This is a genomic window from Rubellimicrobium rubrum (assembly GCF_006152115.1).
GTDB lineage: Bacteria > Pseudomonadota > Alphaproteobacteria > Rhodobacterales > Rhodobacteraceae > Rubellimicrobium > Rubellimicrobium rubrum.
This window is the reverse complement of the sequence record NZ_VDFU01000001.1, coordinates 221,159-276,800: the sequence shown is the minus strand read 5'-3', so window position 1 is coordinate 276,800 and position 55,642 is coordinate 221,159. Positions and strand designations below refer to the sequence as shown.

Below are 55,642 nucleotides of genomic sequence, written 5' to 3'. Positions count from 1 at the left end.
CGTCGGCCCCGCCATTGGCGGCGCCACCCTCTCTGACCATCGGCCGGCATCCCACCCCGCAGGCCGGTCCGCAGCGCGTGACGGGGGTGGACCGCATCCTCGCCGTGGGCTCGGGCAAGGGCGGGGTGGGAAAGTCCACGGTCGCCTCGAACCTGGCCGTGGCGCTTGCCCGTGAGGGGCGTCGGGTGGGCCTCTTGGACGCAGACATCTATGGGCCGTCGCAGCCCCGCATGATGGGGGTGAACAAGCGCCCCGGTTCGCCCGATGGCAAGACCATCGAGCCGCTACGCGCGCATGGCGTGACCATGATGTCGATCGGCCTGATGGTGGATCCCGACAAGGCGATCGTCTGGCGGGGTCCCATGCTGATGGGCGCGCTCCAGCAGTTGCTCACGCAGGTGAACTGGGGGCAGCTCGACGTGCTGATCGTGGACCTGCCGCCGGGGACAGGTGACGTGCAGCTCACGCTGTGCCAGCGGACGCACCTGACTGGGGCCATCGTGGTCTCCACGCCGCAGGATGTGGCCCTGATCGACGCCCGCAAAGCCATCGACATGTTCCGCACGCTGCATACGCCGATCCTGGGCCTGATCGAGAACATGAGCACCTTCGTCTGTCCCAATTGCGGCCACGAAAGCCACGTGTTCGGGCATGGTGGGGTGGAGGCCGAGGCGCTGAAGGACGGCATCCCATTCCTTGGGCGACTTCCCATAGACCTCCAGACCCGCATCTCCGGCGACGAGGGCGTGCCGGTCGCGGCGGGCGATGGGTCGATGGCGGAAGCCTGGCGAGGGATTGCGCAGCGGCTCATCCAGGGCGGCATGGCCTGACGGGCTGTGTTCCAGGATTTCCCAGGGAGCCCTGTCCAGGGCTCCGGCGGCCTTGGCCGTGTCGATTCTCAGGTCGGGTTGGGCAGGCTCTGGTCTGGGGCTCGATTCGTTCTCGCCTCACGACACGGGTTGGCGCGCTAGGCTGTTGATTTCTCTGAGATAGGCGGCAGTCGGAGCAGGCTTGTTGCTGATCTGCGCCCATACCGTTCTTGGTTAATGATCCGTTACCGGCGAGTCTCCGCTTGCAGGATTCCAGAGACCGGAACGACGCCATTGAGGACCCTCAGCCACGAACCCGGCGTGAAATCAGGGTTTTCCACAGAGCCGTCCACAGGTGAATCTCGCTTGTCCTGTGGCTTCGCCGCCAGGGGGTCTGTCAAGCCCAACATTCCCCTTGAGTGCCATGAAATCCCATGGCATCCCTGACCTCGTCGGAAGCGATACGGAATACCAGGGGCGCTAAGACCCCGAACAAATGAAGCAGTCATACAGGCAAATCCATTCCGGTTGCTTCCGATATCGAGAGAGCAGGACAGCGAACGCCACAGGCGACACAATCCGGCGCGCGAGCGAGCAGCATCCCCCCAGGTGCGCGCGCAGTCGGACCATCCCGCAAGGGACGAAACGGCGGATCAGGTGTGGCAGCCCTTGATCCGCCGTTTGCGTTCCCGCGGACCATAGCACTACGGGGGGGTCGAGGGCAAAGCGGGTTCCGTGATCACGGCTAGCTTCACAGGCGAATATCCCCAAAGGATCGACGGCAAGGGCCGCATGTCGATCCCGTCGGATTTCCGCCGCGTGCTTGAGGCCAACGACCCCGCCTGGACCGACGGACTGAACCCTTCGCTGCACCTCCTTTACGGCGAACACCTCAAGGACCGTCTGCAGGCCTACACGGTCGCGGCTTTCAACGAGGTCGCCCAGCAGATCATGGCGATCAAGCCCAAGACGCCCGAGGAGAACCTGCGCAAGACCATGTCGCAGCGCCTGATCCTCGGCCAGTCCGTCCGCCTGGAGGTGGACCGCGACGGCCGCATCGTCATGCCGATCCGTCAGCGCCAGAAGCTCGGTCTCACCGAGGGCGAGGTGATCTTCTCCGGGGCGGGCGACCATTTCGAGATCTGGGCCGCCGCCACCTACCAGGACAAGGTCGCGGCCGAGATGCGCGCCTATCTGGACGCGCAGCCCGAAGGGTTCGACCCGATGACGCTGGTCTGGGGGGCTTGATGTCCGCCGCGCCGCACATTCCCGTCCTCCTGCGTCCTCTCCTGACCGCCTGCGCGCCTGTGCGCGGGACCTGGGTGGACGGAACCTTTGGCGCAGGGGGCTATGCGCGCGGCCTGATCGAGGCCGGGGCCGCCAAGGTGATCGGGATCGATCGGGATCCCCTGGCGCACCGCATGGCCGAGGAGTGGCTGCCGGGATTTCATGGAACCATCGTTCTTCGCGAAGGAACGTTCTCGGAGCTTGACCGCATCGCAGCCGATGCGGGCGCCGAGCAGGTTGCTGGCGTGGTGCTCGACCTGGGCATCTCCTCCATGCAGATCGACATTGCCGAAAGGGGGTTCTCGTTCCAGAAGGACGCCCCTCTCGACATGCGGATGTCCCAAAGCGGCGAGAGCGCCCGCGACATCGTCAACGGCGCCGACGAAGGCACCTTGGCGGACATCCTATACCTCTACGGCGAGGAGAGGGCCTCGCGACGGATCGCTCGCGCGATCGTCGCGGCTCGGCCGGTGGATACGACCTTGGCTTTGGCCGAGATCGTGGCCCGCTGCCTGCCCCGGCAGAAGCCCGGGGAGAAGCACCCGGCGACTCGCACCTTCCAGGCGCTGCGGATCGCCGTGAACGACGAATATGGCGAACTGGCCCAGGGGTTGGAGGCTGCGGAGCGAGCGCTCGCGCCGGGCGGCTTGCTGGCTGTGGTCAGCTTCCATTCGGTCGAGGATCGGATGGTAAAGCGTTTCCTCCAACTCCGCGCCGGGCGCATGGGGCAGGGGAGCCGCTACGCTCCTCTGGCCGAGGCCGAGGCGCCCGCCTTCGAGGCCGTGACCAAGAAGGCCATCGAGCCCGACGCCGAGGAATTGGCGTCGAACCCGCGCGCTCGTTCGGCGAAGCTGCGGGTAGCCCGTCGCACGGCGGCGCCTGCGGGACGGGTCAGCGAACAAGAGATCGGGATGCCGATCCTGAACACAAGCCGGACAACCGGCGGGGGACGACCGAGGCGATGAGGGAGCAGCGGTAATGAAGGGACTGATTTATGCGGGCTTGGCCCTGGTCGTAATGGGCCTGGGCTTCTGGGCCTATCGCGAGAATTATGCCACGCAGGCGAGCCTTCGGGATCTGCGCGGCCTCAGGGCCGAGATCGCGGCCACCCAGGCGCATCTCGACCGGCTCAACGCCGAGTGGGCCTACCTGAACCGGCCCGACCGTCTGCGTGACTTGGCCGACCTGAACTTCCAGCGGCTCGAGCTGATGCCCCTCATGCCAGAAGCCTTCGCGGGCGTGGAGCAGGTGGACATTCCTCCGGCGATGGGCGCCGTCGCTTCGTCGCTGATCGTGTCCGCGGACCCGGGGTCCTCCTCGGAGGAGCCGCTGTGACGACGCGGGAACTGGCTGCCCTGGGGCGGGCGCTGCGAGACCACGCAGCAGCCGCGTTGTCCCGAGTCGACTGGGCTGGTCTTGGCCGGATCGCTTTGTCCTTGGCCGGACGTGCCGCCCTCGTGATCATCGATGCGCTGGCCAAGGTGGACTGGGCGCGCGGTCGGCGCTGGGTGTCGGACGCGTCCGATCAGGTCAGCACGGCGCTCTCTCGGGCCGAATGGCCCCGCCGGCTGCTGCCCGGTATCACGCTGCCCCGGATCGCGCTCCCTGCCGCCCTGATGCCCCGGCAGGCCACGCTGGGCCGCCTCGTGCTGCCGCGATTGGCCAAGGGACGCGACACCGCCGACCGAGCCCGCAGCCGAGCCGAGAAGCGGATCTGGGTAATGGGCGCGCTCTTCGCCGCGGCCTACCTCACGGTTGGCGGGCGCATGGCCGTCCTCGCCTCCTCCGAGCCCATGGAGCCCGAGGCTGCCGGCAGCATCGAGGCTCCGATCCTCAGCACCCGTGCCGACATCACCGACCGTGAAGGCCGCATCCTTGCCACCAACCTCGCCACCGATGCGCTTTACGCGCAGCCGCGCGAGATGGTGGACCCCGAACACGCCGCCACCGAACTGGCCCGGATATTCCCCGACCTCGACAAGGAGGATCTCCTCCGCGACTTCACCGGCCCGCGCCGGTTCCTTTGGATCCGCCGCCAGATCAGTCCCGAACAGGTCCAGGCCGTCCATGACATCGGCGAGCCCGGCCTCCTGTTCGGCCCGCGCGAGATGCGGCTTTACCCGAACGGCCCGATCGCCGCCCATGTCCTGGGTGGTGCCGGCTACGGACGCGAAGGCGTGGAGTCGGCCGAGGTCATCGGCGTCGCTGGCGTGGAGCGCTTCTTTGACGCCCGGCTCCGCGACACCGCGCAGCAGGACCAGCCGCTTGCCCTGTCCCTGGACCTCACGGTGCAGGCGGCCATGGAGGAGGTGCTTCAGGGCGGCATGACGCTGATGAACGCCAAAGGCGCGGCGGGCATCATCCTTGATGTCCACACGGGCGAGATCGTCGCGATGGCGTCCCTTCCGGATTTCGATCCGAACAATCGGCCACCGGTGCCCACCAAGGGCGATCAGTCCGACAACCCGCTGTTCAACCGGGCGATCCAAGGCGTCTACGAGCTGGGCTCGGTATTCAAGATCTTTGCCGTTGCTCAGGCCATGGAACTGGGGCTCATCAACCCGCAGACCATGATCGACACCCAGGGCCCGCTGCTTTGGGGACGGTTCCGGATCAACGACTTCCACCACTATGGGGCGACCAACACCGCGACGGATGTGATCGTGAAGTCCTCGAACGTGGGCACCGCGCACATTGCCCTGATGATCGGGCCCGAGCGGCAGCAGCAGTTTCTGCGCGAGCTGGGCCTTCTGGAGCCCACGCGGATCGAAATGGCCGAGGCTCCGACGGGCCGTCCCCTGCTGCCCCGCCAGTGGTCCGAAATCAGCCTTCTCACCATCTCCTACGGGCACGGGATGTCCACGTCGCCGCTCCACCTTGCTGCGGCATACGCAGCCATAGCCAACGGCGGCACGCGGGTGTCGCCCACGCTCCTGCGTCAAGACCAGCCGACCCCCGGACCCCGGATCATGAGCCCGGAGGTGTCGGCCGAAGCGCGCGAGATGCTGAGGCAGGTCGTGGCGCGGGGCACGGCGTCGCTGGCCGACGTCCCGGGCTATGAGGTGGGCGGCAAGACCGGCACGGCTGACAAGCCCCGTCCCTCGGGCGGCTACTACGACGACAAGGTGATCGCGACTTTTGCGGGCATGTTCCCGGCCAGCGATCCCCGGTACGTCGTCGTGGTCAGCCTCGACGAGCCCGTGGAGACTTCGGGGGCGGAGCCTCGCCGCACGGCCGGCTGGACGGCGGTGCCCGTGGCCGCCGAACTCATCCGCCGCGCCGCGCCGCTTCTGGGAATCCGGCCTGCGGTTGCGGTCGCGTCGGCGGACGGTGTAACCGACGCCGCGAACTGACGCGGAGGGCCAGGATGGCCGACACGATGACCCTGGCCGAGCTGGGCCTGATGACGCCGGCCGGGCGCGACCTTCGGTTGACGGGCCTGTCCGTGGACAGCCGGGCCGTGGAGCCCGGCCATCTGTTCGCCGCGCTGCCCGGCTCGGTGATCCATGGCGCCGCCTTTATCGAGGCCGCCGTGCTGCGCGGCGCCAAAGCCGTGCTGACGGACGCCGAGGGTGCGCGGATTGCGGGCGACAGGATCGGGGACGCCGTCCTCGTCATGTCCGACGACCCGCGCCAGACCTTTGCCCGCGTCTGCGCGCTGTGGTTCGGTCCGCACCCCGAAACCGTGGTCGCCGTGACCGGGACCAATGGCAAGACCAGCGTGGCGAGCTTTGCCCGCCAGATCTGGATGGCGCTGGGGCACAAGGCGGTCAACCTCGGCACCGTCGGCGTGGAAGGAGCCTGGAGTTACCCGCTCCGCCACACGACGCCCGATCCCATCACACTTCACCGCGTCCTGGCGCAGGCTCGGCGCGAGGGGGTCACCCACGTCGCCATGGAGGCCTCGTCCCACGGGCTCGACCAGCGGCGGCTCGATGGCGTCTGGCTGGCGGCGGCGGGGTTCACGAACTTCACGCAGGATCACCTCGACTACCACAAGACCTTCGAGGCCTATTTCGAAGCCAAGATGCGCCTGTTCCGGTCCGTGCTGACCGAGGACGGGGTCGCGGTCGTCAACCTCGATGACCCGAAGGGCGCGGCAGTCGCCACAATCGCCACAGCGCGAGGGCAGGAGATCATCGGGACGGGCCAGTCCGGGGGCGCGCGCCTGCGCCTCCTGGCGCAACGCTTCGACGCGACGGGTCAGGACATCCGGTTCTCCTGGCAAGGCGAGGTCCAGCAAGCCCGGCTCGATCTGATCGGCGGATTCCAAGCGTCCAACGTCCTGGTGGCGGCCGGGCTTTGCATCGGGGCCGGCGAGGACCCCGAGGCGGTGTTCCGCACGATGCCCGAGCTTCGCACCGTCCGGGGCCGGATGCAGCTTGCCGCACGCCGGGGCAACGGCGCGTCGGTCTTTGTGGATTTCGCGCATACGCCGGACGCGGTGGAAACGGCGCTCAGGGCGCTGCGGCCGCATGTGATGGGCCGAATCGTGGCCATCGTCGGCGCAGGGGGCGATCGGGACCGCACGAAGCGTCCCCTGATGGGCGCGGCGGCAGTGCGGAACGCTGACCAAGTGATCGTCACCGACGACAACCCGCGCACCGAGGACCCCGCGAGCATCCGCGCCGCTGTGCTGGACGGCGTGCGCGAGGCCGGGGGCGAGGTCTGTGAGGTGGGGGACCGGGCCGAGGCGATCCTGCGCGGCGTGGACGCGCTGGGCCCAGGCGACGCGCTTCTTGTCTGCGGCAAAGGCCACGAGACCGGGCAGATCGTGGGCAACGACATCTATCCCTTCGACGACGTGGAGCAGGCGAGCGTCTCCGTCGCCGTGCTGGAGAGCCGCGCATGAGCCTTTGGACCTCGGACGACGCCGCTGCGGCCACGGGTGGAACCGCGACGCGGGCTTGGCTGGCCGACGGCGTGTCCATCGACACCCGCACGATCCGTCCCGGCGACCTGTTCGTTGCGCTGCAGGCGGCACGGGATGGGCACGACTTCGTGGCGCAGGCCTTGGCCAAGGGCGCGGCCGCGGCGCTTGTGTCCCATAGGCCCGAGGGTGTCGCCAGCGACGCCCCCCTGCTGATCGTATCCGACGTGCAGGCCGCTCTGGAGGATCTGGGCCGCGCAGCCCGTGCCCGGAGCCGCGCCCGCGTGGTGGCCGTGACGGGCTCGGTCGGCAAGACCTCGACCAAGGAGATGCTGCGCGCGGCGCTGGCGACGCAGGGCAGCGTCCATGCGGCCGAGGCGTCGTACAACAATCACTGGGGCGTACCTCTTACCCTCGCACGGATGCCGGTCGACGTCGACTATGCCGTCCTTGAGATCGGCATGAACCACCCCGGCGAGATCGCGCCCTTGGCGCGGCAGGCGCGACCCCATGTGGCGTTGATCACGACGGTGGGGGCCGCGCATCTCGAGGCGTTTGGCAGTCTTGACGGGATCGCCAAGGAAAAGGGCGCCATCTGCGAAGGCTTGGAGCCCGGCGACGTGGCGGTCCTGCCGGCCGACGTGCCCCAACTGGCCATTCTCCGCGCTGCCGCGGACCGTGCGGGCGCTCGGATCGTGACCTTCGGACTGGCGCAAGGCAGCGACCACCGCCTGATCGACACACGCATGGTCGAGGGGGTAACCGTCGGACGCGCGGAGGCTTGGGGCGAGGCGCTGCTTCTCAAGGTCGGGACAGAGGGACGGCACTTCGCGGTGAACGCGCTGGGCGCGCTGGCCGCCGCCGAGGCGCTCGGGGCGGACCGGGCGCTTTCGTTGAACGGGCTTGCCGCATGGACCCCGCCCAGGGGACGCGGCGGGCGCGAGGATCTGCCCTGGGGCGACGGGCGGATCACTCTGATCGATGATGCGTTCAACGCCAATCCGACCTCGATGGCGGCGGGGCTCGCCGTTCTGGCGGGGCATCAGCCGGAGGACGGGACGGGTCGCATCCGGCAAGGCCGGCGCATCGCCATCCTGGGTGACATGCTGGAGCTCGGGTCGGACGAGGACGCGCTCCATGCGGGGCTGGCCGCCGATCCGGCCATGGAGGCTATCCACCTCGTTCACTGCGTGGGCCCTCGGATGCGCGCCCTGCACGAGGTTCTGCCCGCCGAGCGCCGGGGCGAGTGGGTGCAAACGCCCGAGGCGCTGGCGGCCGGGCTGCGCCGTTTCCTGGATGCCGGCGACATCGTGCTGGTGAAAGGCTCCAAGGGAAGCCGGGTCTCGCTCGTCGTTGACGCCATCCGGCGGATGGGGCAAGGCGCGCCGTTCAACGAGGAAGGCTGACCGATGCTCTACTGGCTGACCGCCCTGTCGGACGGGGGCGACGTCTTCAACCTGTTCCGCTACATTACCTTCCGGGCGGGCGGAGCCTTCCTGACGGCGCTGGTCTTCGGTTTCGCGTTCGGGCCACGGCTCATTGGCTGGCTGCGGCTGAAGCAGGGCAAGGGCCAGCCGATCCGCCAGGATGGCCCGCAGGGGCACTTCGTCAAGGCAGGGACGCCGACGATGGGCGGTCTCCTTATCGTGGGGGCGGTGCTCACCTCGACGCTGCTCTGGGCGCGGTGGGACAATCCCTTCGTGTGGATGGTGCTGTTCGTGACGATCAGCTTTGCGCTGCTGGGTTTCGCGGACGACTATGCCAAGGTTACCAAGCAGACGGTGGACGGCGTGTCGGGGCGGGTGCGGCTGGGGATCGGCTTCGCGGTCGCGGCCATCGCCGGGATATGGGCTGCCGCCTATCACCCGGCGGCGCTCACGAACGAACTGGCGCTGCCCTTCTTCAAGGACGCGCTGATCCATCTGGGGTTCCTGTTCGTTCCCTTCGCCATGATCGTGATCGTGGGCGCGGCCAACGCCGTGAACCTCACGGACGGGCTCGACGGTTTGGCCATCATGCCGGTGATGATCGCGGCGGCGACCTTCGGGGTCATCGCCTATGCCGTGGGCCGGACCGACTTTACCGAGTACCTGGGCGTCCACTTCGTCCCCGGCTCGGGCGAGATCGTGATCTTCTGCGCCGGGCTGATCGGTGGGGGCTTGGGCTTCCTATGGTACAACGCACCCCCGGCAGCGGTGTTCATGGGCGACACCGGCAGCCTCGCGCTTGGCGGCGCGCTGGGCGCCATCGCGGTGGCCACCAAACATGAAATCGTGCTGGCCATCGTTGGTGGCCTGTTCGTGGTCGAGGCGCTGTCGGTCATCATACAGGTCTTCGTCTACAAGCGGACGGGCAAGCGGGTCTTCCTCATGGCCCCGATCCACCACCACTTCGAGAAGAAGGGCTGGGCCGAGCCGCAAATCGTGATCCGCTTCTGGATCATCTCGCTCATCCTCGCGATGATCGGGCTTGCGACACTCAAGGTGCGCTGATGCGGGTTCGCCGTCCCGAGGCGACGGATCGGCTGGGTTGGGACCGGCTGTATGCCGGTTATGCCGGGTTCTACGGCGTGACCCAGACGCCCATCATGCGCGACCGCGTGTGGTCCTGGATCAACGACCCGGCGCACGAGACCGAGGCTTTTGTCGCCGAAGGCGATAGCGGCCTTGTGGGCCTTGCGCATTTCCGCGCCTTCGCCCGTCCGCTCTCGGCCACGACCGGTGGGTTCCTCGATGACCTGTTCGTATCGCCCGGGGCGCGGGGAACCGGCGCGGCCGAGGCACTGATCCACGCAGTGGCCGAGGAAGGGCGACAGCGCGGCTGGTCCGTGATCCGCTGGATCACCGCCGGCGATAACGCCCGCGCCCGCAAGCTTTATGACCGGCTGGCCCGCGCGACCCCTTGGGTCACCTACGACCTGACCCCCTGACCCCGACTTGCGGCCTCTCAGCAAGGCAGAGATAAGGCCGCAACAGCAGGAGAGGCGTGCCATGATCGCGGTTCAGAACGTCGCGGGGACAAAGGTGGCGGTGCTAGGGCTGGGCCGGTCGGGTCGGGCGACAGTGCGCGCGCTGCAACAAGGCGGGGCGACCGTGGTGGTCTGGGACGACGGCGTCCCTGCGCGGGTCCAGGCCGAGGCCGACGGGCTGGAGGTTCGCGATCTTTCCAAGTCCAGGTCATGGGACGGGGTGACGATGCTCGTCACGTCCCCCGGCATCCCGCATCTCTATCCGCAGCCGCACCCGGCCATCGCGGCGGCGTGGGCGGCGGGGGTGCCGGTGGACAACGACATCGGGTTGTTCTTCCGCTCCTTCGCGACGCCGGACTGGGACAGCTTCGACAATCAGCCCAAGGTGGTTACCGTCACCGGCTCGAACGGGAAATCCACCACATCGGCGCTCATCCACTACATCCTGGCCGAGTCTGGTCGTCCCGCACAACTGGCCGGCAACATCGGACGCGGAGTCCTGGACATCGAGCCCGCCCGCGATGGTGAGGTGGTGGTGCTGGAACTATCGAGCTACCAGACCGACCTGGCCCGCGCCCTGACCCCGGACCTGGCGGTGTTCACGAACCTCAGCCCCGACCACCTGGACCGGCATGGCGGGCTGGGGGGCTATTTCGCCGCCAAGCGGCGGCTGTTTGCGGAGGGCGGACCCGACCGCGCCGTCATCGGTGTGGACGAGGATGAAGGACGGTATCTGGCGAACCAGCTTTCCGAGGGGCCGGGGGATGACCGGGTGATCCAGGTGTCCTCGGGAGCCAAGCTGGAAGGGGCGGCCTGGGCCGTCTTTGCCCGCAAGGGGTTCCTCGCGGAATGGCGCAAGGGGCGGCAGGTCGCTTCGGTGGACCTGCGGGGCATCAAGGGCCTGCCTGGCGCGCACAATCACCAGAATGCCTGCGCCGCCTGGGCCGTAGCGCGGTCCCTGGGTCTGGGTCCCAAGGCCATCGAGGCGGCGATGCAGTCCTATCCCGGCCTGCCCCACCGATCCCAGCGGATTGCTGAAGCGAACGGGGTGGCCTACGTCAACGACTCGAAGGCGACCAACGTGGACTCGGCGGTCAAGGCGCTGCAGGCGTTCCAGAAGATCCGCTGGATTTGCGGAGGGCTGGAGAAGGAAGGCGGCCTTGGGCCGCTCGTGCCGCATCTGGGTTCGGTCGTGAAGGCCTATGTGATTGGACGCGAGGCGGCAGGATTTGCCCGTCAGCTGCCCGGCATCGAAACGGAGATCTGCACCACCATGGAGCGGGCAGTCGGGCGGGCGGTGGCCGAAGCACAAGCAGGCGAGACGGTCCTTCTCGCCCCTGCGGCGGCGAGCTTCGACCAGTACGACAATTTCGAACAGCGCGGCGACGACTTCGTAGCGCAGGTTCGCGCTCGCATAAGCTAAAACGCCGGACGGCGCTGATCGGTGCCGTGATCTGACTTGCCCCGTATGATTGTTTCCGCAGTCTGGAAACAACCAGACCACGGTCACGTTGCAGTCAGCAGGGCCAGAAGCCCGAGCCTTGGCGATCGCTGCCACAGGCCACGGCAAGAATCTGATGGCGCGGCCGCGCGATGTGATCGCCCAGATGGTCGCCGAGGAGAAGCGTCTGCTTGCCCGGCACGAGGCCGCTGCATCGGCTGCATAACGGCAGGGCCGGTGGACGCCTTACGAACTTCTCACCTTGGGCCTCGCCGTCTTGGCGGGGGCCGTCCATATGCAGCACCTTTGCTCAGGGCTGGGCCGGAGTCATTCACCCTTAGGACCACGACAGGCTTATCGGGGGCTGTGCGGCGGCGTTCGTGCTAGGCATACCCCTGGACATCGAGGCGCGCATCCATTTCGCCGGGGGCGCCTGTCGCTGGACCCGGTCCCGCGCCTATCCCTTTTGGGACGAGCTGGGCCGAATGCCGCGCTGGCACGGCACGACCGAGAACACCCACGACCGGCACGAGGCCGACAAGGCGCAGCGCGCCAGCGAGGAGTTGACTTGGCAGATCCTGTCCGGCTCGCCCGATTGCATCAAGCTGCTCACTCTGGACGCCAAGCTCGAGTTCTTCTCCGCGAGGGGGCCTTACGCCATGGAGGGCGAGGACTTCGAGAAGCAACTGCGGGGCACCGACTGGCTCTCGTTCTGGCAGCCCGAGGACCGACTTCGGGTGCGCCAAGCCATCATCGCTACGTTATAGGGCAGGACGGATCGCCTCCACGCCGTCTGCCCGACCGCCTAGGACATCTCCTGCTGACCGACGTGGTGATGCCGGTCACCGACGGGCCGACCCTGGCGCGGTCCATGCCCGGCGAGCGCCCGGACCTTCCCGTGCTCATCATCCAGCCCATGCTGGGCAGCGCAGCCTTGAGGGAGAGGCGGTCCGGGCCAAGCCCTTCACGGCCGAGGAGCTGGGCCACCCGGTCTCCAAGGTGCTGGCCCGTGCACGGCCGACCCGGCACGGTCGGTCGCCCGAATGGCAGGGCGATCAGGCCTGGCTCGACGCGGGGCCTGCCAGCGTTGCCGTCCACTAGCGCAGCCACCGCTTGACCCTGGTCCCGGCTTCGGGTTACCCGCGCCGTCTTTCCGGTTAGGGGGGCAAGGCATGGCACGTTGGTTGGGCGTGGACTTCGGCACCTCGAACACCTCGGCCGCAGTCCTAGACGGGAGCCGCCCACGCCTGATCGAACTGGAGGCTGGTCGCACCTCTGTACCCACCGCGATCTTCCTCGACTTCGGGACCAAGCGGATGCTGTTCGGCACCGAGGCCGTGGACGCGTTGGTCGCAGGCCGGGAGGGGCGGTTCCTGCGGGCCATCAAGCGCGTGCTCGGCACTTCGCTGATGCGAGAGCAGCGCCAACTCCTCAATCGCCGGATGACCTTGGTGGAGCTTGTGGGCGAGGTTCTGGCTCGCCTTCGCGCCCGCGCCGAAGCCGAGGTCGGTGAGCCGCTGACCCATGTCCTCGCCGGGCGTCCGGTCATCTTTCATGCCGAGCCCGAACGCGACGCACAGGCCGCAGTGGACCTGGAGGAAGCCTACCGGCTTGCAGGGTTCGATGAGGTCGCATGGCTGACCGAGCCCGAAGCAGCGGCGAGGGCCTGCGGCGTGATCGACGGGCTCGGCATCGTCGTGGACATCGGCGGCGGCACATCGGACTTCACGGTGTTCCGCGCCGAGGCAGGCCGCCTCGTCGTGCTGGCCAACGAAGGCGTGCGCGTGGGCGGCACCGACGCTGACCGGACGCTCAGCCTTGCCCATGCCATGCCGCTTCTGGGCCTGGGCTCTCGGATCAGGGCGGAGATCGGGTCGGCCATGCACGAGGTCCCCATCGCGCCCTACCACGAACTTGCCACTTGGGAGCGGATCGGCTTCCTCCAGACGCCCGAGATGGCGCGAGCCGTCGCAAAGATGCGCAGGCTGGCCGAACGGCCCGAACGTCTGGCACGCTTCCATTCCGTGCTCGAGTCCGGCTTGGGCTTCGACCTGGCCTTTGCGGTGGAGGCCGGAAAGATCGCGGCCAACAGCGGCGAGGGGCGGATCGACCTGGGTGTGATCGAGCGGACCCTCGAGGCACCCCTTTCGACCGACCGCATGGCCCTCGACCTCGGGCCGTTCGCCTCGTCCATCGTCGACGGGGCGCGGCGGGCGATCGCAAAAGCCGGGATCACGCCGGACGCGATCACCCATGTGGTCCATGTCGGCGGATCGAGCCTCCTTGTCCCGGTGCGGCAGGCCATGACGGACTTGTTCCCGCAGGCGCAGCCCGTGGACACGGCAGCCTTCACTGCGGTGGCCGAGGGTCTGGCCATCGCGGCAGGTGAGCGAGGCTGACGGCCCCGCCCAAGGGGATCTACTCCGCTTCGGTGTAGACGCGCTCGCGCAGCGCCTGATCCTTGTTCCGCACGACAAAGCCCGACTGCTTGGGCCAGACGGCATAGGCGTCCTCGGTGCTGTCCAGTTCCAGCCTGGCGTGGACGGGCCAGTTCGGGTCGTCCAGCGCCATGCGGCCCAAGGCCACGAGGTCGGCGTCGCCGTCCGCGATGATCGCCTCGGCGTCCTGGGCCTGCGTGATCAGGCCCACGGCCATGGTCGGCACGCCTGCGTCACCCCTGACCGCGCGGGACAGCGGCACCTGATAGCCGGGCCCCACCGGAATCCGCGCCCCGGCGAAACCGCCCGAGGACACGTCGATGAGGTCCGCCCCCAGGTCCTTCAGCGCTGCTCCATAGGCTACGCTGTCCGCGACCGTCCAGCCGCCCTCGATCCCGTCCTGGGCGGAGATACGGACGAACAGGGGCTTCTCCGCCGGCCAGACCTCGCGCACCGCTCGGACGACCGACAAAGGAAAGCGCATCCGGTTTTCCCGCGATCCGCCGAACTCGTCCTCGCGGCTGTTGGCGACGGGGGACAGAAACTGGTGCAGGAGGTAGCCGTGGGCCGAATGGACCTCGACGAAGTCGAATCCCGCCTGCTGCGCCCGCTGGGCGGCGGCGACGAAAGCCTCGCGGATATCGTCCATCTCCTCGACGGTCAGGGCGCGTGGCACCTTGAACTCCGTGGAGCCCGCGACCTGGGGAATCGGGCTCGGCCCCACCACGGGCCAGTCCTCGAATCCCACGAGCGGCTTCTCCTCCTCGGTCTCGTCGAAGCGGCCCCGCCACCAGACGGGCGTGGAGGCCTTGCGCCCCGCGTGCGCCAGCTGAACGCCAGAGGCCGTTCCCTGCGTCCGCAGGAAGTCAACGATACGAGCGAGCGGGGCGATCTGCTCGTCGGTCCAGAGCCCAAGATCCGCATAGGAGATGCGCCCTTCGGGCGTGACGGCCGTGGCCTCCACGATCACGGCGCCGAAGCCGCCCAGTGCGAAGCGGGCAAGGTGGGCAAAGTGGTAATCGTTGGCGACCCCGCCCTTGGCGGAGTACTGGCACATCGGCGCTACCACGAGACGGTTCTTGAAGGTCAGGCCGCGAAAGCTGGCCGGGGAAAAGAGCAGGCTCAACGTCGGATTCCTTGCTGGTCCCGCACTAGTCCGGGACATCGGGGCAGCGAGGTATGCAACCCCGCACGGAGGTCAAGGCACCCGCCCGGCCCTAGCCATGCCGTTCGCGCAACCCGGCCACGCACGATAGGGCCAGCCTTTCGCCCGGATCGCCCGCCCCGCCGCGTCCGCCGAGGCCCAGGCCCACTGAAAGTTGTACCCACCGAGCCACCCGGTCACGTCCACGCATTCCCCGATGAAGTGAAGGCCCGGCACCGCTTTGGCCTCCATCGTGCGGGAGTCGAGGCCCGCCGTGTCCACGCCGCCCAGCGTCACCTCGGCGGTGCGATAGCCCTCGGTGCCCGTGGGCTTCAGCCGCCAGTCCGACAGCGCGCGGGCCAGCGCTTCGATCCGCGCCTCGGACAGCCCCGCGAGGGTTCCGGACAATTCCATCTCGGCCGCGAGGTGATCGGCCAGCCGCGCAGGCAGCCGCTGGCCCAGGAAGGTCCGAAGTGCCTGCTTGGGCGCGGCCTTGCGCCCTTGGCGCAGCGCGGCGGCCCAGTCCGTCCCTGGGGCCAACTCCACGGTCACCTCCTCCCCCTCGCGCCAGTAGCTCGACACCTGGAGCATCGCGGGACCCGACAAGCCGCGATGGGTAAAGAGCATCGCCTCGGCGAAGCCCGGCCCCCAGGTTCGCGCCGCCACTGGGACGGACACGCCCGCCAGTTCCGCAAAGCGCCCCTCGCCAAAGGTGAAGGGCACAAGGGCGGGCCGCGTGTCGGTTACGGCCAGCCCGAACCGCTCGGCGATGCGATAGGCCAGACCCGTCGCGCCCATCTTGGGGATGGACTTGCCACCTGTAGCGACCACGAGGCGGCGGGCGCGGAGTGTGCCGCGACCTGTCCCCACCGTGAAGCGGCTGCCGTCGTGACCGACTTCCCCAATAGCGGTGTCCAGCCGGATCTCTGCTTCAGCTTTTCCAGCTTCGGCCAGCAGCAGGTTCACGATGTCCTTGGATGACCGATCGCAAAAGAGCTGGCCCAGGGTCTTCTCGTGCCACGGGATGCGATGCGCCTCGACCAGCCCCAGGAAGTCCTGCGCGGTGTAGCTCGCCAAAGCCGACTTGGCGAAGTGGCGGTTCCCAGACAGGAAGGACTCGGGCCGGGTGCCCAGGTTGGTGAAGTTGCACCGCCCCCCACCCGAGATGCGCACCTTCTCGGCCGGACGGGCGGCATGGTCGAGCACGACGACGCCGGGTCCCGCGCGGCCTGCGCAGAACAGGCCCGCCGCGCCCGCGCCAAGGATGAGAGTCTCGATATCCATGCTGTCCAGATGCGCAAAACCTCCTGAGATCGCAAGCGGGTGCGGCGTCGCAGCGCGTCCGCAGCGGTGCCGTTTCGGCCTGAAACAAGCCCGCGCAGTTTTCCGCCTAGCGTGATCGTGACGATTCCGCTAAGGTTATCCCCAGACCCGGGCATACCGGGCATCCAGAGGCAGTTGGCGGTATTCCATGACGGAAATGGTCCATGGCCTGGTCCCGGCGCGAGCCAGCGACCCGGTCCTCCCGCGTTGGTGGCGGACGATCGACAAATGGACGATGTCCTACATCCTGGCGCTGTTCGGGATCGGGCTCCTCCTGGGGCTGGCCGCTTCGCCGCCCCTCGCGGCCCGAAACGGCCTTCAGCCGTTCCACTACGTGGAGCGTCAGGCCATGTTCGGGGCCGCGGCCATGGTGGTCATGCTCCTGGTGTCGATGCTGGGCCCCAAACAGGTGCGGCGACTGGCGGTGGTGGGCTTCGGCTTCAGCTTCGTGGCGCTCATGGCGTTGCCCTTCCTCGGCACCGACTTCGGCAAGGGGGCGATCCGCTGGTATTCGCTGGGCTTTGCGAGCTTCCAGCCATCCGAGTTCCTCAAGCCCGGCTTCGTGGTGCTGGCGGCCTGGCTTATGGCGGCGGCGCAGGACCGCGAAGGCCCTCCGGGGCGGCTCTGGTCTTTCGGGCTCATGGCGCTGATCGTGACCATGCTCGCGCTCCAGCCCGACTTCGGGCAGGCGGCGCTGGTGCTGTTCTCCTGGGGAGTCATGTACTTCGTTGCGGGCGCGCCCATGACGCTCCTGGCCCTGCTGGCGGGTGTGGTGGTGTTCACCGGCACCTTCGCCTACGAGCATTCGGAGCACTTCGCCCGCCGCATCAACGGCTTCCTGAGCCCTGACATCGATCCCCGCACCCAGTTGGGCTATGCGACGAACGCTATCCGCGAGGGCGGCTTCTTCGGCGTGGGCGTGGGCGAGGGAGCGGTGAAATGGTCGCTGCCCGACGCGCACACCGACTTCATCATCGCGGTGGCCGCCGAGGAATATGGCCTCGTGCTCGTGCTCGCCATCATCGCGCTCTACGCCTTCATCGTGGTCGGTTCCCTGATCCGGCTGTCCAAGGAACGCGATATGTTCATCCGCCTGGCCGGGACGGGGCTTGCCTGCTCCTTTGGGGTTCAGGCCATGATCAACATGGGCGTGGCCGTGCGGCTTCTGCCGGCCAAGGGCATGACGCTGCCCTTTGTCAGCTACGGCGGCTCGTCCCTGATCGCAGGGGGCATCGCCGTCGGGATGCTGCTGGCTTTAACCCGGTCGCGCCCGCAGGGCCGCATGGGCGACATCCTGCGGCCCGAACGGTGAGCGGGCATCTCGTCATCGCGGCGGGCGGGACCGGGGGGCACATGTTCCCCGCCCAGGCCCTGGCCGAAACCATGCTCGCGCGCGGCTGGAGCGTGACACTATCCACCGACACGCGAGGGGCACGCTACGCCGGCGGCTTCCCGGCCGCCGTCGCGCGCGAGGTCGTGTCCAGCGCCACGACGGCGCGTGGTGGCCTGGAGGCCAAGGCCCTCGTGCCCTTTCGCGTGGGGGGCGGGGTCGCGGCGAGCGCGTTTCGGATGCTGCGCCGCCGGCCCACGGTCGTGGCGGGCTTTGGAGGCTATCCGTCCATCCCGGCACTGGCAGCCGCGACGGCGCTTCGCATCCCACGCCTCATCCACGAGCAGAACGGCGTGCTGGGCCGGGTGAACCGGCTGTTTGCGGCCCGCGTGGACTTGGTCGCCTGCGGCACCTGGCCCACGACGTTGCCCCAGGGCGTCGGGGCGCTGCATGTCGGGAACCCGGTCCGCCGCGCTGTTCTCGAACGGGCAGGTGCGCCCTACGATGGCCCTGGTGACGGTCCACTAGGCATCCTCGTGATCGGCGGCAGCCAAGGCGCCCGCATCCTGTCGGACGTGGTGCCTTCGGCGCTCGCCGCGCTGCCGCCCGAGATCCGTGGCCGCCTTCGCATCAGCCAGCAGGCCCGCGAGGAAGACATCGAGCGGGTCGAGCGCTTCTACGGCGACGAAGGAATCGACGCCACGATCCGCCCCTTCTTCGATGACGTCCCGGACCGGATGGCACAGGCCCATCTGGTGATCGCGCGAGCCGGGGCCTCGACCATCGCGGACCTGTCGGTGATCGGGCGGCCCGCCGTCTTGATCCCCTATGCCGCGGCGACCGGCGACCACCAGACAGCCAACGCGCGGGGTCTCGAGGCGGCAGGCGGGGCCGAGACCTTGACCGAGGCGCGGCTGACGCCCGATGCGCTGGCAGAGCGCGTCGTGGCCATCCTTACCGATCCGATCCGCGCGCAGGCGATGGCCCGTGCGGCGCTGAACCATGGCAGGCCTGACGCGGCGGAACGGCTCGCGGACCTTGTCGAGAGACTTTCCCAAGGCAACAAAAGGGGCCGCACATGATGGACGGAGGATTTTCCATGCAGCGGCCGACCAAGCTGCCCCAGGACGTGGGCCCGATCCACTTCGTCGGCATCGGCGGGATCGGCATGTCGGGCATCGCCGAGGTCCTGCTGACCATGGGCTACACCGTCCAGGGCTCTGACTCGCGTGAAAGCGATATCACCCGTCGTCTTGCCAGACTGGGGGCCACGATCCAGATCGGCCAGAGGTCCGAGAACCTGGAAGGCGCGGAAGTGGTCGTCATCTCTTCGGCCATCAAGCCGGGCAACCCCGAGCTGGACGAGGCACGGCGCAAGGGCCTGCCGGTGGTGCGCCGCGCCGAGATGCTGGCCGAGTTGATGCGCCTCCGGTCCAATGTCGCCATCGCCGGAACGCACGGCAAGACGACGACGACGACCATGGTGGCCACGCTGCTGGATGCCGGGAACTTCGATCCGACCGTGGTGAACGGCGGCATCATCCACCGCTACAACTCCAACGCCCGGATCGGGCAGGGGGAGTGGATGGTGGTCGAGGCCGATGAGTCGGACGGCACCTTCAACCGCCTGCCCGCCACCATCGCCATCGTGACCAACATCGACCCCGAGCACATGGAGCACTGGGGCACCATCGAGGCGCTGCGGAAGGGCTTCTACGACTTCGTGTCGAACATCCCGTTCTACGGCCTCGCGGTCTGCTGCACCGACCACCCGGAGGTTCAGGCCCTGGTCGGGCGGGTCACTGACCGCCGCGTGCGGACCTTTGGTTTCAACGCCCAAGCCGACGTGCGCGCGACCCGCCCCACCTACGAGAACGGAGTTGCGAAGTTCGACGTGATCCTCCAGTCCGAGGATGACCGAATTGACGGCATGACCTTGCCGATGCCGGGCGACCACAACGTGTCGAACGCGCTCGCGGCTATCGCAGTCGCACGGCATCTGGGCATGAGCAAGGACGAGATCCGCACCGCGCTCGCCGCCTTCGCGGGCGTCAATAGGCGCTTCACCAAGGTCGATGAGGTGAACGGCGTCACCATCATCGACGACTACGGCCACCACCCGGTCGAGATCGCGGCCGTGCTCAAGGCAGCGCGGCAGGCCTCCAAGGGGCGGGTGATCGCGGTGCACCAGCCGCATCGCTACACGCGTCTGCATACGCTGTTCGAGGAGTTCTGCACCTGCTTCAACGAGGCCGACGTCGTCGGCATCGCCGAGGTCTATGCCGCGGGCGAGCAGCCCATCCCCGGTGCCTCGGGCGATGATCTCGTGTCGGGCCTGATCCGTCACGGCCATCGCCACGCCCGCGCCGTGCAGGGAGAGGAGGACCTCGCCCGCTTGGTGCGCGAGCAGGCCCGCGACGGCGACATCGTGGTCTGCTTGGGAGCCGGTAACATCAGCGCCTGGGCGCATGGGCTACCCGCGCGGCTGCGCGAAGCCTGAGACGGAAGAACGACCGCACCGGCAGAAACGGGCGCGGCAATCGCCAGAAGGAGGGTCACGGAATGACGGCGGCGGGAGTTCTCGGGTGTGCCTGGGTGCTGGTTGCGATAGGCACGGTCCTTCTGCCCTTGAATCGGCAGATGCGTCCGGACTTTGGGCTCGTTCCCACGGCGCCGCCGGTCGTCGGCTGGCTCGGCATGGGCCGTGGCGCCTGGGCCGCTTCTCTGCCGTCGGCCGCCGTGCCTTTGACATTCCGCCGCTCCCTCGCTGCGCTTGTCACGCAGGGGAGGGTGGCATGAGCTTTGCCCTTGTTCTCGCCTGTCTGTGGTTCATCACGGCCAACGTCGTGGCCATGCTCCCCTCGCGAGACCAGCACTGGACGGCCGCCACGCTCCTGACCGCCTGCGGAGTGCCCCTCCTGGGCTGGCTCACTGTGGAACATGGGCCTGTCATGGGGATGATCGCACTGGCAGCAGGCGCCTCTGTCCTGCGCTGGCCGCTGATCTTCTTGATGCGCCGCCTGCGCCGGACCACTCCCGCCCACCGGAACCCTGCGGAATGACCACCGCCTGGCCGTCCCTTCGCGGCACCCTGACCGAGATGCGCCCGCTGGCTGATCTAACCTGGCTTCGGGTTGGAGGGCCGGCCGACGCACTGGTGCAGCCCGCCGACGTCGAGGACTTGAGCGCGTTCCTTGCCGCCTTGGATCCGGCGGTGCCGGTTTTTCCCATGGGCGTCGGATCCAATCTCATCGTTCGGGACGGCGGCGTTCGGGGGGCCGTGATCCGGCTCGGGCGGGGCTTCAACGGCATCTCGGTCGAAGGGTCGCGCGTGCGGGCCGGGGCCGCGGCGCTTGATGCCCACGTCGCCCGCAAGGCGGCCGAGGCCGGGCGAGACCTCACCTTCCTGCGGACCATCCCAGGCACGGTCGGCGGCGCTGTGCGGATGAACGCGGGCTGCTACGGCACCTACGTCGCCGACACGCTGGTTGAGGTTACGGCGATCCTGCGAGACGGCACGCCGGCTGTGATCCTTGCATCAGGTCTGGGTCTCGCCTACCGGTCCAGCCGGATTCCTGACGGGGCTGTCATCGTCGAGGCGGTGTTCGAAGCGCCCACGGGCGACCCCGCCGCCTTGGCCGCACGCATGGAGGAGCAGCTCCGCAAGCGTGACGCGACCCAGCCCACCAAGGATCGGACAGCGGGGTCCACCTTCCGCAATCCCGCAGGATTCTCCAGCACGGGGCTGGCGGATGACACGCATGAGTTGAAGGCCTGGAAGCTGATCGACGATGCCGGGATGCGCGGCGCGCGTCGAGGCGGAGCCGTGATGAACCCCATGCACGCCAATTTTCTTACCAATGCTGGTGGTGCGACTGCTGCCGAGCTGGAGCTGCTCGGCGAGGATGTGCGGAAAGCAGTTTACGATCACGCGGGGGTGAGGCTAGAATGGGAAATCATGCGGGTTGGCGAACCCGCATAAGTTGAGTAAGAACATCGGTAATGGCGGTGCGGCCCTGAAACGGGGTCGCAAGTGAAACAAGACGGACCAAAGCGTCCGCACATGGGGCAGAAGCGGGCATGTCGGGCAGGACAGGTCCCAGAGTCGCCGTCCTTATGGGCGGACCATCGGCGGAGCGCGACGTGTCGCTCTCGTCGGGACGCCAATGCGTGGCGGCTCTCAGGGATGCAGGATACGACGCCACCGAAGTGGACGCGGGGCCGGACCTCGCACAGCGGCTTGGCGGGCTGAAGCCGGATGTCGCGTTCAACGCGCTTCATGGCCGCTGGGGCGAGGACGGTTGCGTCCAGGGTCTCCTGGAATGGTTGAGGATTCCCTATACCCATTCGGGCGTGCTGGCCTCGTCGCTGGCCATGGACAAGCAGCGCGCCAAGGACGCCTTCCGCGCCGCGGGGCTTCCGGTCGTGGAAAGCCTGCTCGCCCCCCGGAACGAGGCGCGCGCCAGGCACCTCCTTGAGCCGCCTTATGTAGTCAAGCCCAACAACGAAGGCTCCTCGGTGGGCGTCTACATCGTGCCCAAGGGCGCGAACCAACCGGCGCAACTGGCCGACAGCATGCCCGACACGGTCATGGTCGAGGCATTCGCCCCCGGCCGGGAACTGACGACAGCCGTCCTGGGCGACCGCGCGCTCACGGTGACCGACATCATCACCGACGGCTGGTACGACTACGACGCCAAGTACGCCCCCGGCGGCTCGCGTCATGTGGTGCCCGCCGACGTCCCTCGGGAGATCTTCGACGCTTGCCTCGACCTTGCCGTGCGGGCGCACGAGGCCCTGGGATGCCGAGGCTTGTCGCGCACCGATTTTCGCTGGGACGAGTCGCGCGGCAAGGCCGGCCTCGTCATCCTTGAACTGAACACCCAACCCGGCATGACGCCTACGTCCCTTGCGCCCGAGCAGGCGCAGGCGATGGGGATGTCCTTTCCCGACCTGTGCCGTTGGCTCGTGGAGGACGCATCATGCGGACGCTGATCCTGCTCTGGCGGCTCACCATCCCGTCGCTGGTCAAGGGGCCGGCAACAACGGTGCCGGGCACGCGTCGTGACCCCGCGCCTTCGCTCTGGTCCTATCGGTACCAGCGGCTGATGCTGACGCCATTGTATCGGCGCCTGCTGCACATCGGCGGCCCTGTGGGCCTCGTGCTGCTCGTCTCCGCGCTCTGGCTGTCCTCGGCTGATCACCGCGCCGCGCTGTCCGCGCGGATCGAGGCCGTCAAAGACGCCGTTCAGGAGCGGCCCGAGTTCATGGTCACCTCCGTCGAAATCGTAGGGGCCGACCGCGCTCTGACCGCGGCGATCCGCGAGGTCGCGCGCATCCGGATGCCGGTGTCGAGCTTCGACCTCGACCTCGATGCGCTGCGGCTTAAGGTTACCGACCTGACTGCCGTCCGTTCCGCGCAACTGCGCGTCAAGCCGGGCGGAGCGTTGGAGATCGCGGTCGTGCAGCGTGTCCCGGTCGCGGTCTGGCGCTATGCGGATGGCCTCCGCCTGATCGACGCCGAAGGGGTGATGACGGGCATGATCGCCGACCGCGCGGACCGCACGGACCTGCCCCTGATCGCCGGTGACGGCGCCAAGGACGCCATAGACGAGGCGCTGGCCCTGTTCGCCGCTGCTGCGCCCGTCGCGCCACGTGTCCGTGGCCTGGTCCGCATGGGCCAGCGCCGCTGGGACATGGTGCTGGACAACGACCAGCGCATCCTTCTGCCTTCCGAGGAGCCGGTCCTCGCGCTCGAGCGCGTCATGGCGCTCCATCAGGCGCAGGAGATGCTCGACCGCGACCTTGCTGTCGTGGACCTGCGGCTGGGCGACCGCCCGACCCTTCGCCTGAACCCACCCGCTCTCGCCACGCTCCGCGCCGCGGCGGCGAGCCCCGGATCGTCCACTGCCGCCGCGCCCATTCCAGAGGATCACTGATGCGCCCCCTTTACGAAACCCAGCGACTCATGCGTGGCATCCGGCGGGCCGCGCTCCAGCGGGGCGTCATCGCCATCCTCGACCTCGGCACCTCCAAGACGGCCTGCCTCGTGCTCCGCTTTGACGGGCCGCAGCGGTCGCAGGCAGTGGACGGCGTGGGCCCCATGGCGGGTCAATCGCAGTTCAAGGTCATCGGTCACGCGGTCACCCGCTCGCGCGGGGTCCGCTTCGGCGAAGTGGACAGCATGGGCGAGACCGAGCGCGCCATCCGCACTGCGGTGCAAGCCGCGCAGAAGGATGCGCAAGTCCGCGTGGACCATGTGATCGTCTGCTTCTCGGGGGCCCGGCCCGAAAGCCACGGCCTCTTCGGCGAAGCCGAAGTGGAAGGGCCTACCGTGGATGGCTGGGACATCGGCCGCGTCCTGGGATCCTGCGACGTGCCCGCCATCGGGCCCGAGCGCGAGGTGCTGCACGCCCAGCCCGTGAACTGGTCGCTCGATCACCGGACGGGACTGGCCGACCCGCGGGGGCAGGTCGGGCAGCGGCTCGCGTCGGATCTTCATCTACTGGCCGTCGACGGCCCGGCGGTCGAAACGCTCCTTCTCTGCCTCAAGCGCTGCGATCTCGAATGCGCGGGAATCGCCTCGTCGGCCTACGTGTCCGGCATCGCGAGCCTCGTCGAGGATGAGCAGGAGCTGGGCGCGGTCTGCATCGACATGGGCGGTGGGACTACCGGCCTGTCGGTCTTCATGCGCAAGCACATGATCTATGCCGAGTCGATCCGCATGGGCGGGGAGCACGTGACTTCCGACATCTCCATGGGGCTGCAGATTCCCATGGCCATGGCCGAGCGGATCAAGACGCTTTACGGCGGCGTGGTCGCGACCGGCAAGGATGACCGCGAACTCATCCCGATCGGCGGCGACACCGGCGACTGGGAGCATGACCGCCGCGTGGTCTCGCGCACCGAGCTCATCGGCATCATGCGCCCGCGCGTCGAGGAGATCCTTGAAGAGGTTCGAGCGCGGCTCGACCACGCGGGGTTCGACCAGCTCCCATCGCAGTCCATCGTGCTGACAGGCGGGGGCAGCCAGATCCCTGGCCTCGATGGCTTGGCGGCGCGCATCCTAGGCCGGAAGGTCCGCCTCGGACGTCCTTTGCGGGTCCAGGGCCTTCCAAAGGCAGCCACTGGTGCGGCCTTTTCGGCAGCCGTGGGCCTTACGCTGTTCGCGGCTCACCCCCAAGACGAGTGGTGGGATTTCGAGATCCCGTCCGACCGCCAATCGTCCCGTTCGCTCCGCCGCGCCGTGAAGTGGTTCAAGGATAACTGGTGATGTGCGAAATCCTGCCGATGCATCGCTGCAACGGTGGGCCGCTCCCATAATACCACTAGAGATTGTGCGCAGGGTGTGTTTTTGGCGTGACGGAGCGGTGAGGCATCGGTAGAGTTGACGGCACCGTCAGCGAAGTCCGGAGACGGGACCGGATCGGAATAAGGCGGGGACCGCGGACAGCGGCTCATAACACGAACACACAGGCGGACAGCGCGATGGCACTCAATCTCTCCCTGCCCGGGCAGGAGGACCTCAAGCCCCGGATCACCGTGTTCGGCGTCGGCGGCGCCGGCGGCAACGCGGTGAACAACATGATCGAAAAACAACTCGATGGGGTCGAGTTCGTCGTCGCCAACACCGACGCGCAGGCCCTCAAGGGCGCGCAGGCGCCCGCCAAGATCCAGATGGGCATCAAGGTCACCGAAGGGCTGGGCGCCGGCGCGCGTCCCTCTGTCGGCGCTGCTGCCGCTGAGGAATCGATCCAGCAGATAGTGGACCACCTCGCCGGGGCCCATATGTGCTTCATCACGGCCGGCATGGGCGGCGGCACTGGCACGGGCGCCGCGCCGATCATCGCGCAGGCCGCCCGTGAACTCGGCGTGCTGACCGTGGGCGTCGTGACCAAGCCCTTTCAGTTCGAAGGCGCCAAGCGCATGCGCCAGGCCGAGGAGGGCGTCGAGGCCCTTCAGAAGGTCGTGGACACGCTGATCGTCATCCCGAACCAGAACCTGTTCCGCCTCGCCACCGAGAACACCACCTTCACCGAGGCCTTCGCGCTGGCCGACGATGTGCTCTACCAGGGCGTGAAGGGCGTGACGGACCTGATGGTCAAGCCGGGCCTCATCAACCTCGATTTTGCGGACGTTCGCTCCGTGATGGACGAGATGGGCAAGGCCATGATGGGCACCGGCGAGGCCGAAGGCCCCGATCGCGCCACCCACGCCGCCGAGAAGGCCATCGCGAACCCGCTCCTCGACGAGATCAGCCTCAAGGGCGCCAAGGGCGTGCTGATCAACATCACCGGCGGTCACGACATGACCCTGTTCGAACTGGACGAGGCCGCGAACAAGATTCGCGAGATGGTCGATGAGGACGCCAACATCATCGTGGGCTCCACGCTCGACACCGAGATGGGCGGCAAGATGCGCGTGTCCGTCGTCGCGACCGGGATCGACGCCAACGCGAACCGCATGGATGCGCCGATGCCGCGGCGCTCCATGAGCCAGCCCGGCCGCAACGAGGTCCAGGCCGCTGCCGCCGCGCCAGCCCACCGCTCCGCTGCTGCGCCGCAACAGCCGGCGATGCGTTCAGCCGCCTCGCAGCCTGCCATGCGTCCGGCGGCGTCGCAGGTCACGCCGGTTTCCCGGCCGATGGTGCAGCCTGCACGCTCCGTCGCTCCGGCCCCTGCGCCGACCTACCAAGAGCCCCTGGTTGAGCAGTCGCATTACGACGCGCAGTCCTACGACCACCCGGCGGATATGACGGACGACTATGACGCGCCTCAGATCGCCGACGATCTGCCGCCCCCGGCCTATCGTCCGGCCTCAGAGCCGCAGCAGACGGCCCGCCCGGCCGCGTCCGCCCCCGGCACTCCCACGCCCGAGGCGTTGGCCCGTCTGCGAGCCATGGCCAGCCGTGCCGCCGAAGCGCGGGGCAGTGTCGATCCGCGTCAGTCGGCCGACGCCCAGCGCGGGGCGCAGGCCCAGCGCCCGGCTCCAGCCCCCGAGAAGCCCCGGTTCGGGATCAACTCCCTTATCAACCGCATGACTGGCCAACCCGGTGCCGAAGGTGGCGCCGCGGCCGCCCAGCGCGCCCAGCCCCGGCCGGCCTACGACGCCCAGCCCGATGCCGAGCAGGAACGCGCGGACATTCCGGCCTTCCTCCGCCGTCAGGCGAACTGAGGTCGATCTACTAAACGGAGGGGCCGCCCTGATCGGGCGGCCCTTCTTCTTTTGCAAGCGGGCCGCACTGTTTCAGCGAGTCAGAATCCGTGAATTGGCGACTCCTATCAGAGTGACTATCTCGTGACTCCGAGCAGATCACAGGTCACCGCCGTGCAGACGACACTCCAGACGCCCGCGACCATCCTGGGTACAGGGCTCCACACCGGGGTTCTGGCCCGCGTCACCCTGCGGGACGCTGTCGCCGGCACGGGTATCCTGTTCAGGCGCACCGATGTGGTGGGGGCGGATCCGCTGATCCCGGCCCGGTGGGACCACGTCGAGGTTTCGCCTCTGAACACGCGCATCGCGAACGCGGATGGCGTCACAGTATCGACGATCGAACACCTCATGGCCGCCTTGTCGGGCACTGGGGTCCACAACGCCGTCGTGGAGATCGACGGGCCAGAGGTTCCGATCCTCGACGGCTCTGCCGCGCCCTGGGTCCGGGCTATCCTGGCCGCTGGAATTACGACGCTGGCCGACCCGCTGTTCGCCATCGAGATCCTCGCGCCGGTCGAGGTACGCCATGGCAATGCGCTGGCCCGGCTGGAGCCTGCGCCGGGACCCTCGATTTCGTTCACAATCGACTTCACGGACGCCGCCATCGGCCATCAGGAGAAGGCGCTGGACTTGTCAGGCGTCGCCTTCCTGCGTGAGTTGAGCGACAGCCGCACCTTCTGCCGCGAATCCGACGTGGAGTCGATGCGCGCTCGCGGACTCGCGCTTGGGGGGACGTATCTGAACGCGGTCGTCGTGGACGGCGCGCGGGTCCTGACCCCGGGTGGCCTGCGCCACCCGGACGAGGCCGTGCGCCACAAGATGCTCGATGCCGTGGGCGACCTTTATACGGCAGGAGCCCCGATTCTGGGCCGCTACACCGGCGTCCGTGCCGGCCATGCGGTCACCAATGCACTGCTGCGCGCGCTCTTCGCCCGACCAGAGGGATGGCGCCTCGTGCGCTGCGACGAGGCGATTCGCGACCGGCTGCCGGGTCTGCCCGAGGCGGTGCCGGGACTGGCCGACCTGCTGGCCGTGGCGTGACTCGGGCAGGCACTTGGCGAATGGGCGTTTTGCCCCTCTACAAACCATGCTAATCGGAGCGGGGACGGGGATCCGACGGGTCTTCCAATCAGAAGCTGCGGTGGGGCGCGGGATGGCCAGAGGGCGGGGACGGGCAGGGCTTTGGGCTGCGATGGCGTTGGCCCTCTCGGCCTGTGGCGGGCGTGGCGACGGGTTCCGTGAGTCCGGTGCCCTGGATACTCTGACCCCGGAGCAGATCTACATCCAAGGCGAGTCGCTGCTGGAAAGTGGCCGCGAGGACGACGCCGCCTTCCATTTCACCGAGATCGAGCGGCTGTATCCCTATTCCGAATGGGCCAAGCGCGGGCTCATCATGGCGGCCTTCGCCTTTCATCGCGACGGTGCCTACGAGGATGCCCGGGCCAGCGCCCAGCGCTACCTCGACTTCTACCCGGCCGAGGAGGATGCGGCCTATGCCCAGTATCTTCTTGCGCTGTCCTATTACGACCAGATCGACGACGTAGGCCGCGACCAGGGCCTGACCTTCCAGGCACTTCAGGCGCTGCGCACGGTGATCGAGGTCTATCCGGACAGTCCCTACGCCGCCGATGCGATGGCCAAGTTCGACCTGGCCTTTGACCATCTCGCCTCCAAGGAGATGGAGATCGGGCGCTTCTACATCGCCGGCGGACATTACACGGCGGCCGTGAACCGCTTCCGCACCGTGGTCGAGGATTACCAGACCACCCGCCACACGCCCGAGGCTCTTTATCGCCTCGTGGAAGCCTATGTCGCCCTGGGTCTGAACGCCGAGGCGCAGACGGCCGGGGCGATCCTGGGAACCAACTTCCCGACCACGAGCTGGTACCGCGACGCCTATGTCCTCCTGACCGGACGCGGGCTGCGGCCCGACGTGGTGGGCGAGAGCTGGCTGACGGCCATCTACCGGCAGGTCATTCGCGGCGAGTGGATTTGAGCGGGGCGGGCCCTCAGGCCCGCCCGCCGCTTCACATCACGGCGCCCATTTGCCACGGCACGAACTCGGCTCCGCCGAACCCCAAATCTTCGGACTTGGTTCTCTGGCCTGACGCGGTGGCCAGGAACATCTCGAAGATTTCGCGTCCCTTCTCCTCCAGCGAAACGCCCTGTGCGACGATGTCGCCGCAGTCGATGTCCATGTCCTCGGACATCCGGGCGTACATCTCGCTGTTGGTGGACAGCTTGATACAGGGCACTGGCTTGTAGCCCGACACCGACCCGCGCCCCGTCGTGAACACGATCAGGTTCGAGCCCGAGGCGATCTGGCCTGTGACGGAGCAGGGGTCGTAGCCGGGCGAATCCATGTAGACGAAGCCGCGCGTGGTGATGGGCTCGGCGAACTTGTACACTTCGGACAGCGGGGCCGTGCCGCCCTTGGCGACAGCGCCCAGCGACTTTTCGAGGATGGTGGTCAGCCCGCCCTTCTTGTTTCCAGGTGACGGGTTGTTGTCCATCTCGCCGCCCCAGCGCCCGGTATAGTCCTCCCACCACTTGATGCGCTCCACGATCTTCTCGCCCACCTCGCGCGATACCGCCCGCCGGGTCAGGAGGTGCTCGGCCCCATAGATCTCAGGCGTCTCGCTCAGGATCGTGGTGCCGCCATGGGCTACCAGCAGATCCGATGCCGCGCCCAGCGCCGGGTTGGCGGTGATCCCCGAATAGCCGTCCGAGCCGCCGCACTGCATCCCGATGACAAGATGCTCGAGCCCCGCCGGCTGGCGCACGGCCTGGGCGGACTGCTCGGCCATTTCCCGCAGGATCGACACACCTTTCTCGACGGTGCGGCGTGTGCCGCCGGTCTGCTGGATGGTCATGTAACGGAAGGCTCCGTCGCCCCGCATCCGGCCCTTGCCGATGAGGTCGGGCACCTGCATGACCTCGCAGCCCAGCCCCACGAGCAGAATCCCCGCGAAGTTCGGGTTGCGCGCATAGCCCTGCAACGTGCGGAACAGCGTCTCGTAGCCTTCGTCCTTGCCGGACATGCCACAACCGGTGCCATGCACGATGGGCACCACGCCGTCGATGGCGGGGTTGTCGCGCAGCCAATCTTCCTTCTCGCAGGCTTCGGCGATGAAGCGCGCGACCGATCCGGAGCAGTTCACCGACGTGAGGACGCCCAGGTAGTTGCGCGTCCCCACCTGTCCGTCTGCCCGGTGGTAGCCCAGGAACTGCCGCGCCTCGGTGACCGGGGGCAGGGGCCGCAGGTCCGTGCCGAAAGCATAGTCGGTGTCATGCGCCCCCATCCCGAGGTTATGGGTGTGCACATGCTCGCCGGCCTGGATCGCCTGCGTGGCCGCCCCGATGATCTGGCCGTAGCGGATGACGTTGGCGCCTAGTGCGATTGGGGCCACGGCGACCTTGTGCCCGCGCGGCACGGGCAGGAGAAGCGGCACGCCGATCTCGGGTAGCACGGTCCCCGCGCCAAGGTCCGCAAGCGCGATTACGACGTTGTCGGCAGGATGGAGGCGGATCGTGGCGGCAGTCATCTGGTCGAGCATCGGTGTTCCCCTGAGCCGGGTCGTTGACATGATTCGGCCTGTAGCTAACATGCTAGCATGCTGCAAGATCGCCTTGAAACGCCGCCCGTTGACGCATCCACCCGGCTTCGGCCTCTTGGGGATTTTCCGGGCTCCCTATCCCAGAAGGTCTATTCCTCGCTAAAGGAAGCGATCCTGGACCTGACGCTGCGGCCAGGCGCGATCCTGCGGAAAAGCGAAGTGTGCGCGCTGCTGGGCGTCTCGCGCAGTCCGGTGTCCGAGGCTGTGGCGCGTCTGGCCACCGAGGCTCTGGTGGATGTGGTCCCCCAGGCCGGCACCTTCGTTGCCCGTCTATCCGTCGAGGAGGTGCGCGAAGGGGCCTTCCTTCGCGAAGCCCTTGAACTCGCTGCCATGGAGTTGGTCGCAGGGCAAGCGACCGACGATCAGTTGGCCCAGTTGCGCCGCAACCTCCGGCTTCAGGAAGTGCTGGTTGCGGATGGCGACACCCAGGGCTTCTACGCCGCCGATGCGCAGTTCCACGAACTGATCCTGAGCTTCACCGGCCACCGCCGCCTGCCGCAACTGTCGCGCACGGCCTGGGTCCATGTGGATCGGGCGCGCCGGCTGTTGCTGCCCACTCCGGGCCGGGTGCAGGAAACGTTGGAGGAGCATCGGGCCATCCTCGCGGGCCTTGACGCGCGCAACCCCGAGCGCGCCCGCTCCGCCGCCAGGACCCATCTGCGCCAGCTTGTCACACGGCTCGAACGGCTGGTCGAGGAACGCCCCGAGCTTTTTGCCTGACGAGGTGCCCTCACGACCGGCGTGATGCTCCTTGCGGTCCCGTCCTTGCCTCGCGGTCCTTGCGGTGACTAGCATGCCGGCACAACGGGGGGACAGGATGCAACTGACCACGAGGCAGCACGCCCGGACCGGGCTGACCTTCACGGAACTGGGATTGGGGTCGGCCCCGCTTGCCAACCTTTATCGCGCCGTGCCCGAGCAGGAGGCCCGCGCGATCATGGATGCGGCTTGGGCCGGAGGCGTGCGCCACTTCGACACTGCTCCCCTTTACGGGTTGGGTCTTGCCGAGACGCGGCTCAATCCGTTCCTCAGGGGCAAGGACCGGGACAGTTTCGTCCTGGCGAGCAAGGTCGGCCGCTGGCTGAAGGCCACGACCCCAGAAGGGCGCGAAGGCCACGGCAAGTGGTTCGACGTGCCGTCCCGTGTAGGGGTCTACGACTATTCTTACGACGGCGTCATGCGCTCCCTGGAATTCTCGCTCGAACGTTTGGGCGTGGACCGGATCGACATCCTGCACACCCACGACCTCGATGTCTGGACCCACGGTACCCAGGATGCGCTGGACGTCTGGATCAGGCAGTTCATTGCCGGCGGCCACCGGGCGCTGCACGATCTCCGATCGCAAGGGGTGATCCGGGCCATCGGCCTCGGCATCAACGAATGGCAGACCGCCCAGTGGCTGGCGGAACGGGCGGACCTCGACGTCATCCTTCTGGCCGGGCGCTACACGCTGCTGGAGCAGGAGGCGGCGCAGTCCTTCCTGCCCGTCTGCGAGGCCAAGGGCATCGGCGTCATCATAGGGGGTCCCTACAATTCGGGCATCCTCGCCGGAAAGGACTTCTATAACTACGACGCCGTGCCCCCGGAGGTGGCGGACAAGGCCAGGCGGCTCCGTGCGGTCTGCGCCAGCCATGGCGTTGACATCATCGACGCGGCCTTCCGGTTTCCGCTTCGCCACGCCACCGTGCTGTCGGTCATTCCCGGCAGCCAGACCGTGGCCGAGATGGAGGGCAACCTTCGCGCTGCCCGGTCCGAGCCGCCAGAGGCGCTCTGGGCCGACCTCGCGGCACAGGGCCTCATTCCGCCCGAGAAGGGTTGACCCCCCATCGCGCAAAAGCCACATCCTGAGTGGAACAGACAGGGGACAGGGATGCTCCGCGCGCTCGAGATCCGCGACATGCTCATCATTGAGCGGCTGGATTTGGCCTTCCGCCCCGGCCTCAACGTGCTCACGGGCGAGACGGGGGCAGGCAAGTCCATCCTGCTCGATTCGCTGGGGTTCGTGCTGGGGTGGCGTGGGCGGGCCGAGCTTGTCCGCACGGGGGCGGATCGTGGCGAGGTCACGGCCGTCTTCGACTTGGCTCCAGGCCATCCCGCCCACGCCATCCTGGCCGAGGCAGGGATCGACCCCAATGAGGACGATCCCTCCGAACTGATCCTGCGCCGCGTCAATTATCAGGACGGCCGCAAGACCGCTTGGATCAACGACCGCCGCGCCTCGGGCGAGACGCTGCGCGCGCTGTCGGACACCCTGGTCGAGTTGCACGGCCAGCAGGATGACAAGGGCCTCCTCAATCCGCGCGTCCACCGCACCCTGCTCGACGACTTCGCCGGCGCCGAGGATCTGGTGGCGCGAGTCCGTTCGGCCTGGTCGGGCCGTCGCGAGGCGCGCAGCGCCCTGGCCCAGGCCGAAGCGCGGCGGGATAAGCTCAAGGCCGAGGAGGACTTCCTGCGCCACGCGGTCGAAGAGTTGTCCAAGCTCGACCCGCAGCCGGGCGAGGAAACCCAGCTCGACGCCCAGCGCCGCCTCATGCAGTCAGGCGAGAAGATCCGCGACGGCATCGCCAAGGCTCTCAACGCGATCTCTTCGCAAGGAGCTGAGGGGCTGATCTCGGAGGCCATGCGCCGCCTCGACAACGCCGCCGAGCAGGCCGAGGGCAGGCTTGACGAGCCCCTCGCCGCCTTGGAGCGCGCACAGGAGGCCTTGGGCGAAGCCGAGTCCGGCGTGCGCGACTTTCTGGACGCGCTCCGCTTTGACCCGCGCGCGTTAGAGGAGACCGAGGAGCGGCTTTTCGCGATCCGCGCCATGGCCCGCAAGCACAACGTCCTGGCTGACGACCTGCCCGTGCTGGCGCAGGACATGGCAGGCCGGCTTGCCGCGCTCGACGCCTCCGAGGCGGACGAAGGGCGGCTGCGCGCGGCGGTCAAGGCGGCGGATGCGGCCTATCTTGAAGCGGCCGAGGCGCTGTCGGCCTTTCGGGGCGAAGCGGCCCGTCGGCTCGCCCAGGCGATGGCAGCCGAACTGCCGCCGCTCAAGATGGAGCGTGCTGTCTTCTCCGTGCAGGTTACCGCGGCCGAGCCGGGCCCCGAGGGGCAGGACGACGTGCGCTTCGTCGCCGCGACCAACCCCGGAGCGCCGCCGGGACCCCTGGACCGCATTGCCAGCGGCGGGGAACTGTCGCGCTTCCTCCTCGCGCTCAAGGTCTGCCTCCTGCGCGAAGGCGACGCAAAGACCATGATCTTCGACGAGATCGATCGCGGCGTGGGCGGGGCCACCGCCGCCGCCGTGGGCCGCCGACTTGCGGACCTCGCCCATGAAGGACAGGTGTTGGTCGTCACCCACTCGCCCCAGGTGGCCGCGCTGGGCGCGCATCACTGGCGCGTCGAGAAACGGGTGCTGGACGGCATGACGACCTCGCGCGTCGTTCCGCTCGAACCTCAGGACCGCGTGGACGAGATCGCGCGGATGCTCGCGGGCGAGACGGTGACCGAAGCCGCCCGGGGCGCCGCGAGGGAGCTGCTGGGGGCGGCGCATGCGGCCTGACCTTTATGGGGGACGCTGGGCGGCCTTGCTGGCGCAGTGTCAGACCCGCTCCAGCGTCACCTTGTTTGTGTAGAACGCGAGGTGCCCGGCGATCGAGCTTACCCCGTCTTTCGGGGTCTCATAGCTCCAGGCGGCGTCCTTGACTGTCGCGCTCTTGCCGACAAAGGAATAATAGCTCGCCTCGCCTTTGTAGGGGCAAGTGGTTCGGGTGGCTGACCGTTCGAACAACGCCATCGCGACATCCTCGCGCGGGACGTAGACGACCGCAGGGTATTCTCCCACGCGCAGTTCCAGCGCTTGGGCCGTTTCGGCCAGCACCGCGCCGCCCGCGCGGACGACCCAGGTGCCGTCGGAAGGACGAATCGTGATGTGGTCTGCCATGCGTCTTCCCCCGGCAATGTGCCGCCTCGATCATGAAGGTCCAAAGGCCAGGGCGGCAAGCGGATTCAGAGCGGCGCGCAGGCCGTCCGCAGCCACTCCAGGGCCGAGCCCTCCACTCGGGGTGCGATCCGCGCCAGGACGCCTGCATGATAGGCGTCGATCCAGACGCGTTCGTCGTGGCTGAGCAGGTCCGCCAGGATCAACCGCCGGTCGAGCGGCACCCAGGTCAAAGTTCGGAAGCTCAGCATCGGTCGATCATCCCCGCCCGGGACGGACCCAGCCTCCTCCACGAGGATCAGATTCTCGATCCGGATGCCCCAGGCCCCCTCGCGGTAGTAGCCTGGCTCGTTGGACAGGATCATCCCAGGCTCCAGCGGGACGTCCGACAGGCGCGACAGGCGCTGCGGCCCTTCGTGGACGCTCAGGAACACGCCGACGCCGTGACCGGTCCCATGGTCGTAGTCCTGTCCCGCGAGCCAGAGCGGATAGCGCGCCAGCGCGTCAAGATGCTGCCCCGCGACCCCCTTGGGGAACCGCGCCCGGCTGATGGCGATCATGCCTTGAAGGACACGGGTGTAGGCTTGCGACGCCCCATCGGGCACCGGGCCGACGGCGACGGTGCGCGTGATGTCGGTGGTCCCGTCGAGGTATTGTCCGCCCGAATCCACCAACAGCAACTCGCCCGGTGCAACGGGACGGTTCGTCGCCTCGGTCACGCGGTAATGGACGATGGCGCCATGCGCACCTGCGCCGCAGATCGTGTCGAAGCTGAGGTCCAGGAGCGCGTTGGTCGCCCGCCGGAACCCCTCGAGACCGCGGACCACGTCGATCTCGGTCAGGCCGCCCTTCGGCGCCTCGGCGTCCAGCCAGGCCAGGAAGTTCACCATGGCCGCCCCGTCGCGCAGATGCGCTTCGGAAGTGGCAGCGATCTCTTGGGACGTCTTGCGTGCCTTGGGCAGCAGGCAGGGGTCCTGACCCCGCGACACCGTAATCCCGCGAACAGTCAGGAACTCGTGGACCGCCTCGGGGCAGCTCTTCGGGTCGAGCCTGGTGGGCGAGGGGAGGAAGTCGAGACCGGGGACGAAGGAGGTCTCGGGATGCACCCGCACCTCCTCGCCCAGATGGTCGCGGATGGCGTCGGCCTTGCCGTCGCGGCAGTACAGATCGCAGGTGGCGTCCTCGTGCAGCACGGCAAAGGCGTGGGGAATCGGGTTGTAGGCGACGTCGCCGCCCCGGATGTTCAGCAGCCAGGCGATCGAGTCGGGAAGCGTCAGCACGCAGGCCCTATCCCCCGTCCGCTGCAGTTCGGCCGCGATTCGGGCGCGCTTGGCCGCATGGCTTTCGCCCGCGATGGCGTCCGGAAACGCGGAGAACGGAGCCGAGGGCGATGCCGGCCGGTCGGTCCAGAGCCGGTCGATGGGGTTGGCGATCGGGACAAGGCCCAGCCCCTTGGGCAGCAGTCGGTCGCGCAGCTTCTCGACTTCCTCGATCGTATGAAGCCAGGGGTCGAAGCCGATCCGCTGGCCGCTCGTCAGCCGTTCCAGCAGCCAGTCGGCCAGTTTGGTCTCGGGCCAGTTCACCGGGGTAAAGGCGGGGGCGACCTGAGTCCGGACCTGCACGCGATAGCGACCGTCCACGAAGACCCCGGCCTCGGAAGCCGTTACGGCGCAGAACCCGGCCGATCCGGTGAAGCCGGTAAGCCAGGCCAGACGTTCGTCGGCGGGGGCGACATACTCGCCTTGATGCCGGTCGGCGCGGGGGACCAGCACGGCATCCAGACCCTCGGAAAGCATCAACTCGCGGAGCGCATCCAGCCGCGCAGGCCCATGCGACGGGTCCGCCGTCACGTCGAAGCGTTGAAACATCAGGCCCGCCTTCTTTCGATCCGCGCGCGTTTTCGGGGGTCGGCCTCAAACAGCGAGGCCAGCTGCTCGGTCATGGCCCCTGCAAGCTGCTCCACGTCGGTGATCGTGACGGCGCGCTGGTAGTAGCGCGTGACGTCGTGGCCGATGCCGATGGCGATCAGCTCCACGGCCTTGCGACGCTCCACCATCGCGATCACGTCGCGCAGGTGTTTTTCCAGAGTGTTGGCCGGGTTCACCGACAGCGTGGAGTCGTCCACCGGGGCACCGTCCGAGATCACCATCAGGATCTTGCGCGACTCGGGACGGCTGACCATGCGGCGGTGCGCCCATTCCAGCGCCTCGCCGTCGATGTTCTCCTTGAGCAGTCCTTCCTTCATCATCAACCCAAGGTTTGGGCGCACCCGCCTCCAGGGGGCGTCGGCGCTCTTGTAGACGATGTGGCGAAGATCGTTCAGGCGGCCGGGTAGGGGCGGGCGGCCTTCGCCCAGCCACTTCTCGCGGCTCTGCCCGCCCTTCCAGGCGCGAGTGGTGAAGCCCAGGATCTCGACCTTGACTTGGCAGCGTTCCAGCGTCCGCGCCAGCACGTCGGCACAGATTGCTGCGATCGAGATGGGACGGCCGCGCATGGACCCGGAGTTGTCCAGAAGCAGCGTCACCACCGTGTCGCGGAACTCGGTGTCCTTCTCGACCTTGAAGCTGAGAGGCGTCGTCGGGTTCGCTACAACCCGCGCGAGCCGTCCGGCGTCGAGGATGCCCTCCTCTCGGTCGAACTCCCAGGACCGGTTCTGCTGGGCCTGGAGCCGGCGCTGCAGCTTGTTGGCCAGCCGCGACACCGCCCCTTTTAACGGGTCGAGTTGCTGGTCCAGATAGGCCCGGAGCCGGTCAAGCTCGGCGGGTTCGGCCAGATCCTCGGCCCCGATGATCTCGTCGAACTGGGTGGCGAAAACCTTGTAGGTCGGGTCGGCATCCGAAATGGGCGCGGGGGCGGGGGGTTCGTGTGGGGCCTCACCCTCGGGCAGTTCCTCGGAGTCCATCTCCTCGGAGGCCGAATCGGCTTCCATGGAAACCTGCGCCTGCGATGGGTCCTGCTCGTCGTCCTGCGAACGCTCGGGTGAGGCTTCGGCCTCCTCGGACTCGCTCTCCTGCTCGCCCCCGGCGTCCTCGTCCTCTTCCTCCTCGGGTTCGGCATTGTCCTGGGATTCGTCCTCGAGATCGTCGGGGTCGTCGCCCAGCTGGTCGCCATAGCCCAGGTCGCGTATGACCTCGCGTGCGAAGCGGGCGAACTCCTTCTGAGAGTCGAGAAGGTTGGGGATATCGTCCAGCCGCTCGCCCGCCATGTCCTCGATGAAGCCGCGCCAAAGCTGCATGACGTTGTCGGCGCCTGGCGGAAGCGGGCGACCCGTAGCGAGGTGGCGGATCAGGTAGCCTGCCGCAATGGCTAGGGGGGCGTCCTGCGCCTGCCGGATCTGGTCATAGCCCTTGCGCTTGGCATCCGACGCGATGCGTGCGTCGATGTTGCCGGCGGTGCCGGGCATGTGCTCGGCCCCCAGAGCCTCGACCCGGGCGGTTTCCATGGCCTCCATGATATCGCGCGCCATCTGGCCCTGCGGGCGATAGCGGTCGGCCACCGCAGGATCGTGCAGGCGGCGGCGCAGCGCGAGGCTGTCGGCGGTGCCGCGCGCCAGCAGCACCTCGTCCTTTGTCAGGCGGCGGCTCACCTGTGGCAGGCGCATGGTGTCCGAGGACAGGCCGGGCGGATCGACCGAATAGCTTACGGTCAGCTCCGGATCGTCAGCCATGACCTTGGCGGCTTCGGCCAGGGCCTTCTTGAAGGGATCGGCGGGGTTGTCGCTGGGCTTGGACATGACAAAGATAAAGCACCCGAGTGGGGTCGCGGCAAGGGCGCGGCTGGTCACGATCTAATCCTCGCGCGCAGGGGCTGTGCGGCGGCGCGCGGCTCCGGGACTTGCCCTTGTCGGCGTTGAGGCTCAGGTTCCACCCGGATTGGACAAACTGGAGTCACCCCCATGGCCGACAAGCCCAAGATCGCGCTGATCATCAGTTCCACCCGCGACTCGCGCTGGGCCGACAAGCCCGCCCAGTGGGCGCTCAAGCACATGCAGGCGCGCGACGACATCGAGGTCGAGCTCGTGGACCTGCGCGACTTCGATCTCCCCTTCTTCAATGAAGTGGCGTCGAATGCCTATGTGCCGACGCAGGACCCCCGCGCCGTCCGCTGGCAGCAGGAGATCGCCCGCTTCGACGGCTATGTCTTCCTCGTGGCCGAGTACAACCGGTCCATCACCGGCGCGCTCAAGAACGCGCTCGACCAGGACTACATCAACTGGGGCAAGAAGCCGATGGGTGTGATCGGCTACGGCTCCGTGGGTGCCGCCCGCGCCATCGAGCAGCTGCGCCTGATGGCCATTGAACTCCAGATGGTTCCCGTGCGTGCGGGCGTCCATATCGGCGGCTCGGACTTCTTCCGGGTCAGCGCCTACAACCCGAACCCCGAGCCCATGGAGGCCCTGGATGGCATCCTTGCCGGATCGGTCAAGGACATGCTCGACCAGGTGTCCTGGTATGCTGGCATCCTCAAGACCGCCCGCGCAGCCGTGCAGCAGGCTGCCTGAGGTCGTTCGACATCTCATCGAATGAATGGACTTGGCCGCCCCTCGCAGGGCGGCCTTTTCGTTCGCGCGATCCCGCTATGTCCGGTGGGGTCCCTTGAGGCAGAGCGATGAGTTGCGCTTCAAGGGCGCAGATAGGGAAGGTCGGCTTCCAGCCGCCCACAGTCGGTGACCAGCCTTTCAAACAGTTTGCGGCTCTGATCGTCCTGGGCATAGATGTAGGCGTCCATCAGATCCCTGATCCAGGGACGCCGCTCCTCGATGATGGCATCGGTCTCGGCCTCGCCGATCAGGCGGACGGAGGCGTCGCGGAACCGGTCCGCTAGCGCCCTCTCTCCGTCGTCGCCCAACACGTCGGCATAGCCCTGCCAGAACGCTGCACAATAGGCAGGAGGGTAAGCATGGACCGTGATCTCGGCCGCGAGCGGCATAGCCGCCAGAAGGCAGGCTAGGGGCGCCCCGAGGAGGGACGCCCGCATGGTCACCGCATCGCCATGGCGACGGCGCTTTCAGGAAGCTCCTCGGCGAAGCAGCGCTGGTAGAACTCGGCGACGGTCTGACGCTCCAGTTCGTCGCACTTGTTGAGGAACGAAAGCCGGAACGCGTAGCCCACATTACGGAAGATTTCCGCGTTCTGGGCCCAGTTGATGACGGTGCGCGGGGACATGACGGTCGAAAGGTCGCCGTTCATGAAGGCCGTGCGGGTCAGGTCGGCGACCGTGACCATCTGGTTGATCTGCTTGCGGCCCTTTTCGGTATTATAGTGCGGGTTCTTGGCCAGCACGATCGCGGCCTCGGCGTCGTGGCTGAGGTAGTTCAACGTGGCCACCAGCGACCAGCGGTCCATCTGCGCCTGGTTGATCTGCTGGGTGCCGTGATACAGGCCCGTCGTGTCGCCCAGGCCCACGGTGTTCGCGGTCGCGAACAGGCGGAAGGACGGGTGCGGGTTCAGGATCTGGTTCTGGTCCATCAGCGTGAGCTTGCCGTCCGTTTCCAGCACGCGCTGGATGACGAACATCACGTCCGGGCGGCCCGCGTCGTATTCGTCGAAGACGATGGCGCAAGGATTCCGCAGCGCCCAGGGAAGGATGCCCTCCTGGAACTCGGTGACCTGGACGCCCTCCTTGAGGCGGATCGCGTCCTTGCCGATGAGGTCGATGCGGCTGATGTGGCTGTCGAGGTTCACGCGCACCGTGGGCCAATTGAGCCGTGCCGCCACTTGCTCGATATGGGTTGACTTGCCGGTGCCGTGATAGCCCTGGATCATCACACGGCGATTGTAGGTAAAGCCCGCCAGGATAGCGAGGGTGGTGTCGGGGTCGAACTTGTAGGTCGGGTCGATCTCCGGCACGCGGTCGCCCCGCTCCGCGAAGGCCTTGACCTTCATGTCGCTGTCGATGCCAAAGACATCCCGAACGGAGATCTCTTCGGTCGGCCTGGCCTGCGGATCGGTCATTCCTGTTCCCATCTTCCTCGGTCGCGTTCGGACATAGCATGGCGACGTTTCGGGTCAGAGTTTCTTAGTCTGTTCTGTTTTCACCGCAAGGGGGCCGGAGGGCCCGAGCCGGCCTGACCGGACAGAGTCCAAGGGACACGGGCCCGGCCTCAAGCGCCGCAACCATAGGGACCATTTGCCTTTTCCTACTGCATGGGCAAAGTGGCGGCGGGGAGACGACATGGCCAGCCTGACGGACATCGAGGACATGATCGCGCGCATGGCGATCGGGGATCGCCATGCGTTGTCGGCGCTCTATGCCGCGACGTCCGCGAAACTCTTCGGGATCGCGCTGCGTGTCTTGGATGACCGGTCCGAGGCCGAAGACGCGCTCCAGGAGATCTACGTGAAGCTGTGGCACAACGCTGACCGCTACAGGTCGAATGGTCTCAGCCCCATGACCTGGCTGATCACGGTCACGCGCAACCATGCCATCGATCGCCTGCGCGCACGCCGAGGCCGCGCCACCGCGCCCATCGAGGCAGTGTCCGAACTGGCGGACGGTGCCCCCAACCCGGAGGAGAGCGCGCTGGCTGCCTCCATGCGGGGGCGGATCGGGGCGTGCCTGCAGACGCTTCCGCCCGACCGAGCCGAGGCCATCTGCCGCGCTTATCTGGGCGGCGAGGCTTATGCCGACCTCGCAGAGCGATACCGCGTGCCGCTGAACACCATCCGAACCTGGCTGCGGCGGGGTCTACTGACCCTGCGGGAGTGCATCGGGTCATGAGCGGCTGGGGCTTGGACCACGACGATGACAGCGCGCTGGCGGCCGAGTACGTCCTGGGCCTTCTCGCGCCCGAGGAGGCCGCTTCCGTAGAGCGGCGCATGGCCGAGGACGCGGCCTTGCGCGATCTGGTGCGCGACTGGACCGAACAACTCGCCACCATGACCGACGACATCCCAGCGATCGAACCGCCCCGGCCGCTGCAGGACCGTGTAATGCGGCGCCTGTTCCCCGAAACGGATGCCCGGCCCAGCCTGCTGCAGCGCTGGGGGATCTGGCCGTTGCTTCTGGGTGGGGTCGTCACGGCGGGGCTGGTCGTGCTGGCCCTTGATCCTGGGCTGATCCGGCGCGGGACGGGCGCGCCCGAGTACGCGGCCCGCATCGCTGCCGAGGACGGCTCGCTGGTCGTGGAAGCCAGCTTCGACCGCGACGAGGGGCGGCTGGAGGTCCGGCGCATTGCCGGAACCATCCCCCAGGGCCGCGATCTGGAGTTGTGGCTCGTCCGACTGCAGGACAGCACGACCACCTCGCTAGGGGTCCTGCCGCGCGACGAGGCCGGGGTGATCACCGTGCGGGCCGATCTGATCCCGGAGTTCGAGAACAACGCGCTTGCGCTGTCCGACGAGCCGCTGGGGGGCTCACCCACAGGGCAGGCGACCGGCGAGGTCGTGGCCTTGGGGACCATCACCCCGCGCTGAGTTGCTGGCGCGGCCCCCGTCAGCATCGGGAGCCGCAGTTCTGGATCAATCCTTGAAGTTGCGACTTTCCTTGATCTGGTCCCACGCCCAGACCACCTCGGAGAGCTGCTCTTCTTGGCTGCGGTCGCCGCCGTTCATGTCAGGATGCAGGACCTTGACCAAGGCCTTGTAGGCCTTGCGGATCTCGGTCTTGGTGGCGGTGTCGCGGACATCGAGGATCTCGCAGGCGCGACGCTCGGTCGGGGGCAGGCGGCGTGTGCCCGCCACAGGAACCCGGCCCGCGTTGCGGGTCGCGTTGTCGCCCAGCACCTGATGCGGGTCGTCGATGCCAAGCCGCGCCCAGGCACGCTGCTCTTCGCTGCGTTTGCCAAAGGGCTTGGTCTCGCGGCCCCACACCCTGTCGCTGGCCACCTGCTCCACGAACTCCTGCTCGGTCGTGCCGTGGAAGAAGTTCCATTTCAGATTGTACTCGCGGACGTGATCCTTGCAGAACCACCAATAGTCATCGAGCACGTCGGGCGACTTGGGCGCGCGGAAAGCCCCCTTCTCCTCGCAGCCTGCGTGGTCGCAGATGCGGGTGGACGTGTCCGACGCCCCAGTCATGCCGCGGCGTCCGCGCGGATTCTTCTTCTTGGAGGCTGACACGGACATGTCGAAGCCGAAGGGATCGTTCTTTGCCATTCTGCCTTGAACCTCGTGTCACGCCTTTCAGTCCGGGACGCGCGAGTTTAGTCATCGGAGCGACGGATAGAAGGGGGCTTGTTCAAAAAGATGGGTCTTGCGGAGGAAATGCGCCACCGACTCGAAGCGGCGTTCGCGCCCACCCGGATCGAGGTTCTCGATGAGAGCGAGGGACATAGGGGTCACGCGGGCTGGCGGGAAGGGGGCGGGACGCATTGGCGCATCCGCATCGCTGCCCCGGCCTTCGGTCCCATGAGCCGTCTGGAGCGGCACCGCGCCATCCATGCCGCGCTTGGCCCCGAGTTGATCGGGAGGCTCCACGCGCTGGCGCTGGAGATCGCGGCCTAAGGTCCTATTCAGCCGCGTGACGCGACTCCGCGGCGCGGGGTGGCTCCACCAAGGCCAGATGCGGCGGGGCCGATGGGGCCGGGGCTGCAGCCGGTTGAAGGTCTGGCAAACCCAGGCTGCGCGCCGGAGCGGACAGGTCGGCCAATGGCGGAACAGCCGGGGGCATGGTCGCATGAGCCAGAGGCGGCGGCATTGCCGCGCCGACCGGAACGGTGGCTTCCTCGACCTTGGAGCGTCGGAACACGAGCAGGGTCTGGAACACGGTCGTGGGCTTGCTGAACCAGCCCGCCTTCTGTTCGCACGGAAGAGTATCTGATCGCACGAACTCCCAACCGTCGAGGGCCATGCGGTTCATCTCTCCTTCGACGGCGCGGGCGAAGCGATCCTCGGGCGTCCGGGCGCCCTTGATCTTCACGCCCCGACGGGGCGCCGGAATGACGCGGTATTCGTGGCTTTGCATGATCGGACCCCCTGGGTTCCCCAAAGGATAGGTGGCCCGGGGGGTTCGTCCAACGATTCGAACCCTACAGTCCGAGACGTTCGTTCACGAGCGCATTGACCGCCGCCGGATTGGCCTTACCGCCTGTGACTTTCATCACCTGACCTACGAACCAACCCGCGAGCTTGGGGTTCGCCTTGGCCTTCTCCACCTGGGCGGGGTTCGCGGCGATGACCTCCTCCACCGCCTTCTCGATGGCGCCGGTGTCGGTGACCTGCCGCATCCCGCGTCCCTCGACCAGGGCTGCAGGTTCGCCACCCTCAGTGTAGACGATCTCGAACAGGTCTTTGGCGATCTTGCCGGAGATGTCGCCCGACTGGATGAGGTCGATAATGCCCCCAAGCTGTGCGGGCGAGACCGGGCTGTCCGACAATTCGTGCCCTTCCTTCTTGAGGCGGCCGAACAGGTCGTTGATAACCCAGTTCGCCGCCATCTTGCCGTCGCGACCCTGGGCCACCGCCTCGAAGAAGGCGGCGTCCGAGGTATCGGCGGTCAGGACCGATGCGTCGTAATCCGACAGGCCGAAATCGCGGATGAACCGGGCCTTCTTCTCATCGGGCAACTCAGGCAGCGATGCCGCGAGGTCATCGACCCAGGCCTGCTCGATCTCGAGCGGCAGGAGATCCGGGTCGGGGAAGTAGCGGTAATCGTGCGCCTCCTCTTTGGAGCGCATCGACCGCGTCTCGCCCCGGTCGGGGTCATAAAGGCGAGTTTCCTGCACGACAGATCCGCCATCCTCCAGAATGGCAATCTGGCGGCGCGCCTCGTGGTCGATGGCGGCCTGGATGAAGCGGAGCGAGTTCATGTTCTTGATCTCGCAGCGGGTACCGAGGCCGGAGGCGTCACCCTCCATGAACCGCTCCCAAGCGCCGGGGCGGCAGACGGAGACGTTCACGTCGGCCCGAAGGTTGCCGTGCTGCATGTCGCCGTCGCAGGTGCCGAGATACCGCATGATCTGGCGAAGCTTGGACACATAGGCGGCAGCTTCCTCCGGTCCCCGTATGTCGGGGCGGCTCACGATCTCCATGAGCGCCACGCCCGTCCGGTTCAGGTCAACGAAGGACATGGTCGGGTCCATGTCGTGGATCGACTTGCCTGCATCCTGCTCGAGGTGAATGCGTTCGATCCGCACGCGACGGGCGGTGCCGCCCGGCATCTCCACGATCACCTCACCCTCGCCGACGAGGGGGTGATAGAGTTGGCTGATCTGGTAGCCCTGCGGCAGGTCCGGGTAGAAGTAGTTCTTCCTGTCAAAGGCCGACCACAGATTGATCTGCGCCCTAAGCCCCAAGCCGGTGCGAACCGCCTGTGCGACGCAGCCTTCGTTGATGACCGGCAGCATCCCCGGCATCCCGGCATCGATGAAGCTCACCTGACTGTTCGGCTCTGCCCCGACAGCCGTCGAGGCCCCCGAGAACAGTTTGGCGGCGGTTGCAACCTGTGCGTGAACCTCGAGGCCGATCACGATCTCCCAGGGACCGGTCACGCCCTCGATGACTTTGGGCTTTGGCGCGGGAACGGACTGGTCAAGCATCGGGAACCTCATGCCGGAAGGAATCGACAACGGTCCTAGGAGGATGCGCCAATTTCCGCAAGCAGGAGGACTTATCCCCAGATTGCGTTAATTGAACGGATTGACCGGCGAGAGTCTGCTTATCACGACCCAGTGACTCGGGCTGTTATCCGCCTAGACGGCCCATTCGGACCAGCATGGGTTTACCCGCTTGGCCCAGGGTGTTCGTCATGCGGCCATGCAAGACAAAAGAAACACATCCCGTGTCAGACCTGCAACGCTTGGCGTAGCGGTTCCGTTCCTTACTCTTCTCATCCTCGGTGCCTGCGCCCCGCAACCCACGGTTGCTCCAGTCGTGCCCGAGGCCTTGCCAGCGATGGCCTGGGATCATCAGGGCTCCCATACCGACGCATGGACCGAAGCGACCATGGACGCGCTCCAGACCGAGGGTGCCGCTCTCCTCTCCGAGGTTCCGGGCGACATCGGGACGTGGTGCCCTGGGTATGTCGAAGCAGCGCCGCGCCAGCGTGCCGCCTTTTGGGCGGGCTTGCTGTCGGCGCTTGCCCGCTTCGAGAGCACTTGGAACCCGCAGGCTGTCGGGGGAGGCGGCAAGTGGTTCGGGCTGGTGCAGATCGCTCCGGCCACTGCCCGCGGATACGGCTGCGACGCGGATTCGGGCTCCGAGCTGACGAACGGGGCCGAGAACCTCGAATGCGCAGTGCGGATCGCGGCCAAGACCGTGACTCGGGATGGCGTGGTGGCGGCGGGCGGCGGCGGATTCGCAGCCGACTGGGGCCCCTTTGCCTCGGCCGAGAAGCGCCGGGAGATGGCGCAGTGGGTGTCAAGCCAGAGCTACTGTCGGAACCAAGTTTCCCCGTGAGGTGAGGCTTGGCGTCCAAGTGATTGAAATAGAACCGGGATTATCGGTTTGGCGAATCGGGAGACCCCTGTCATGGTGAGTTCGCTGCACGTGGCACGTTGGACCCTGGGGGGGGCCTTTGCCGTGATCGCGGGGCTGGCGGCTTCTGCCGAGCCGCTGGCCCCGATGGATCCGCACCTGCGGTCAGCAGCCTTCATGTCCGAAAGCCTGCTGCCCCTTCATCTGGATGTCTCGGCGATGCCGACCGTCGAGCCGGCCCAGCGGCCCCGAGCCCGTGCGCTGGCGAGCATCCCCGTCGAGATCACGGTGCAGACCGGCGCGGAACGGCGTCCCGAGCCCCGCCCGGTGTTCACCGCTGAGGCTCGCTGGGACGATCGCAGCCAAGGCGAGGCCTGGAGCGAGTCGGCCATGGCTGCCATCGAAGAGGCGCCCCGCGACCTTCGCGACATCGTGCCTGCCGACATCGACGCCTGGTGCCCCGGCTATGAGCGCAACCCGCCGCATCTGCGCGCCGCGTTCTGGGTCGGGACCGTCTCAGCGCTGGCCCGGTACGAGAGCAATTTCAACCCACAGGCCCAGGGCGGCGGCGGGGCGTGGCACGGGCTCCTGCAGATATCTCCGGCGACAGCGCGGCATTACGGCTGCGACGCTACCAGCGCGTCCGAGCTGCACGACGGCGAGGCCAATCTCGAATGCGCCATCCGGATCATGTCGCGCACGGTGGCGCGAGACGGCGTCGTGGCGGCGGGGGACCGTGGCATCGCGGCGGACTGGGGGCCGATGTCGAACGACAAGCTCCAAGGCCAGATCCGCGATTGGGTGCAAGGCCAAAGCTACTGCGAGGTTCAGACCGCTGTCATGGCGTCGCTGATCCCGCCCGTGCGCCCGACGGCGCCGGATGCCTTCGAGGTGGCGCTGCTCGACTGAAATCCGTGGAACGAGCAGCCATCAAAGGCTGCCAGAGGGACGACGGAGCGATGGAGGGGTCCCTGAAGGGGACCCCTTTCTCGTATCAGAACCGGAGAGCGGGCTTGCGGGTGACGGACAACATGCTCACCGTCTGATCCTCGCGGCCGCCCAGGGCCAGCGTCGCCCGGCGCAGCATCTCGATCCCCTCCTCAGAGGAGGCGGGGAGCGAGGCGGGGCTGATCTCCTCGCCCACGGTCACGACATAGGGCTGCTTGGCCTTGTTCAGCATCTCGTGGAACAGGGTGATGTCCCGCAAGGTCGGGTGGATTAGGTCAAACAGGTAGAACAACACCGAGTTGCGGGCCCGGATGTTCACGGGGATGACCGGAAGCTCGAACTTGCGGGCCAGCATCGCCGCCGACGCCATCCAGGGCCGTTCATGCAGCCGCAGCCCCTCGCGTTTGGCGAGGCGGCCCGAGGGGAAGATCACGCCGAGCCGCCCGTCCTCCACGGCCTTCTTGGTGTAGGCCATGGTTTCGCGGGTCTTGGCGTGGGAGCGCTTCTCCTGTCGCCATTCGACCGGGGCGATGGAATCCTCCATCTGCGGCAGCACGCGAAGGATGTCGCGGTTGGCATAGAAGTAGAGGTCGGGCCGCAGGGGCGCGAGCAGGTGCCAGAGCACGATTCCGTCCGCAATGCCCGTGGGGTGGTTGGCCACGATCATGGCAGGGCCGTGCCGCGGGATGTTGTGGAGGCCGGTAACCGTCACCTCGCGTGCGAGCATGCGACCAAGCTCGCCCATCAGTTCGGCGGTGGATCTCTTCTCGAACGACTCACCAAGGGACACGGTCCGTTCGTAGGACAGCGTCTTGTCGAGGAGATAGCGCGCAGGCTTCGCCAGGGGGCTGCCATTGGCCAGCCACGGCGCGCGTTCCTCTATGAGGGGGTCGATTCGGTCTCTCATTCTCTGTCACCGAGTGATGGTAGTTGGCTCACCCGTGACAGGGTCGGCCCACGTATCTGTGATGCCAGAGGTATTGCTTGGAGGCAGCTTCGGCAACCCCCGCCCGGAAAACGGGCAGGGGTGGGCCCGGCCATGCCTAGCCGATCATGCGCCCGACCATCTCGGACAGGTCTCGTGATAGTCCGGGAGCCGCCTGGATCCGGCCAAGCTCCGACTGGATCAGCGCCTGCCTGTCCACATCGAGCCGGCGCCAGCTGTCAAAGGCCGTGGACATGCGAGCGGCGGACAATGGGTTCGCGCCGTCAAGCCGGATGAGCCAGTCGGCCAACAGCCGGTAGCCCGCTCCCGACGCATCATGGAACCCGGCGGGGTTGGAGGCGAGCGCCCCCAGCACCGCGCGGAAGCGGTTCGGGTTCTTCCAGTCGAAATCCGGGTGCTGCGTCAGGCGTTGGGCCAGCGCCACTGCCGCCTCGGGCCGGGCAAGCCCGACCTGGAGCGAGAACCACTTGTCGAGGACAAGGCGGTCCTGCGCCCAGCGGTCGTGGAAGGCCCGCAACTGCTCCTCGCCGCGTCCAACGGCCAGCAGCGCACCTAGGGCGGCCACGCTCTGGGTCATGTCTGCGGCCTCGGCGAACTGGGCCGCCGCCCGGACGCCATCATCGGTGCGCGACAGGAGGCGCAGGGCCGCATTGCCGAGCGACCTGCGCCCCACCGATTTCGCGTCGGGCGAATAGGGGCCGGGCATGCGGCCACCATCATGGAGTTGCGGCAAGAGGTCGCGAAGACCTTGGGCGAGGTGGTCCCTCACGGCCTCGTGGGCATGGTGGATCGCGGTCGGGTCGGGGATGCGCTTGTCGTCCCAGAGGGCTTGGGCGGTCTCCTCCTCGGACGGGAGACCCAGCAGCGCCGCCCGGTCGGCGGGCGCGAGCGCGTCGTCCCGCAGCGCCGCCGCGAGGGACGGAACCCAGCTCGCGTCGATGGCCTGCCCGTCAAGCCGGGCTCGGATCGCGCGGCGGGCCAGCGTCTGCGCGGCCTCCCAGCGGTTGAACTGGTCGGTGTCGTGGGCGAGCAGGAAGGCCGCCTCGCCTTCGGGGGCGTCGCGTTCGAGGATGACGGGCGCCGAGAAGCCCCGCAGGATCGACGGGACAGGGCGGGCGGACAGGTTGTCGAAGGTGAAGCTCTGCTGCCCCCCCGTCAGCTCCAGCACCGTGGTGGGCAGGACCTCGTCGCCGTTGGGGTTGAGGAGGCCCAAGGCGACCGGAATTACCATCGGCTGCTTGTCAGGCTGACCGGGGGTGGGCGGGATCGTCTGAGTCATGTCCAGCCGGTAGCGCCCGTCTTCCCACGATTCCTCGACCTTCACGCGCGGGGTGCCCGCCTGGGAGTACCAGAGCTTGAACTGCGCAAGATCCCGCCCGGTAGCGTCCTCGAAGACCTTGAGCCAGTCCTCGACCGTTGCGGCCTGGCCATCGTGGCGGTCGAAGTAAAGGTCGAGCGCGCGCCGGTAGCCGTCGTCGCCCACGAGGCGCTTGAGCATCCCGATGACTTCGGCGCCCTTCTCGTAGATCGTTACTGTGTAAAAATTGTTGATCTCGACGAAGCTTTCGGGCCGCACGGGGTGGGCGAGGGGGCCGTTGTCCTCGCGGAACTGGCGCCCGCGCAGGAGGACCGCGTCCCCGATGCGCTTGACCCCGTGGCCGCGCATGTCACCGGTGAACTGTTGGTCGCGGAAGACCGTGAGCCCTTCCTTGAGCGACAACTGGAACCAGTCGCGGCAGGTGATCCGGTTGCCGGTCCAATTGTGGAAGTATTCGTGGGCAACGATGCGCTCCACCCTCTCGTAGTCCGCATCGGTCGCGGTGTCGGGCGAGGCCAGGATGGCCGAGGAGTTGAAGATGTTGAGGCCCTTGTTCTCCATGGCCCCCATGTTGAAGTCGTCGACGGCCACGATGTTGAAGACATCGAGGTCGTATTCCCGCCCATAAGCCTCCTCGTCCCAGCGCATGGAGGCCTTGAGCGATTCCATGCCCCAGGCGCACTTGCCTTCGTCGCCGGGCCGCACCCAGAGGCCGAGGTCCACGTGGCGGCCCGAGCGGGTGGTGAAGCTGTCGTGCAACGCCACGAGGTCGCCTGCGACCAGCGCGAACAGGTAGGCGGGCTTGGGCCAGGGGTCGTGCCAGGTGGCGAAGCCGGGGCCGGACTCTTCCGGATTGCCGTTCGACAGGAGCACGGGCAGGTCGCTCTCGATCCGGACCGTGAAGACAGCCATCACGTCGGGTCGGTCGGGGTAGTAGGTGATCCGGCGGAAGCCCTCGGCCTCGCACTGGGTGCAGTACATGCCCTTGGAGAGATAAAGCCCTTCGAGCCGGGTGTTCAGCTCGGGGTCGTTCTCGACTACGGCCTCCCAGGTGAAAGGGCCTGTGGGGACGTCGCAGGTCAATCCTTCGGGCGTGACAGTGGGCGTCACCGGCTGGCCGTCGATCCGGGCCTCGATCAGGCGCAGATCCTCGCCGTGGAGGAAGAACGGACCGGGCGGAGCGTCCGGGTCGGGGCGGAAGCGGATGCGCGAGGTCACGCGCGTACCCCGAGGGGCTAGGGCAAAGGTCAGGTCCACCCCGTCGATGACCCAGGGGAAGGGCGTGTAGTCCTTCAGATAGATCGTGCGGGGGTCCGTGGCGCCGTCGGCCATGCTGCGCTCCCTCTGGCTGCGGGTGAACAAATCCGAGGGCTCGGACGTTAGGAGCCTTGAAACCGGCCCGCAAGGCGGGCGCGAAGCAGGAGCTTAATCATGTCCGCACCCGACGGCGACCTCGAACGGCAATCCAAGCATCACCGCGGGCCCCTTCAGGGGATGTTCGCCGTGGTGATCTTCGCCCTGATCCTGCTGGGTCTGCTGTCGTTTTGGGCCTTTGGCCGGGGCGGAGATCCCGAGGGGGCCGAGGCGCAGGTGAACGACGCAACGGGCGAGGTCACGCCCACGAACGAGGCGACCGCCGGTCCGAGCGCCAACGACATCGCCGAGGACGACGCCGACGCCGGGACGACTCAGGCCGCCGATCCCAATGCCGTGACGGTCGCGCCTGAAACGGTCACGGCTCCGCAGGTCGGCACCGGCAGCCCGCCCGACACCGATCCGGGCGAAAGCCAGTCCGCCGAGCCCCTGAACCCCGTGACGGACGAATCCGACGCGGCATCCCCTGAACAGGGCGGTTCGCAGAACGAGTGATGTCCCCCGGGACTTGGAACCGTTAGTGCGATAAGGGGCGGCCCCGGGGCCGCCCCTTATCGCATGGAGGAGCCGGATGCCGAAGATGCGCCAAAAGGCGGATCTGCCCACCAAGACCTGCCCGGTCTGTGGGCGTCCCTTCACCTGGCGCAAGGCTTGGGCCAAGGTCTGGGACGAAGTGGTCTACTGCTCGGACCGGTGCCGGGGCGAGCGGCGCAGGGTCACTCGCCCAAGCTAGCGGCAAGCTTGCCCAGGGTTTGCAGGCCCTTTGCCTCGGCGTCGTGGGACCGGGCCACGGCGACCTCGGCGGCAGTCGGAAACACCATTACCTGCCGAAGCCGGGTGCCCAAGCCTTCGGACGTGAGCGTCACGGTGACCGCTTTGGGCGGGCTGCCGTCGAGGCCATCCATGAGGAAGGCGATGCGCCCGGCCCCGTCGCCGGGGGGCGACAGCTCGGTCCAGCGGTGGCGATTGGCGAACTGCATCCCCTCGCCGCGCATCGTAAGGCGCTATTCGCCGCCCACCCGCAGATCCTTGGCGTGGGCCTCGCAGCTATAACCGTTCGGGCCGAACCAGCGGGGCAGGGCTTCGGGGTCGGTCCAGGCAGCATAGACCTGGGCCGGGCTTGCACGGAACCAGCGCGTGATCGTCAGAACGCGGTCGTCGGGCAGGGTCGCGGTGTCCATCAGAGCGACTCTGCAAGGCGGCCGAGCTGGTCGGCGGCGGTGCCCCATCCCTGCGAGAAGCCCATCTCCTCGTGCTTGCGGGCGGTCTCCTCGTCGGGGTGACGTGCGGTGACGCGGTACTCGGTCCCTTCGGGGTGGTCGAAGAACTCGATGGTGGCAGTGAAAGGCAGGTCCACGTTGGTCGCGGGCTTCCAGCCGGGCGCCAGGATATTGGTGAAGACCAGCCGCTCGTTCGGGACCGCTTCGAGGATCACACCGTCACCGGGCATGTCCTGCCCCTGGTAGCGGATCACCGTGTAGAAGCGCCCGCCCGTGTGGGGCTCGATAATGGCCTCGGGCAACTCGGCGGGCGGGGGAACGAACCACTTCTTGAGGTGCTCGGCATTGGTCCAGCACTCCCATACCTTGGAGCGAGGAGCCTTGAAGATGCGGTTCAGGGTCAGGTCAGCCATCGGTGTCGGGTCCTTGCAAAAGGGTGGCGAGGTAGTCTTCGAGCCGGTCGTGCCGGCCTTCCCAAAGGAGGCGCTGCTCCTCCATCCAGCCGCGGGCAGGGGCGAGGGCACCGACCCGGAGCGTGCAGGTCCGCACGCGGCCCTGCTTTGTCGTCTCGATCAGGCCCCCGTCCTCCAGCTTGCGGAGGTGCTGGAGGAAGGACGGGAGAGCCATGTCGAACGGCGCGAAAAGGTCGGTCACGCTGGCCGAACCATGAGCGAGGCGGGCCAGGATGGCGCGCCGCGTCGGATCGGCCAGCGACTGGAACAGGGCGTCGAGCTCCGAATTGTTAGTCATATTGCTAACTAAAGTCGGTGGGCCGATTCTGTCAAGTGGAAACTTAGCAATACGACTAACTATAGGGCCCGTGGTTGCCTGCGGCGGAATCCTGCTCTACGCCTTCACGCGGAAGCAAGGCTTGGGGGCACGGATGCAACAGCGGGTAGAACGGTCCGGTCTGCGGGTTGACGAGGCGCTGGCGCAGTTCATCGAAGATCGCGCGATCCCCGGCACCGGCGTGGCGGCCGAGGACTTCTGGGCGGGGCTTTCGGCCTTGGTTCACGACCTGGGCCCGCGCAACCGCGCTTTGCTGGCCCGGCGCGACCAATTTCAAAGTCAGATCGACGACTGGCACATCGCGCAAGGCGGTGCCGAGCACGACCCCGAGGACTACGAAACCTTCCTGCGCGAGATTGACTACCTCGTGCCCGAAGGACCCGACTTCGTCATCGAGACGCCCCCCACCGACCCCGAGATCGCGCAGGTCGCCGGCCCGCAACTTGTCGTACCGGTGACGAACGCCCGCTTTGCGCTGAACGCTGCGAATGCGCGTTGGGGCTCGCTTTATGATGCGCTCTACGGGACAGACGCGCTGGGTGACCTGCCGCCCAAAGGCCCTTATGACGAAGCGCGCGGCGCGCGCGTGGTGGCTTGGGCCAAGGATCACCTGGATCGGGTGGCACCGCTCGCCGGTGCCTCCTGGCGGGACGTGCGCCGCATCGCAGTGGAGCAGGAAGCCCTTTCGATCGAGGTGGCGGGTGACGGCGCGGAGCGGCGGAGGGTCATGCTGGCCGATCCGGATCAGTTCGTGGGCTGGAAGGGGCTCGACGGGGCCGAATGGCAGATCCTCCTACGCGTGAACGGGCTTTTGATCGAGCTTCGCGTGGACCGCTCCACCCCCATTGGCAGCGCTGACCCGGCCGGGCTGTCGGATGTCTGGCTCGAGGCCGCGTTGTCCACCATCATGGACTGCGAGGACTCGGTCGCCTGCGTGGATGCCGCCGACAAGGTGCAGGCTTACGGCAACTGGCTGGGCCTCATGCGCGGCGACCTACAGGAGACGTTCGAGAAGGGTGGGCAGACTGTCACCCGGCGCATGAACCCCGACGTCGAATACACAGGCATCGACGGCCAGCGCTTGCCCATCAAAGGGCGGTCGCTACTGCTGATCCGGAACGTAGGCCACCTGATGACCAATCCCGCGATCCTGGATCGCGACGGCGCCGAGGCCCATGAGGGGCTCATGGACGCGATGGTCACGGTGCTTTGCGCGATGCACGACCTGCGTCGCGAGGGCGGGCCGCGCAATACCGTCACGAACTCGGTCTATGTCGTGAAGCCCAAGATGCACGGCCCCGAGGAAGTGGCTTTCGCTTGCGAGATCTTCGACCGGGTGGAGGCCGCGCTGGGCCTGCCGCGTTTGACCGTCAAGATCGGCATCATGGACGAGGAACGGCGCACCTCCGCCAACCTCAGGGAATGCATCCGCGCCGCGCGCGAACGGGTGGCTTTCATCAACACGGGTTTCCTTGATCGCACGGGCGACGAGATCCACACCTCCATGGAGGCTGGGCCGATGGTCCCCAAGGGGGACATGAAGGCCCAGCCCTGGATCCGGTCCTACGAGGAGCGGAACGTCGACATCGGGCTGGCCTGCGGGCTACGGGGACGGGCGCAGATCGGCAAGGGGATGTGGGCGATGCCCGACCTCATGGCCGCGATGCTGCGGGACAAGATCGCGCATCCCAAGGCCGGGGCGAACTGCGCCTGGGTGCCGTCGCCCACGGCGGCCACGCTGCACGCCACGCATTACCATCTGGTCGATGTCGCCGCCCGGCAGGACGAGATCGCATCCGCTGGGGCACGAGGCACTCTGCGCGAACTGCTTACCATCCCGGTCCTGAGCGGGCGGAACCTGTCCGAGGACGAGGTGACCGCCGAAGTCGAGAACAACGTCCAGAGCATCCTCGGCTATGTCGTGCGCTGGGTCGATCAGGGGATCGGCTGCTCCAAGGTGCCCGATATCCACGACGTCGGCTTGATGGAGGACCGGGCGACGCTTCGCATCTCCTCGCAAGCGCTGGCCAACTGGCTCCATCATGAGGTCGTGGACGAGCCGCGCGTCATGGCTGCGATGCGCCGGATGGCGGCGGTGGTGGACCGGCAGAACGCGAATGATCCGATGTACCGGCCCATGGCGCCCAACTTCGACTCGGTGGCCTTCCAGGCCGCCTGCGACCTTGTCTTCAAAGGACGCATCCAGCCCTCGGGCTATACCGAACCGGTGCTGCACCGTCGGCGGGCCGAACGGAAGATCGCGGGCTGAGGCGCGGCGCGCGTCCTGCCTGCGGGACAGGCGTAACGGCGCAGGCCGCGCCGTTTCGCAAGATGAGAACAGGTCGTGCAGCGGCGCGGGGTTTTCATGGCTGCTTATCGCCCATACCTTATAGCGCAGAGCAGTAGGACAATCGCCATGGCCCGCCCCGTCGTCGGCATCATATCGAACAGCCACCTGATCAACGATCAGTACCCTGCGCATTCTGGCGGGACGATGAACTCGGCTGCGGTGGCCCATGTGTCGGACTGCGTGCCGCTGCTGATCCCCTCGGACCCATCGCTCGTTTCCGTGGCCGAGCTTCTGGAGGTCTGCGACGGCTTCCTGCTGACCGGGGGTCGTCCCAACGTCCACCCCGAGGAGTACGGGGAGGCGGAAACCCCAGCCCATGGCAGCTTCGACCGATCCCGTGATGCAGTGGCCCTGCCGCTCATTCGCGCCTGCGTGGAACGCGGGCAGCCCTTCCTGGGGGTCTGCCGCGGTTTCCAGGAGGTCAACGTGGCACTGGGCGGTACGCTGTACCCCGAGATCCGGGAGCTGCCGGGCCGTGACAACCACCGGATGCCCCCGGACGGCACCTTGGAGGAGAAGTTCGCCTTGCGCCACAAGGTGATCTTCACCGAGGGAGGACCTTTCCATCAGCTCATGGGCGCGCGGGAGGTGATGACCAACACCCTTCACGGTCAGGGAATCAAGACACCGGGGCCGCGCATCGTCATTGACGGGACGGCGCCGGACGGCACCCCCGAGGCGATCTATGTCAGGGGGTCGGCGGGCTTCACTCTGTCGGTCCAGTGGCATCCCGAATGGAACGCAGCCAACGATCCCGTTTCGCGTCCGCTGTTCCAAGCGTTTGGCGCGGCGGTCCATGACTGGGCGGCACGGGGGCAGAGGGCGCTCAAGCGGGCCTGACACCGCCTTTGGAAAACGCGCTTCGCCGTGTTAGGATCGTCACGGTCCAGTGCTGGACCGCGTGACGAGTAGGGCGGTCGGGCCGTGCTTGCATGTGTGTGGGGTTATGGTGGCGTTAGGGGTGCCGGTCGTTAGCGG

The 55,642-nt window shown here is 67.5% G+C and carries 54 protein-coding genes (1 of these 54 only partly in view); 37 read left to right on the top strand and 17 right to left on the bottom strand.

Going from position 1 to position 55,642, the window contains the following annotated elements; translation table 11 throughout:
• From FHG66_RS01395 to FHG66_RS01340, 13 genes are all read left to right on the top strand, one after another.
• A protein-coding gene (locus FHG66_RS01395) for an Mrp/NBP35 family ATP-binding protein (RefSeq protein WP_139074890.1) crosses the window boundary here: on the top strand, positions 1–830 show its 3' portion. It extends 274 nt beyond the left edge of the window; 830 of the gene's 1,104 nt are visible here — the last part of the coding sequence; its start codon lies off the left edge, out of view; it ends in the stop codon at positions 828–830.
• A 714-nt stretch (positions 831–1,544) separates the two neighbouring features.
• Complete coding sequence (locus FHG66_RS01390) at positions 1,545–2,057, top strand: division/cell wall cluster transcriptional repressor MraZ (protein ID WP_246082413.1); 513 nt, start codon at positions 1,545–1,547, stop codon at positions 2,055–2,057.
• The gene (gene rsmH, locus FHG66_RS01385; protein WP_139074888.1) at positions 2,057–3,061 is read left to right on the top strand and encodes a 16S rRNA (cytosine(1402)-N(4))-methyltransferase RsmH; all 1,005 of its coding nucleotides are present in this window, start codon (positions 2,057–2,059) and stop codon (positions 3,059–3,061) included. The genes FHG66_RS01390 and rsmH overlap by 1 nt, the downstream gene beginning before the upstream one ends.
• Positions 3,062–3,074: 13 nt before the next feature.
• The gene (ftsL, locus tag FHG66_RS01380) at positions 3,075–3,431 is read left to right on the top strand and encodes a cell division protein FtsL (RefSeq protein ID WP_139074886.1); all 357 of its coding nucleotides are present in this window, start codon (positions 3,075–3,077) and stop codon (positions 3,429–3,431) included.
• A 281-nt stretch (positions 3,432–3,712) separates the two neighbouring features.
• A complete protein-coding gene (locus tag FHG66_RS01375) occupies positions 3,713–5,449 on the top strand; it encodes a peptidoglycan D,D-transpeptidase FtsI family protein (protein WP_139074978.1) in 1,737 nt (578 codons plus the stop codon).
• A gap of 14 nt (positions 5,450–5,463) precedes the next feature.
• The gene (locus FHG66_RS01370) at positions 5,464–6,948 is read left to right on the top strand and encodes a UDP-N-acetylmuramoyl-L-alanyl-D-glutamate--2,6-diaminopimelate ligase (protein ID WP_139074884.1); all 1,485 of its coding nucleotides are present in this window, start codon (positions 5,464–5,466) and stop codon (positions 6,946–6,948) included.
• Positions 6,945–8,372 carry a UDP-N-acetylmuramoyl-tripeptide--D-alanyl-D-alanine ligase gene (locus FHG66_RS01365; RefSeq protein WP_139074882.1) on the top strand — a complete coding sequence of 476 codons (1,428 nt, stop codon included), beginning with the start codon at positions 6,945–6,947 and terminating at the stop codon, positions 8,370–8,372. The genes FHG66_RS01370 and FHG66_RS01365 overlap by 4 nt, the downstream gene beginning before the upstream one ends.
• A gap of 3 nt (positions 8,373–8,375) precedes the next feature.
• A complete protein-coding gene (gene mraY / locus FHG66_RS01360; RefSeq protein ID WP_139074880.1) occupies positions 8,376–9,458 on the top strand; it encodes a phospho-N-acetylmuramoyl-pentapeptide-transferase in 1,083 nt (360 codons plus the stop codon).
• Positions 9,458–9,895, top strand: coding sequence for a GNAT family N-acetyltransferase (locus FHG66_RS01355; protein WP_139074878.1), 438 nt, complete (start codon positions 9,458–9,460; stop codon positions 9,893–9,895). Before mraY ends, FHG66_RS01355 begins: the two co-directional genes overlap by 1 nt.
• Positions 9,896–9,956: 61 nt before the next feature.
• Positions 9,957–11,357 (top strand): UDP-N-acetylmuramoyl-L-alanine--D-glutamate ligase, encoded by a 1,401-nt coding sequence (murD, locus tag FHG66_RS01350; RefSeq protein ID WP_139074876.1) that lies wholly within the window; start codon positions 9,957–9,959, stop codon positions 11,355–11,357.
• Between the two features lie 118 nt (positions 11,358–11,475).
• Positions 11,476–11,601: an MCP four helix bundle domain-containing protein gene (locus tag FHG66_RS22575; protein WP_281282893.1), complete on the top strand. Its 126-nt coding sequence runs from the start codon at positions 11,476–11,478 to the stop codon at positions 11,599–11,601.
• Between the two features lie 154 nt (positions 11,602–11,755).
• The gene (locus FHG66_RS01345; RefSeq protein WP_139074874.1) at positions 11,756–12,142 is read left to right on the top strand and encodes a PAS domain-containing protein; all 387 of its coding nucleotides are present in this window, start codon (positions 11,756–11,758) and stop codon (positions 12,140–12,142) included.
• Between the two features lie 405 nt (positions 12,143–12,547).
• Entirely contained in the window at positions 12,548–13,774 is a 1,227-nt protein-coding gene (locus FHG66_RS01340) for an Hsp70 family protein (protein WP_139074872.1), read from the top strand.
• Positions 13,775–13,793: 19 nt separating this feature from the next.
• Here FHG66_RS01340 and FHG66_RS01335 read toward each other — a convergent pair whose 3' ends face one another.
• Positions 13,794–14,939, bottom strand: coding sequence for an NADH:flavin oxidoreductase/NADH oxidase (locus FHG66_RS01335; RefSeq protein ID WP_246082412.1), 1,146 nt, complete (start codon positions 14,937–14,939; stop codon positions 13,794–13,796).
• Between the two features lie 72 nt (positions 14,940–15,011).
• Positions 15,012–16,241 (bottom strand): BaiN/RdsA family NAD(P)/FAD-dependent oxidoreductase, encoded by a 1,230-nt coding sequence (locus tag FHG66_RS01330; RefSeq protein WP_139074868.1) that lies wholly within the window; start codon positions 16,239–16,241, stop codon positions 15,012–15,014.
• Between the two features lie 187 nt (positions 16,242–16,428).
• On the opposite strand from FHG66_RS01330, the gene ftsW reads away from it, so the two are divergent.
• From ftsW to FHG66_RS01270, 11 genes are all read left to right on the top strand, one after another.
• The gene (gene ftsW, locus FHG66_RS01325; RefSeq protein WP_139074866.1) at positions 16,429–17,592 is read left to right on the top strand and encodes a putative lipid II flippase FtsW; all 1,164 of its coding nucleotides are present in this window, start codon (positions 16,429–16,431) and stop codon (positions 17,590–17,592) included.
• A 41-nt stretch (positions 17,593–17,633) separates the two neighbouring features.
• On the top strand, positions 17,634–18,692 hold the full coding sequence (locus FHG66_RS01320; RefSeq protein WP_139074977.1) for a UDP-N-acetylglucosamine--N-acetylmuramyl-(pentapeptide) pyrophosphoryl-undecaprenol N-acetylglucosamine transferase: 1,059 nt from the start codon (positions 17,634–17,636) through the stop codon (positions 18,690–18,692).
• Positions 18,693–18,709: 17 nt separating this feature from the next.
• Positions 18,710–20,110: a UDP-N-acetylmuramate--L-alanine ligase gene (gene murC, locus FHG66_RS01315; protein WP_139074864.1), complete on the top strand. Its 1,401-nt coding sequence runs from the start codon at positions 18,710–18,712 to the stop codon at positions 20,108–20,110.
• 295 nt (positions 20,111–20,405) lie between these two features.
• Positions 20,406–20,672 (top strand): DUF2484 family protein, encoded by a 267-nt coding sequence (locus FHG66_RS01305; RefSeq protein WP_139074860.1) that lies wholly within the window; start codon positions 20,406–20,408, stop codon positions 20,670–20,672.
• Positions 20,669–21,592, top strand: a complete 924-nt coding sequence (murB, locus tag FHG66_RS01300; RefSeq protein WP_139074858.1) for a UDP-N-acetylmuramate dehydrogenase — start codon at positions 20,669–20,671, stop codon at positions 21,590–21,592. The genes FHG66_RS01305 and murB overlap by 4 nt, the downstream gene beginning before the upstream one ends.
• Positions 21,593–21,690: 98 nt before the next feature.
• Complete coding sequence (locus FHG66_RS01295; RefSeq protein ID WP_139074856.1) at positions 21,691–22,605, top strand: D-alanine--D-alanine ligase; 915 nt, start codon at positions 21,691–21,693, stop codon at positions 22,603–22,605.
• Positions 22,593–23,549, top strand: coding sequence for a cell division protein FtsQ/DivIB (locus tag FHG66_RS01290; RefSeq protein ID WP_139074854.1), 957 nt, complete (start codon positions 22,593–22,595; stop codon positions 23,547–23,549). The genes FHG66_RS01295 and FHG66_RS01290 overlap by 13 nt, the downstream gene beginning before the upstream one ends.
• Entirely contained in the window at positions 23,549–24,883 is a 1,335-nt protein-coding gene (gene ftsA, locus FHG66_RS01285; protein ID WP_139074852.1) for a cell division protein FtsA, read from the top strand. Before FHG66_RS01290 ends, ftsA begins: the two co-directional genes overlap by 1 nt.
• Before the next feature lie 215 nt (positions 24,884–25,098).
• Complete coding sequence (gene ftsZ / locus FHG66_RS01280; RefSeq protein ID WP_139074850.1) at positions 25,099–26,784, top strand: cell division protein FtsZ; 1,686 nt, start codon at positions 25,099–25,101, stop codon at positions 26,782–26,784.
• A gap of 153 nt (positions 26,785–26,937) precedes the next feature.
• The gene (lpxC, locus tag FHG66_RS01275) at positions 26,938–27,867 is read left to right on the top strand and encodes a UDP-3-O-acyl-N-acetylglucosamine deacetylase (RefSeq protein ID WP_139074849.1); all 930 of its coding nucleotides are present in this window, start codon (positions 26,938–26,940) and stop codon (positions 27,865–27,867) included.
• A 112-nt stretch (positions 27,868–27,979) separates the two neighbouring features.
• Positions 27,980–28,822 (top strand): outer membrane protein assembly factor BamD, encoded by an 843-nt coding sequence (locus FHG66_RS01270; protein WP_139074847.1) that lies wholly within the window; start codon positions 27,980–27,982, stop codon positions 28,820–28,822.
• A 31-nt stretch (positions 28,823–28,853) separates the two neighbouring features.
• Here the strand turns inward: FHG66_RS01270 and FHG66_RS01265 are convergent, their stop codons facing one another.
• Entirely contained in the window at positions 28,854–30,383 is a 1,530-nt protein-coding gene (locus FHG66_RS01265; protein WP_218013765.1) for a UxaA family hydrolase, read from the bottom strand.
• Positions 30,384–30,440: 57 nt separating this feature from the next.
• On the opposite strand from FHG66_RS01265, the gene FHG66_RS01260 reads away from it, so the two are divergent.
• From FHG66_RS01260 to recN, 3 genes are all read left to right on the top strand, one after another.
• Positions 30,441–31,163: a GntR family transcriptional regulator gene (locus tag FHG66_RS01260; protein WP_139074845.1), complete on the top strand. Its 723-nt coding sequence runs from the start codon at positions 30,441–30,443 to the stop codon at positions 31,161–31,163.
• Positions 31,164–31,260: 97 nt separating this feature from the next.
• Positions 31,261–32,262, top strand: coding sequence for an aldo/keto reductase (locus FHG66_RS01255; RefSeq protein WP_139074843.1), 1,002 nt, complete (start codon positions 31,261–31,263; stop codon positions 32,260–32,262).
• 51 nt (positions 32,263–32,313) lie between these two features.
• A complete protein-coding gene (gene recN, locus FHG66_RS01250) occupies positions 32,314–33,987 on the top strand; it encodes a DNA repair protein RecN (RefSeq protein ID WP_139074841.1) in 1,674 nt (557 codons plus the stop codon).
• 39 nt (positions 33,988–34,026) lie between these two features.
• Here the strand turns inward: recN and FHG66_RS01245 are convergent, their stop codons facing one another.
• From FHG66_RS01245 to cobT, 3 genes are all read right to left on the bottom strand, one after another.
• The gene (locus FHG66_RS01245; RefSeq protein WP_139074839.1) at positions 34,027–34,368 is read right to left on the bottom strand and encodes a DUF427 domain-containing protein; all 342 of its coding nucleotides are present in this window, start codon (positions 34,366–34,368) and stop codon (positions 34,027–34,029) included.
• 65 nt (positions 34,369–34,433) lie between these two features.
• Positions 34,434–36,233: an aminopeptidase P family protein gene (locus tag FHG66_RS01240; protein WP_139074837.1), complete on the bottom strand. Its 1,800-nt coding sequence runs from the start codon at positions 36,231–36,233 to the stop codon at positions 34,434–34,436.
• Positions 36,233–38,098 (bottom strand): cobaltochelatase subunit CobT, encoded by a 1,866-nt coding sequence (gene cobT, locus FHG66_RS01235; protein WP_139074975.1) that lies wholly within the window; start codon positions 38,096–38,098, stop codon positions 36,233–36,235. The genes FHG66_RS01240 and cobT overlap by 1 nt, the downstream gene beginning before the upstream one ends.
• A gap of 162 nt (positions 38,099–38,260) precedes the next feature.
• On the opposite strand from cobT, the gene FHG66_RS01230 reads away from it, so the two are divergent.
• A complete protein-coding gene (locus FHG66_RS01230; protein WP_139074835.1) occupies positions 38,261–38,866 on the top strand; it encodes an NADPH-dependent FMN reductase in 606 nt (201 codons plus the stop codon).
• A gap of 119 nt (positions 38,867–38,985) precedes the next feature.
• Here the strand turns inward: FHG66_RS01230 and FHG66_RS01225 are convergent, their stop codons facing one another.
• Entirely contained in the window at positions 38,986–39,342 is a 357-nt protein-coding gene (locus FHG66_RS01225; protein WP_139074833.1) for a hypothetical protein, read from the bottom strand.
• Between the two features lie 2 nt (positions 39,343–39,344).
• Entirely contained in the window at positions 39,345–40,331 is a 987-nt protein-coding gene (gene cobS, locus FHG66_RS01220; RefSeq protein ID WP_139074831.1) for a cobaltochelatase subunit CobS, read from the bottom strand.
• 208 nt (positions 40,332–40,539) lie between these two features.
• Between cobS and FHG66_RS01215 the strand changes: the two genes are divergently transcribed.
• Both FHG66_RS01215 and FHG66_RS01210 read left to right on the top strand, forming a co-directional pair.
• On the top strand, positions 40,540–41,085 hold the full coding sequence (locus FHG66_RS01215) for a sigma-70 family RNA polymerase sigma factor (protein WP_139074828.1): 546 nt from the start codon (positions 40,540–40,542) through the stop codon (positions 41,083–41,085).
• Positions 41,082–41,780, top strand: a complete 699-nt coding sequence (locus FHG66_RS01210; protein ID WP_139074826.1) for an anti-sigma factor — start codon at positions 41,082–41,084, stop codon at positions 41,778–41,780. The genes FHG66_RS01215 and FHG66_RS01210 overlap by 4 nt, the downstream gene beginning before the upstream one ends.
• 45 nt (positions 41,781–41,825) lie before the next feature.
• Here the strand turns inward: FHG66_RS01210 and FHG66_RS01205 are convergent, their stop codons facing one another.
• Complete coding sequence (locus FHG66_RS01205; RefSeq protein WP_139074824.1) at positions 41,826–42,461, bottom strand: J domain-containing protein; 636 nt, start codon at positions 42,459–42,461, stop codon at positions 41,826–41,828.
• A 90-nt stretch (positions 42,462–42,551) separates the two neighbouring features.
• Here FHG66_RS01205 and FHG66_RS01200 point away from each other — a divergent pair, with 90 nt between their 5' ends.
• Positions 42,552–42,809 (top strand): BolA family protein, encoded by a 258-nt coding sequence (locus FHG66_RS01200; RefSeq protein ID WP_139074974.1) that lies wholly within the window; start codon positions 42,552–42,554, stop codon positions 42,807–42,809.
• A gap of 4 nt (positions 42,810–42,813) precedes the next feature.
• On the opposite strand, the gene FHG66_RS01195 is transcribed toward FHG66_RS01200, so the two are convergent.
• Entirely contained in the window at positions 42,814–43,269 is a 456-nt protein-coding gene (locus tag FHG66_RS01195; RefSeq protein WP_139074822.1) for a DUF4177 domain-containing protein, read from the bottom strand.
• A 64-nt stretch (positions 43,270–43,333) separates the two neighbouring features.
• Positions 43,334–44,842 (bottom strand): Asp-tRNA(Asn)/Glu-tRNA(Gln) amidotransferase subunit GatB, encoded by a 1,509-nt coding sequence (gene gatB, locus FHG66_RS01190; RefSeq protein ID WP_139074821.1) that lies wholly within the window; start codon positions 44,840–44,842, stop codon positions 43,334–43,336.
• 355 nt (positions 44,843–45,197) lie between these two features.
• Here gatB and FHG66_RS01185 point away from each other — a divergent pair, with 355 nt between their 5' ends.
• On the top strand, positions 45,198–45,701 hold the full coding sequence (locus FHG66_RS01185; protein ID WP_342777469.1) for a transglycosylase SLT domain-containing protein: 504 nt from the start codon (positions 45,198–45,200) through the stop codon (positions 45,699–45,701).
• Between the two features lie 72 nt (positions 45,702–45,773).
• A complete protein-coding gene (locus FHG66_RS22085; RefSeq protein ID WP_139074817.1) occupies positions 45,774–46,628 on the top strand; it encodes a lytic transglycosylase domain-containing protein in 855 nt (284 codons plus the stop codon).
• A gap of 85 nt (positions 46,629–46,713) precedes the next feature.
• Here the strand turns inward: FHG66_RS22085 and FHG66_RS01175 are convergent, their stop codons facing one another.
• Positions 46,714–47,574, bottom strand: coding sequence for a lysophospholipid acyltransferase family protein (locus FHG66_RS01175; RefSeq protein WP_139074815.1), 861 nt, complete (start codon positions 47,572–47,574; stop codon positions 46,714–46,716).
• A 136-nt stretch (positions 47,575–47,710) separates the two neighbouring features.
• On the bottom strand, positions 47,711–50,263 hold the full coding sequence (pepN, locus tag FHG66_RS01170; protein ID WP_139074813.1) for an aminopeptidase N: 2,553 nt from the start codon (positions 50,261–50,263) through the stop codon (positions 47,711–47,713).
• A 99-nt stretch (positions 50,264–50,362) separates the two neighbouring features.
• On the opposite strand from pepN, the gene FHG66_RS01165 reads away from it, so the two are divergent.
• Both FHG66_RS01165 and FHG66_RS01160 read left to right on the top strand, forming a co-directional pair.
• On the top strand, positions 50,363–50,800 hold the full coding sequence (locus tag FHG66_RS01165) for a hypothetical protein (RefSeq protein WP_139074811.1): 438 nt from the start codon (positions 50,363–50,365) through the stop codon (positions 50,798–50,800).
• Between the two features lie 76 nt (positions 50,801–50,876).
• On the top strand, positions 50,877–51,038 hold the full coding sequence (locus FHG66_RS01160; protein WP_176556073.1) for a DUF2256 domain-containing protein: 162 nt from the start codon (positions 50,877–50,879) through the stop codon (positions 51,036–51,038).
• Here the strand turns inward: FHG66_RS01160 and FHG66_RS01155 are convergent.
• From FHG66_RS01155 to FHG66_RS01140, 4 genes are read right to left on the bottom strand one after another with little or no spacing between them, the layout of a single operon-like run.
• A complete protein-coding gene (locus FHG66_RS01155) occupies positions 51,022–51,285 on the bottom strand; it encodes an SRPBCC family protein (protein WP_139074809.1) in 264 nt (87 codons plus the stop codon). The genes FHG66_RS01160 and FHG66_RS01155 overlap by 17 nt on opposite strands.
• 24 nt (positions 51,286–51,309) lie before the next feature.
• Complete coding sequence (locus FHG66_RS01150) at positions 51,310–51,486, bottom strand: SRPBCC domain-containing protein (RefSeq protein WP_176556072.1); 177 nt, start codon at positions 51,484–51,486, stop codon at positions 51,310–51,312.
• Complete coding sequence (locus tag FHG66_RS01145; protein WP_139074805.1) at positions 51,486–51,938, bottom strand: SRPBCC family protein; 453 nt, start codon at positions 51,936–51,938, stop codon at positions 51,486–51,488. Before FHG66_RS01145 ends, FHG66_RS01150 begins: the two co-directional genes overlap by 1 nt.
• Complete coding sequence (locus FHG66_RS01140) at positions 51,931–52,275, bottom strand: ArsR/SmtB family transcription factor (protein WP_139074803.1); 345 nt, start codon at positions 52,273–52,275, stop codon at positions 51,931–51,933. The genes FHG66_RS01145 and FHG66_RS01140 overlap by 8 nt, the downstream gene beginning before the upstream one ends.
• A gap of 133 nt (positions 52,276–52,408) precedes the next feature.
• On the opposite strand from FHG66_RS01140, the gene FHG66_RS01135 reads away from it, so the two are divergent.
• A complete protein-coding gene (locus tag FHG66_RS01135) occupies positions 52,409–54,583 on the top strand; it encodes a malate synthase G (protein WP_139074801.1) in 2,175 nt (724 codons plus the stop codon).
• A gap of 147 nt (positions 54,584–54,730) precedes the next feature.
• Positions 54,731–55,504 (top strand): gamma-glutamyl-gamma-aminobutyrate hydrolase family protein, encoded by a 774-nt coding sequence (locus FHG66_RS01130; RefSeq protein WP_139074799.1) that lies wholly within the window; start codon positions 54,731–54,733, stop codon positions 55,502–55,504.
• Positions 55,505–55,642: the final 138 nt, after the last annotated feature.

Bases quoted from the DNA above. Each gene is read 5' to 3' on its own strand.
- FHG66_RS01195 (WP_139074822.1), bottom strand. From the start codon at position 43,269: ATGCAAAGCCACGAATACCGCGTCATTCCGGCGCCCCGTCGGGGCGTG.
- FHG66_RS01305 (WP_139074860.1), top strand. From the start codon at position 20,406: ATGAGCTTTGCCCTTGTTCTCGCCTGTCTGTGGTTCATCACGGCCAAC.
- FHG66_RS01145 (WP_139074805.1), bottom strand. From the start codon at position 51,938: ATGGCTGACCTGACCCTGAACCGCATCTTCAAGGCTCCTCGCTCCAAG.
- FHG66_RS01270 (WP_139074847.1), top strand. From the start codon at position 27,980: ATGGCCAGAGGGCGGGGACGGGCAGGGCTTTGGGCTGCGATGGCGTTG.
- FHG66_RS01200 (WP_139074974.1), top strand. From the start codon at position 42,552: ATGGGTCTTGCGGAGGAAATGCGCCACCGACTCGAAGCGGCGTTCGCG.
- ftsL (WP_139074886.1), top strand. From the start codon at position 3,075: ATGAAGGGACTGATTTATGCGGGCTTGGCCCTGGTCGTAATGGGCCTG.
- FHG66_RS01165 (WP_139074811.1), top strand. From the start codon at position 50,363: ATGTCCGCACCCGACGGCGACCTCGAACGGCAATCCAAGCATCACCGC.
- mraY (WP_139074880.1), top strand. From the start codon at position 8,376: ATGCTCTACTGGCTGACCGCCCTGTCGGACGGGGGCGACGTCTTCAAC.
- FHG66_RS01295 (WP_139074856.1), top strand. From the start codon at position 21,691: ATGTCGGGCAGGACAGGTCCCAGAGTCGCCGTCCTTATGGGCGGACCA.
- cobS (WP_139074831.1), bottom strand. From the start codon at position 40,331: ATGGGAACAGGAATGACCGATCCGCAGGCCAGGCCGACCGAAGAGATC.
- FHG66_RS01155 (WP_139074809.1), bottom strand. From the start codon at position 51,285: ATGCAGTTCGCCAATCGCCACCGCTGGACCGAGCTGTCGCCCCCCGGC.
- FHG66_RS01330 (WP_139074868.1), bottom strand. From the start codon at position 16,241: ATGGATATCGAGACTCTCATCCTTGGCGCGGGCGCGGCGGGCCTGTTC.
- rsmH (WP_139074888.1), top strand. From the start codon at position 2,057: ATGTCCGCCGCGCCGCACATTCCCGTCCTCCTGCGTCCTCTCCTGACC.
- FHG66_RS01375 (WP_139074978.1), top strand. From the start codon at position 3,713: ATGCCCCGGCAGGCCACGCTGGGCCGCCTCGTGCTGCCGCGATTGGCC.
- FHG66_RS01240 (WP_139074837.1), bottom strand. From the start codon at position 36,233: ATGTTTCAACGCTTCGACGTGACGGCGGACCCGTCGCATGGGCCTGCG.
- FHG66_RS01290 (WP_139074854.1), top strand. From the start codon at position 22,593: ATGCGGACGCTGATCCTGCTCTGGCGGCTCACCATCCCGTCGCTGGTC.
- ftsA (WP_139074852.1), top strand. From the start codon at position 23,549: ATGCGCCCCCTTTACGAAACCCAGCGACTCATGCGTGGCATCCGGCGG.
- FHG66_RS01175 (WP_139074815.1), bottom strand. From the start codon at position 47,574: ATGAGAGACCGAATCGACCCCCTCATAGAGGAACGCGCGCCGTGGCTG.
- gatB (WP_139074821.1), bottom strand. From the start codon at position 44,842: ATGCTTGACCAGTCCGTTCCCGCGCCAAAGCCCAAAGTCATCGAGGGC.
- FHG66_RS01255 (WP_139074843.1), top strand. From the start codon at position 31,261: ATGCAACTGACCACGAGGCAGCACGCCCGGACCGGGCTGACCTTCACG.
- ftsZ (WP_139074850.1), top strand. From the start codon at position 25,099: ATGGCACTCAATCTCTCCCTGCCCGGGCAGGAGGACCTCAAGCCCCGG.
- FHG66_RS01230 (WP_139074835.1), top strand. From the start codon at position 38,261: ATGGCCGACAAGCCCAAGATCGCGCTGATCATCAGTTCCACCCGCGAC.
- FHG66_RS01370 (WP_139074884.1), top strand. From the start codon at position 5,464: ATGGCCGACACGATGACCCTGGCCGAGCTGGGCCTGATGACGCCGGCC.
- FHG66_RS01265 (WP_218013765.1), bottom strand. From the start codon at position 30,383: ATGCTCGACCAGATGACTGCCGCCACGATCCGCCTCCATCCTGCCGAC.
- FHG66_RS01340 (WP_139074872.1), top strand. From the start codon at position 12,548: ATGGCACGTTGGTTGGGCGTGGACTTCGGCACCTCGAACACCTCGGCC.
- ftsW (WP_139074866.1), top strand. From the start codon at position 16,429: ATGACGGAAATGGTCCATGGCCTGGTCCCGGCGCGAGCCAGCGACCCG.
- FHG66_RS01150 (WP_176556072.1), bottom strand. From the start codon at position 51,486: ATGGACACCGCGACCCTGCCCGACGACCGCGTTCTGACGATCACGCGC.
- FHG66_RS01160 (WP_176556073.1), top strand. From the start codon at position 50,877: ATGCCGAAGATGCGCCAAAAGGCGGATCTGCCCACCAAGACCTGCCCG.
- FHG66_RS01185 (WP_342777469.1), top strand. From the start codon at position 45,198: ATGGCCTGGGATCATCAGGGCTCCCATACCGACGCATGGACCGAAGCG.
- FHG66_RS01215 (WP_139074828.1), top strand. From the start codon at position 40,540: ATGGCCAGCCTGACGGACATCGAGGACATGATCGCGCGCATGGCGATC.
- FHG66_RS01365 (WP_139074882.1), top strand. From the start codon at position 6,945: ATGAGCCTTTGGACCTCGGACGACGCCGCTGCGGCCACGGGTGGAACC.
- FHG66_RS01225 (WP_139074833.1), bottom strand. From the start codon at position 39,342: ATGCGGGCGTCCCTCCTCGGGGCGCCCCTAGCCTGCCTTCTGGCGGCT.
- FHG66_RS01205 (WP_139074824.1), bottom strand. From the start codon at position 42,461: ATGGCAAAGAACGATCCCTTCGGCTTCGACATGTCCGTGTCAGCCTCC.
- murC (WP_139074864.1), top strand. From the start codon at position 18,710: ATGCAGCGGCCGACCAAGCTGCCCCAGGACGTGGGCCCGATCCACTTC.
- cobT (WP_139074975.1), bottom strand. From the start codon at position 38,098: ATGTCCAAGCCCAGCGACAACCCCGCCGATCCCTTCAAGAAGGCCCTG.
- recN (WP_139074841.1), top strand. From the start codon at position 32,314: ATGCTCCGCGCGCTCGAGATCCGCGACATGCTCATCATTGAGCGGCTG.
- FHG66_RS01355 (WP_139074878.1), top strand. From the start codon at position 9,458: ATGCGGGTTCGCCGTCCCGAGGCGACGGATCGGCTGGGTTGGGACCGG.
- FHG66_RS01135 (WP_139074801.1), top strand. From the start codon at position 52,409: ATGCAACAGCGGGTAGAACGGTCCGGTCTGCGGGTTGACGAGGCGCTG.
- FHG66_RS22085 (WP_139074817.1), top strand. From the start codon at position 45,774: ATGGTGAGTTCGCTGCACGTGGCACGTTGGACCCTGGGGGGGGCCTTT.
- FHG66_RS01320 (WP_139074977.1), top strand. From the start codon at position 17,634: ATGTTCCCCGCCCAGGCCCTGGCCGAAACCATGCTCGCGCGCGGCTGG.
- FHG66_RS01140 (WP_139074803.1), bottom strand. From the start codon at position 52,275: ATGACTAACAATTCGGAGCTCGACGCCCTGTTCCAGTCGCTGGCCGAT.
- FHG66_RS01260 (WP_139074845.1), top strand. From the start codon at position 30,441: ATGCTGCAAGATCGCCTTGAAACGCCGCCCGTTGACGCATCCACCCGG.
- FHG66_RS01245 (WP_139074839.1), bottom strand. From the start codon at position 34,368: ATGGCAGACCACATCACGATTCGTCCTTCCGACGGCACCTGGGTCGTC.
- murD (WP_139074876.1), top strand. From the start codon at position 9,957: ATGATCGCGGTTCAGAACGTCGCGGGGACAAAGGTGGCGGTGCTAGGG.
- pepN (WP_139074813.1), bottom strand. From the start codon at position 50,263: ATGGCCGACGGCGCCACGGACCCCCGCACGATCTATCTGAAGGACTAC.
- FHG66_RS01130 (WP_139074799.1), top strand. From the start codon at position 54,731: ATGGCCCGCCCCGTCGTCGGCATCATATCGAACAGCCACCTGATCAAC.
- FHG66_RS01210 (WP_139074826.1), top strand. From the start codon at position 41,082: ATGAGCGGCTGGGGCTTGGACCACGACGATGACAGCGCGCTGGCGGCC.
- murB (WP_139074858.1), top strand. From the start codon at position 20,669: ATGACCACCGCCTGGCCGTCCCTTCGCGGCACCCTGACCGAGATGCGC.